At 68.9% G+C, this 55,345-nt stretch carries 56 protein-coding genes, 1 rRNA gene and 1 pseudogene (1 of these 58 cut by a window edge); 35 read left to right on the top strand and 23 right to left on the bottom strand.

From position 1 onward, the window contains the following. Positions 1-51 precede the first annotated feature (51 nt). From rrf to J7E89_RS13620, 10 genes and pseudogenes are all read left to right on the top strand, one after another. Positions 52-168 (top strand): 5S ribosomal RNA (gene rrf, locus J7E89_RS13575). Positions 169-236: 68 nt separating this feature from the next. Next, complete coding sequence (locus tag J7E89_RS13580; protein ID WP_214973173.1) at positions 237-881, top strand: HAD family phosphatase; 645 nt, start codon at positions 237-239, stop codon at positions 879-881. A 43-nt stretch (positions 882-924) separates the two neighbouring features. After that, positions 925-2,120, top strand: a pseudogene (locus J7E89_RS13585) (MFS transporter). After that, positions 2,089-3,264, top strand: a complete 1,176-nt coding sequence (locus tag J7E89_RS13590; protein WP_214973174.1) for an acetoin utilization protein AcuC — start codon at positions 2,089-2,091, stop codon at positions 3,262-3,264. Before J7E89_RS13585 ends, J7E89_RS13590 begins: the two are co-directional and overlap by 32 nt. A 212-nt stretch (positions 3,265-3,476) precedes the next feature. Next, the gene (locus J7E89_RS13595; protein WP_214973177.1) at positions 3,477-3,983 is read left to right on the top strand and encodes an FBP domain-containing protein; all 507 of its coding nucleotides are present in this window, start codon (positions 3,477-3,479) and stop codon (positions 3,981-3,983) included. A gap of 101 nt (positions 3,984-4,084) precedes the next feature. Then, positions 4,085-4,900, top strand: a complete 816-nt coding sequence (locus J7E89_RS13600; protein WP_214973179.1) for a phosphatase — start codon at positions 4,085-4,087, stop codon at positions 4,898-4,900. Between the two features lie 127 nt (positions 4,901-5,027). Beyond that, complete coding sequence (locus J7E89_RS13605) at positions 5,028-5,240, top strand: helix-turn-helix domain-containing protein (RefSeq protein ID WP_014046653.1); 213 nt, start codon at positions 5,028-5,030, stop codon at positions 5,238-5,240. A 110-nt stretch (positions 5,241-5,350) separates the two neighbouring features. Next, complete coding sequence (locus tag J7E89_RS13610) at positions 5,351-5,449, top strand: 30S ribosomal protein bS22 (protein WP_003948845.1); 99 nt, start codon at positions 5,351-5,353, stop codon at positions 5,447-5,449. Positions 5,450-5,653: 204 nt separating this feature from the next. Further along, positions 5,654-6,769, top strand: a complete 1,116-nt coding sequence (locus tag J7E89_RS13615; protein WP_214973180.1) for an NAD-dependent epimerase/dehydratase family protein — start codon at positions 5,654-5,656, stop codon at positions 6,767-6,769. Position 6,770: 1 nt separating this feature from the next. Further along, entirely contained in the window at positions 6,771-7,874 is a 1,104-nt protein-coding gene (locus J7E89_RS13620; RefSeq protein WP_214973183.1) for a lysophospholipid acyltransferase family protein, read from the top strand. 237 nt (positions 7,875-8,111) lie between these two features. Here the strand turns inward: J7E89_RS13620 and J7E89_RS13625 are convergent, their stop codons facing one another. The 3 genes from J7E89_RS13625 to J7E89_RS13635 form a co-directional block, all read right to left on the bottom strand. Next, positions 8,112-9,323 (bottom strand): DUF5667 domain-containing protein, encoded by a 1,212-nt coding sequence (locus J7E89_RS13625; RefSeq protein WP_214973185.1) that lies wholly within the window; start codon positions 9,321-9,323, stop codon positions 8,112-8,114. Positions 9,324-9,588: 265 nt separating this feature from the next. Then, a complete protein-coding gene (locus J7E89_RS13630) occupies positions 9,589-10,371 on the bottom strand; it encodes an ECF subfamily RNA polymerase sigma factor, BldN family (RefSeq protein WP_069927590.1) in 783 nt (260 codons plus the stop codon). Between the two features lie 384 nt (positions 10,372-10,755). Beyond that, positions 10,756-11,700, bottom strand: a complete 945-nt coding sequence (locus tag J7E89_RS13635) for an HAD family phosphatase (RefSeq protein ID WP_214973187.1) — start codon at positions 11,698-11,700, stop codon at positions 10,756-10,758. A 124-nt stretch (positions 11,701-11,824) separates the two neighbouring features. Between J7E89_RS13635 and J7E89_RS13640 the strand changes: the two genes are divergently transcribed. The 6 genes from J7E89_RS13640 to hemB all read left to right on the top strand — a co-directional run bounded on the left by J7E89_RS13640 (position 11,825) and on the right by hemB (position 18,801). Further along, positions 11,825-12,106, top strand: a complete 282-nt coding sequence (locus J7E89_RS13640) for a glutaredoxin family protein (RefSeq protein ID WP_214973189.1) — start codon at positions 11,825-11,827, stop codon at positions 12,104-12,106. Positions 12,107-12,432: 326 nt separating this feature from the next. Further along, on the top strand, positions 12,433-13,245 hold the full coding sequence (locus tag J7E89_RS13645; RefSeq protein WP_214973191.1) for a redox-sensing transcriptional repressor Rex: 813 nt from the start codon (positions 12,433-12,435) through the stop codon (positions 13,243-13,245). Further along, positions 13,242-14,870 (top strand): glutamyl-tRNA reductase, encoded by a 1,629-nt coding sequence (locus J7E89_RS13650; RefSeq protein WP_214973193.1) that lies wholly within the window; start codon positions 13,242-13,244, stop codon positions 14,868-14,870. The genes J7E89_RS13645 and J7E89_RS13650 overlap by 4 nt, the downstream gene beginning before the upstream one ends. Continuing rightward, positions 14,867-15,856 carry a hydroxymethylbilane synthase gene (hemC, locus tag J7E89_RS13655; RefSeq protein WP_214973199.1) on the top strand — a complete coding sequence of 330 codons (990 nt, stop codon included), beginning with the start codon at positions 14,867-14,869 and terminating at the stop codon, positions 15,854-15,856. The genes J7E89_RS13650 and hemC overlap by 4 nt, the downstream gene beginning before the upstream one ends. Further along, on the top strand, positions 15,853-17,520 hold the full coding sequence (locus J7E89_RS13660) for a bifunctional uroporphyrinogen-III C-methyltransferase/uroporphyrinogen-III synthase (RefSeq protein ID WP_214973200.1): 1,668 nt from the start codon (positions 15,853-15,855) through the stop codon (positions 17,518-17,520). The genes hemC and J7E89_RS13660 overlap by 4 nt, the downstream gene beginning before the upstream one ends. A 279-nt stretch (positions 17,521-17,799) precedes the next feature. Continuing rightward, positions 17,800-18,801, top strand: coding sequence for a porphobilinogen synthase (gene hemB / locus J7E89_RS13665; protein ID WP_214973201.1), 1,002 nt, complete (start codon positions 17,800-17,802; stop codon positions 18,799-18,801). Positions 18,802-19,609: 808 nt separating this feature from the next. Here hemB and J7E89_RS13670 read toward each other — a convergent pair. From J7E89_RS13670 to J7E89_RS13685, 5 genes are all read right to left on the bottom strand, one after another. Next, positions 19,610-20,026, bottom strand: coding sequence for a VOC family protein (locus tag J7E89_RS13670; RefSeq protein WP_214973203.1), 417 nt, complete (start codon positions 20,024-20,026; stop codon positions 19,610-19,612). Positions 20,027-20,230: 204 nt separating this feature from the next. Continuing rightward, complete coding sequence (locus J7E89_RS41795; RefSeq protein ID WP_285439236.1) at positions 20,231-20,365, bottom strand: hypothetical protein; 135 nt, start codon at positions 20,363-20,365, stop codon at positions 20,231-20,233. 820 nt (positions 20,366-21,185) lie between these two features. Beyond that, positions 21,186-22,211 carry a hypothetical protein gene (locus J7E89_RS13675; protein ID WP_214973347.1) on the bottom strand — a complete coding sequence of 342 codons (1,026 nt, stop codon included), beginning with the start codon at positions 22,209-22,211 and terminating at the stop codon, positions 21,186-21,188. Positions 22,212-22,291: 80 nt separating this feature from the next. After that, the gene (locus J7E89_RS13680; RefSeq protein ID WP_214973205.1) at positions 22,292-22,543 is read right to left on the bottom strand and encodes a DUF397 domain-containing protein; all 252 of its coding nucleotides are present in this window, start codon (positions 22,541-22,543) and stop codon (positions 22,292-22,294) included. Then, positions 22,540-23,364, bottom strand: a complete 825-nt coding sequence (locus J7E89_RS13685) for a helix-turn-helix transcriptional regulator (protein ID WP_214973207.1) — start codon at positions 23,362-23,364, stop codon at positions 22,540-22,542. The genes J7E89_RS13680 and J7E89_RS13685 overlap by 4 nt, the downstream gene beginning before the upstream one ends. A gap of 112 nt (positions 23,365-23,476) precedes the next feature. On the opposite strand from J7E89_RS13685, the gene J7E89_RS13690 reads away from it, so the two are divergent. Next, positions 23,477-23,884 carry an ATP-binding protein gene (locus J7E89_RS13690; RefSeq protein WP_214973209.1) on the top strand — a complete coding sequence of 136 codons (408 nt, stop codon included), beginning with the start codon at positions 23,477-23,479 and terminating at the stop codon, positions 23,882-23,884. Here J7E89_RS13690 and J7E89_RS13695 read toward each other — a convergent pair. After that, positions 23,874-24,743 carry an NAD(P)-dependent oxidoreductase gene (locus J7E89_RS13695; protein WP_214973211.1) on the bottom strand — a complete coding sequence of 290 codons (870 nt, stop codon included), beginning with the start codon at positions 24,741-24,743 and terminating at the stop codon, positions 23,874-23,876. The genes J7E89_RS13690 and J7E89_RS13695 overlap by 11 nt on opposite strands. A gap of 171 nt (positions 24,744-24,914) precedes the next feature. Here J7E89_RS13695 and J7E89_RS13700 point away from each other — a divergent pair, with 171 nt between their 5' ends. Beyond that, the gene (locus J7E89_RS13700) at positions 24,915-25,187 is read left to right on the top strand and encodes a DUF1876 domain-containing protein (RefSeq protein WP_214973213.1); all 273 of its coding nucleotides are present in this window, start codon (positions 24,915-24,917) and stop codon (positions 25,185-25,187) included. Positions 25,188-25,265: 78 nt separating this feature from the next. On the opposite strand, the gene argS is transcribed toward J7E89_RS13700, so the two are convergent. After that, positions 25,266-27,041 (bottom strand): arginine--tRNA ligase, encoded by a 1,776-nt coding sequence (argS, locus tag J7E89_RS13705; protein WP_214973215.1) that lies wholly within the window; start codon positions 27,039-27,041, stop codon positions 25,266-25,268. A 116-nt stretch (positions 27,042-27,157) separates the two neighbouring features. Here argS and lysS point away from each other — a divergent pair, with 116 nt between their 5' ends. Next, positions 27,158-28,942, top strand: a complete 1,785-nt coding sequence (gene lysS / locus J7E89_RS13710; protein ID WP_214973224.1) for a lysine--tRNA ligase — start codon at positions 27,158-27,160, stop codon at positions 28,940-28,942. Positions 28,943-29,238: 296 nt separating this feature from the next. Here the strand turns inward: lysS and J7E89_RS13715 are convergent, their stop codons facing one another. From J7E89_RS13715 to J7E89_RS13725, 3 genes are all read right to left on the bottom strand, one after another. Next, positions 29,239-30,564, bottom strand: a complete 1,326-nt coding sequence (locus J7E89_RS13715) for a DUF2637 domain-containing protein (protein WP_214973226.1) — start codon at positions 30,562-30,564, stop codon at positions 29,239-29,241. 160 nt (positions 30,565-30,724) lie between these two features. After that, a complete protein-coding gene (locus J7E89_RS13720; protein ID WP_214973228.1) occupies positions 30,725-31,441 on the bottom strand; it encodes a DUF3558 domain-containing protein in 717 nt (238 codons plus the stop codon). 51 nt (positions 31,442-31,492) lie between these two features. After that, complete coding sequence (locus J7E89_RS13725) at positions 31,493-32,398, bottom strand: DUF3558 domain-containing protein (RefSeq protein ID WP_214973230.1); 906 nt, start codon at positions 32,396-32,398, stop codon at positions 31,493-31,495. Positions 32,399-32,559: 161 nt separating this feature from the next. On the opposite strand from J7E89_RS13725, the gene J7E89_RS13730 reads away from it, so the two are divergent. The 4 genes from J7E89_RS13730 to J7E89_RS13745 all read left to right on the top strand — a co-directional run bounded on the left by J7E89_RS13730 (position 32,560) and on the right by J7E89_RS13745 (position 35,709). Next, positions 32,560-33,753, top strand: coding sequence for an RtcB family protein (locus tag J7E89_RS13730; RefSeq protein WP_214973232.1), 1,194 nt, complete (start codon positions 32,560-32,562; stop codon positions 33,751-33,753). Between the two features lie 232 nt (positions 33,754-33,985). Continuing rightward, positions 33,986-34,630 (top strand): hypothetical protein, encoded by a 645-nt coding sequence (locus tag J7E89_RS13735; RefSeq protein ID WP_214973234.1) that lies wholly within the window; start codon positions 33,986-33,988, stop codon positions 34,628-34,630. A gap of 3 nt (positions 34,631-34,633) precedes the next feature. Next, positions 34,634-35,056: a phage holin family protein gene (locus tag J7E89_RS13740; RefSeq protein WP_214973236.1), complete on the top strand. Its 423-nt coding sequence runs from the start codon at positions 34,634-34,636 to the stop codon at positions 35,054-35,056. After that, complete coding sequence (locus J7E89_RS13745; RefSeq protein ID WP_214973238.1) at positions 35,032-35,709, top strand: DUF3618 domain-containing protein; 678 nt, start codon at positions 35,032-35,034, stop codon at positions 35,707-35,709. Before J7E89_RS13740 ends, J7E89_RS13745 begins: the two co-directional genes overlap by 25 nt. A gap of 74 nt (positions 35,710-35,783) precedes the next feature. Here J7E89_RS13745 and J7E89_RS13750 read toward each other — a convergent pair whose 3' ends face one another. The 3 genes from J7E89_RS13750 to J7E89_RS13760 are packed head-to-tail and all read right to left on the bottom strand — an operon-like array spanning position 35,784 to position 37,651. Continuing rightward, complete coding sequence (locus tag J7E89_RS13750; RefSeq protein WP_214973239.1) at positions 35,784-36,539, bottom strand: tyrosine-protein phosphatase; 756 nt, start codon at positions 36,537-36,539, stop codon at positions 35,784-35,786. Then, on the bottom strand, positions 36,536-37,291 hold the full coding sequence (locus tag J7E89_RS13755; RefSeq protein WP_214973242.1) for an SDR family NAD(P)-dependent oxidoreductase: 756 nt from the start codon (positions 37,289-37,291) through the stop codon (positions 36,536-36,538). The genes J7E89_RS13750 and J7E89_RS13755 overlap by 4 nt, the downstream gene beginning before the upstream one ends. Positions 37,292-37,300: 9 nt before the next feature. After that, positions 37,301-37,651 carry a YnfA family protein gene (locus tag J7E89_RS13760; protein WP_214973244.1) on the bottom strand — a complete coding sequence of 117 codons (351 nt, stop codon included), beginning with the start codon at positions 37,649-37,651 and terminating at the stop codon, positions 37,301-37,303. A 62-nt stretch (positions 37,652-37,713) separates the two neighbouring features. Here J7E89_RS13760 and J7E89_RS13765 point away from each other — a divergent pair, with 62 nt between their 5' ends. The 3 genes from J7E89_RS13765 (at position 37,714) to J7E89_RS13775 (ending at position 39,396) form a co-directional block, all read left to right on the top strand. Next, positions 37,714-38,196, top strand: a complete 483-nt coding sequence (locus J7E89_RS13765) for a hypothetical protein (RefSeq protein ID WP_251060516.1) — start codon at positions 37,714-37,716, stop codon at positions 38,194-38,196. A 64-nt stretch (positions 38,197-38,260) separates the two neighbouring features. Then, the gene (locus J7E89_RS13770; RefSeq protein ID WP_214973246.1) at positions 38,261-38,854 is read left to right on the top strand and encodes a TetR family transcriptional regulator; all 594 of its coding nucleotides are present in this window, start codon (positions 38,261-38,263) and stop codon (positions 38,852-38,854) included. Between the two features lie 26 nt (positions 38,855-38,880). Beyond that, on the top strand, positions 38,881-39,396 hold the full coding sequence (locus J7E89_RS13775) for a MarR family winged helix-turn-helix transcriptional regulator (protein WP_214973248.1): 516 nt from the start codon (positions 38,881-38,883) through the stop codon (positions 39,394-39,396). A gap of 3 nt (positions 39,397-39,399) precedes the next feature. Here the strand turns inward: J7E89_RS13775 and J7E89_RS13780 are convergent, their stop codons facing one another. From J7E89_RS13780 to J7E89_RS13795, 4 genes are all read right to left on the bottom strand, one after another. Beyond that, complete coding sequence (locus tag J7E89_RS13780) at positions 39,400-40,149, bottom strand: Mut7-C ubiquitin/RNAse domain-containing protein (protein ID WP_214973250.1); 750 nt, start codon at positions 40,147-40,149, stop codon at positions 39,400-39,402. Positions 40,150-40,192: 43 nt separating this feature from the next. Beyond that, the gene (locus J7E89_RS13785) at positions 40,193-41,041 is read right to left on the bottom strand and encodes an NAD(P)H-binding protein (RefSeq protein ID WP_214973258.1); all 849 of its coding nucleotides are present in this window, start codon (positions 41,039-41,041) and stop codon (positions 40,193-40,195) included. Between the two features lie 91 nt (positions 41,042-41,132). Then, positions 41,133-41,372: a hypothetical protein gene (locus J7E89_RS13790; RefSeq protein ID WP_214973365.1), complete on the bottom strand. Its 240-nt coding sequence runs from the start codon at positions 41,370-41,372 to the stop codon at positions 41,133-41,135. Between the two features lie 160 nt (positions 41,373-41,532). Further along, entirely contained in the window at positions 41,533-42,114 is a 582-nt protein-coding gene (locus tag J7E89_RS13795) for a hypothetical protein (RefSeq protein WP_214973260.1), read from the bottom strand. Between the two features lie 116 nt (positions 42,115-42,230). Between J7E89_RS13795 and hemL the strand changes: the two genes are divergently transcribed. From hemL to J7E89_RS13835, 8 genes are all read left to right on the top strand, one after another. Then, positions 42,231-43,547 (top strand): glutamate-1-semialdehyde 2,1-aminomutase, encoded by a 1,317-nt coding sequence (gene hemL, locus J7E89_RS13800; RefSeq protein WP_214973266.1) that lies wholly within the window; start codon positions 42,231-42,233, stop codon positions 43,545-43,547. Next, positions 43,544-44,218 carry a histidine phosphatase family protein gene (locus J7E89_RS13805; protein WP_214973267.1) on the top strand — a complete coding sequence of 225 codons (675 nt, stop codon included), beginning with the start codon at positions 43,544-43,546 and terminating at the stop codon, positions 44,216-44,218. Before hemL ends, J7E89_RS13805 begins: the two co-directional genes overlap by 4 nt. A gap of 140 nt (positions 44,219-44,358) precedes the next feature. Continuing rightward, on the top strand, positions 44,359-45,615 hold the full coding sequence (locus tag J7E89_RS13810; protein ID WP_214973268.1) for a hypothetical protein: 1,257 nt from the start codon (positions 44,359-44,361) through the stop codon (positions 45,613-45,615). Between the two features lie 67 nt (positions 45,616-45,682). Continuing rightward, complete coding sequence (locus J7E89_RS13815; protein WP_214973269.1) at positions 45,683-46,306, top strand: TlpA disulfide reductase family protein; 624 nt, start codon at positions 45,683-45,685, stop codon at positions 46,304-46,306. Between the two features lie 4 nt (positions 46,307-46,310). After that, positions 46,311-47,078, top strand: a complete 768-nt coding sequence (locus J7E89_RS13820; protein ID WP_214973271.1) for a cytochrome c biogenesis CcdA family protein — start codon at positions 46,311-46,313, stop codon at positions 47,076-47,078. 5 nt (positions 47,079-47,083) lie between these two features. After that, positions 47,084-48,832 carry a cytochrome c biogenesis protein ResB gene (locus J7E89_RS13825; protein ID WP_214973272.1) on the top strand — a complete coding sequence of 583 codons (1,749 nt, stop codon included), beginning with the start codon at positions 47,084-47,086 and terminating at the stop codon, positions 48,830-48,832. Then, positions 48,829-49,902 (top strand): c-type cytochrome biogenesis protein CcsB, encoded by a 1,074-nt coding sequence (ccsB, locus tag J7E89_RS13830; RefSeq protein WP_214973273.1) that lies wholly within the window; start codon positions 48,829-48,831, stop codon positions 49,900-49,902. Before J7E89_RS13825 ends, ccsB begins: the two co-directional genes overlap by 4 nt. Before the next feature lie 53 nt (positions 49,903-49,955). Beyond that, on the top strand, positions 49,956-50,534 hold the full coding sequence (locus J7E89_RS13835; RefSeq protein WP_214973277.1) for an SRPBCC domain-containing protein: 579 nt from the start codon (positions 49,956-49,958) through the stop codon (positions 50,532-50,534). Here J7E89_RS13835 and J7E89_RS13840 read toward each other — a convergent pair. The 3 genes from J7E89_RS13840 to J7E89_RS13850 all read right to left on the bottom strand — a co-directional run bounded on the left by J7E89_RS13840 (position 50,504) and on the right by J7E89_RS13850 (position 54,911). After that, positions 50,504-52,057, bottom strand: coding sequence for an ABC transporter substrate-binding protein (locus J7E89_RS13840; protein WP_214973278.1), 1,554 nt, complete (start codon positions 52,055-52,057; stop codon positions 50,504-50,506). The two genes, J7E89_RS13835 and J7E89_RS13840, sit on opposite strands and share 31 nt — an antisense overlap. After that, the gene (locus tag J7E89_RS13845) at positions 52,054-54,144 is read right to left on the bottom strand and encodes a hypothetical protein (protein WP_214973279.1); all 2,091 of its coding nucleotides are present in this window, start codon (positions 54,142-54,144) and stop codon (positions 52,054-52,056) included. Before J7E89_RS13845 ends, J7E89_RS13840 begins: the two co-directional genes overlap by 4 nt. 383 nt (positions 54,145-54,527) lie before the next feature. Then, a complete protein-coding gene (locus J7E89_RS13850; protein WP_214973280.1) occupies positions 54,528-54,911 on the bottom strand; it encodes a PLD nuclease N-terminal domain-containing protein in 384 nt (127 codons plus the stop codon). A gap of 90 nt (positions 54,912-55,001) precedes the next feature. Here J7E89_RS13850 and J7E89_RS13855 point away from each other — a divergent pair, with 90 nt between their 5' ends. Then, positions 55,002-55,345, top strand: partial view of a menaquinone biosynthesis decarboxylase gene (locus J7E89_RS13855; protein ID WP_214973287.1) — the beginning only. 1,114 nt of this gene lie beyond the right edge of the window; only the first 344 of its 1,458 coding nucleotides appear in the window; it begins with the start codon at positions 55,002-55,004; its stop codon lies beyond the right edge, outside the window.

The raw sequence follows: 55,345 nt of genomic DNA on the forward strand, positions 1-55,345 counted from the left end.
GTTCTGAAGTAACGAACTGTGTCGGCACCGGTTTGTTTAACTTCATAGTGTTTCGGTGGTCATAGCGTTAGGGAAACGCCCGGTTACATTCCGAACCCGGAAGCTAAGCCTTTCAGCGCCGATGGTACTGCAGGGGGGACCCTGTGGGAGAGTAGGACGCCGCCGAACAAATTTTATGCCCCGGCCCCTGGACTTATGTCCAGGGGCCGGGGCTTTTTTGCGTTTAAGGTCAAGTCATGCGCTACGACCTCATCATCTTCGACAACGACGGTGTCCTCGTGGACAGCGAGCCCATCTCCAACACCATCCTCGCCGGTTACCTGAGCGAGTTGGGGCACTTGACCTCGTACGAGGACTCGGTCCGTGACTACATGGGTTCCGCTGTGCACCGGATCCACGACCTCGTACTGGAGCGGACCGGGCAGCGGCTGCCCCCGGACTTCGACAAGACACTGCATGCACGGATCTTTGCCGCCTTCGAGCAGGAGCTGAAGCCGGTCGCCGGGGCGGAGGAGCTGCTGGGGAAGCTGGTGGCGGACGGAGTTTCGTACTGCCTCGCTTCGTCCGGGAGTCATGAGCGGATCCGGGTCGGGCACATGGTGACCGGGCTCGACGAGTGGTTCGAGGACAGCTGGATCTTCAGTGCGCAGGACGTCGGGCGGGGCAAGCCGGCGCCGGACCTGTTTCTGCACGCCGCGGAACGGATGGGGGTACCGGCGGAGCGGTGTGTCGTGGTGGAGGACAGTGCGCTCGGGGTGGAGGCGGCCCGGGCGGCCGGGATGGATGTGTACGGGTTCACGGCCATGACGTCGGCTGACAGGCTTCGGGGCGCGACCGGGTACGTCGCTGAGTTGGGGGAGCTGCCGGGATTGCTTGTGTGATCGACCTACCCATGGGTAAGTGACGCGCCTACGCTGTCCGGCCATGACAGACACGCGCCTGCGGCACGGCAGGGCCTCCTTGGGGTTGAGCTTCTTCGCGCAGGGCGTGGCATTCGCTCTGCTCGTGACGCGGCTGCCCACACCGGCCAGGACCAGTACGGGATATCCGACGGGCTGCTGCCGGTCTTCCTGGCCGCCGTTCCGATCCTGGCCGGTGTGGGCAGCGTCGGTACCGAGCAGCTGGTGAAGCGGGTCCGGCCGAGTGCCGTGCTGCGGTGGTCGCAGCCGGTTGTGCTGTTGGCGCTTCTTGCGGTCGGGGCCGGTCGTGAGATGTGGCAAGTGGCCGTTGCCCTGGGGGTGTTCGGGGTGGCGGTCGGGGCGCTGGACGCGTCCATGAACATGCTGGGGGTGAGCCTTCAGCGGGCGTACGGGCGCAGCATCATGCTCGGGTTTCATGCGGCGTACAGCCTCGGGGGGATTGTGGGGGCCTCGCTCGCGTGGGTGGGGGCGCACTGGGACCTGGCCCTGGTTGTTTCCTATCTGCCGGTGGTGGCTGTGCTGTTGCCTGCGGCGGTTGTCGGCAGTCGGTGGTATGTCGATGGTGCGGCTGTGGTGGGGGTGGAGAAGGCGGCTTCGGGAGGTGGGTTCAAGCTGTTGTTGCCGTTGTGCCTGGTGATGACTTTTGCGTACATCGGGGACTCCACGGTCTCCAACTGGAGCGCCAAGTACCTGGAGGACGTGCTGGGTTCTTCGGAGCAGACCGCGACTCTTCCGTACAACATCTACATGGTCACGACGTTGGTGGGGCGGGCCGTCGGGGACTTTGCGGTGCGGCGTCTCGGGGCGGTGGCCGTGGTGAGGGCGGGGACGTTGTTCGCTGCCGGTGGGTTCGCGGTGGTGGCGGGGGCGCCGGGGGTGGGGGCCGGGATGCTCGGGTTCACGATGCTCGGGTTCGGGCTGTGCGTGATCGTGCCGCAGACGTTCGCGGCGGCGGGGCGGATGTTCCCCGGTGCGGCGAGCGACGCGGCTGTGGCTCGGCTGAATGTGTTCAATTACGTGGGGTTCCTGGTCGGTGCGCCGTTGGTGGGGGCGCTCGGGGATGCGTGGAGCTATCGCGGGGCGATGCTCGTGCCGATGGTGCTGGTGCTGGTGACGCTGGTGTACGCCCGTTCGTTCGCTTCCGGGACGGACCGATACGGTGGCGGGCATGAGCGGGCGCGCACTGTTGATGTGGGATGACGCGGTAACGGGATACGACTTCGGGGCAAGCCATCCGATGGACCCGGTCAGGCTCGACCTGACCATGGGGCTCGTACGGGCGTACGGGCTCGACCGGGCGGTGGACGTGGTCGCCGCGCCGGCGGCGGGCGACTCGACGCTTCGGCTTGTGCACCGCGAGGACTATGTGGCGGCGGTGCGGGCGGCTTCGGCGGATCCGCGGCGCGCGGATCAGGCGTACGGGCTCGGGACTGTTGATGATCCCGCTTTCGCGGGGATGCATGAGGCTTCCGCGCTGATCGCCGGGCAGTCGGTGGGTGCCGCGGAGGCGGTCTGGCGGGGTGAGGCCGCGCATGCGGTGAACTTCGCGGGCGGGCTGCATCATGCGATGCCGGGGAGCGCGGCGGGGTTCTGCGTTTACAACGACCCGGCGCTCGCGATCGCGCGGCTGCTGGAGCTGGGGGCGGAGCGGGTCGCGTATGTGGACGTGGATGTGCACCACGGGGACGGGGTGCAGGCGGCCTTCTGGGAGGACCCGCGGGTCCTGACGGTGTCGCTTCACGAGCATCCGCGGACGCTCTTCCCGGGGACCGGGTGGCCGGAGGAGACGGGCGCGAGTGGGGCGGGCGAGGGCTCGGCCGTGAATGTGGCGCTGCCGGCGGGGACGGGGGACGCGGGGTGGCTGCGTGCGTTCCATGCGGTCGTGCCGGAGTTGTTGGCGGACTTCCGGCCCCAGGTGCTGATTACGCAGCACGGGGCGGATACGCATTTCGAGGATCCGCTGGCCCATTTGGCCGTATCGCTGGATGCGCAGCGGGCGGTGCAGGCGGCGTGTCATGAGCTCGCACATGCGTACGTGGAGGGCGGGAAGTGGGTTGCGCTGGGGGGCGGGGGATATGCGGTGGTGGATGTCGTACCGCGGTCCTGGACGCATCTGGTGGGGATCGCGGCGCATCGGCCGGTTGATCCGGAGTCGGTGATTCCGGCGTCTTGGCGGGACGAAGTGTATGCGCGTACGCGGCAGTTGGGGCCGGGGCGGATGACGGATGGGATGGCGCCGGAGTGGAAGGGGTGGGACGCGGGGTACGACCCTGCGGACCGGCTGGACCAGGCGGTGCTGGCGGCTCGTCGAGCGGTGTTTCCTTTGCGGGGGTTGTTGGCGTAGGCGGGGCGGTTGGGTGGGCGTGGTGCGGGCGTGGTGCGGGCGTGGTGTGCGGTGGTGACGGGTGCGGGTGCTTGGCCGCTGCGCGGGGCTTTCCCCTGGCCGTCCCTTCCCGAAACTGGGGGCAAGCCCCCAGGCCGCCGGGCGGCCGGCTCCACGAATCGGGCAAATAATCGGATGCGGGCGCAGGGGTGTGGTCCGTACGGTCGACGTCCGTGGAAGCGCTTAGTGAGAAACAGATCCGCTCGTCCTTCGTGAACTGCACCAAGGGCGAGGCGGCCCGCCTGAAACTGCCCCTCGGCTTCGCGGAAATCCCCTGGGAAGACCTCGATTTCCTCGGGTGGGTCGACCCCGGCGCGCCGCTGCGGGCGCACCTCGTCCTGGCTCGGCCGGACGGACCGCTCGGGATCACCCTGCGGGTGCCCGGTGCGACCCGCACCAGCGCGGTGAAGTCCAGCCTCTGCCAGCTGTGCCTCACCGGGCACGCCTCCTCCGGCGTCACGCTTCTCGTGGCGCCGCTGGCCGGCGCCCGGGGCCGCGAGGGCAACACCGTCGGCACCTACATCTGCGCCGACCTCGCCTGCTCCCTGTACGTACGGGGCAAGCGGCAGCCCAAGCTGCGCAGTGGCCGGTACGAGGAGAGCCTGAGCCTGGAGGAGCGGATCGCCCGTACGCTCGGCAACCTGGACGCCTTCGTGGCGAAGGTGACGCAGGGCGGCTAGCCGGGGCGTGGTGGCTTCGTTCGTTGGTGGGTTACGCCAAGTGTGGGGTGTGTTCGGGGTTTTGGGGGAAAGGCGCTCGGGGGTGGGGGAGCATCGGGAGGGTGTTGAGTACTGGCGCGTTGCGTGCGCATCTGTTGGCGGCCCGGCTGGCCGGGACCGTGGCCACCTCGCGGGAGCAGAGTCTGCGCAGCTACCGGCTGTTCGCCGCGCGGGATCCCCGGGTGCTGCTCGGGCTCGATCCCGAATGGGCCTGGGACGAGCGCGATGTGATGGCTCTGATGGCCGAAAGGTGTGGGGTTTCTGACGATCCGGGGTTTGTCAGTGGGGCCGATGTGATCGATCCCGAGCGGACCTTGGCCGCGTTGGAGGCGTTCGCGGGGCGGCTGGGGGAAGCCGCCGCGCGGCGGGTTCCGGTGATGCTCGGGACCGGGCATCCGCATCGGCTGCTCGGGTTCTACACCGGTCTCGCAGACGCCTTGTCGGCGGCGGGATGCCTTGTCCTCACACCCGCGCAGGGGCGATGTGTCGACATAACGACCCGGTTCGGCGTACGCACGTACAACCTCGACTACGTACGAGGAGTCGCGCTGGTGCGCGAACCCGGCGCGCGTGGGCCTGTCAGTGGTACCGGCGCACACAGCCACTCACCCCTCCCGGTTAGGGTCGCGCTCGCCGCCGCGGGGGACGGGGGCGGCCCCTTGCCCGGGCTTGTCGTGGGGGACCACGGGTGGGTCTGCGGTGCAGGTCAGTTGGGGTTCGAGGCTATTGGACTGGCGGATACCGATGATCCCGCGCTGTTCGTCGGGGAGGCTGAGGGGCGGGTGTCCGTTGCCGTTCCGCTTGATGATGCCGTGCGGTCTGATTACTACCGACCGCTTACTCGCTATGTACTCAATCGGGCGTGTCTGTCACGGTAGGAGGCGGATGGCAGCTCCTCTTCCCCACTCGCATCACACGCCCCTAGTCTGGGAGTGAGCGCACAACGACGAAGAGTCACCGGAGGGGAAGCCGGTGCGCGTCGGGTGCGGAAGGTACAGGTGGGTCATGGCTGCTGGCAGCGAGAGGCCTCTCAACGAGGTCAAGTTTCTGACCGTGGCGGAAGTCGCCTCGGTGATGCGAGTGTCGAAGATGACCGTGTACCGATTGGTGCACAGTGGTCATCTGCCGGCGATCCGGGTGGGCAGGTCCTTCCGGGTTCCGGAGCAAGCGGTTCACGAGTACCTCCGCGAGTCCTTTGTGGGGGTGGAATCGGCCTGACGGCGGCCTCGGATTACGTCCCTCTCTCGGTGGCGGGTAGGCTAGGCCCTCGTAGGTCGTGTGGGCCCAGACGCCCCGCACCGAGTGAAGAGAAGTGAGCGAGGGTAGTCGTGGGCTCTGTTATCAAGAAGCGGCGCAAGCGGATGGCCAAGAAGAAGCACCGCAAGCTGCTCAAGCGCACCCGCGTTCAGCGTCGTAACAAGAAGTAAGCGGCCGCTGTACGTGTATCCGCAGCCCTTCCACCTTCATGGTGGGAGGGCTGCGGTGCGTTGCGGCCGGTGCGTTGTGGTGCGTCTCTTGCGGCTCGCGTAGCCCATGTGTGTCTGCTGTCACTTCGGGCGCCTTGCGGTCATCACAGCGCAACGTCCAACCGCTACGGTGGCGCTAGGGGAGACCGAGGGAAGGCGCTGATCTTGGGCAAGGTCGTGCTCGTCACAGGTGTGGCCCGGCAGCTGGGCGGCCGTTTCGTACGGCGGATCCAGCGTGATCCCGATGTGGACCGGGTGATCGGAGTCGATGCGGTTCCGCCTGAGCATCACCTCGGCGGTGCCGACTTCGTGCAGGCGGACATCCGCCAGCCCGCCATCGCGCGCGTGCTCGCCGAGCACGGCGTCGACACCGTCGTGCACATGGACGTCACCGGTACGCCGCTGGGCACCGGCGGCAGTCGTACGTCGGTGAAGGAGACCAACGTCATCGGCACGATGCAGTTGCTCGGTGCCTGCCAGAAGTCGCCGACCGTGCAGCGGCTCGTCGTGAAGTCGAGTACGAGCGTTTATGGGTCGGCGCCGCGCGACCCTGCCGTCTTCACCGAGACCACGCCGCCGAAGTCGTTGCCGAGCGGAGGCTTCGCCAAGGACGCGGTCGAGGTTGAAGGGTACGTGAGGGGCTTCGCGCGCCGGCGGCCCGACGTGGCCGTGTGTGTGCTGCGGTTCGCCAACATTCTTGGGCCCTGTGCGGATTCTCCGCTGGCTGATTACTTCTCGTTGCCTGTGCTGCCGACGGTCTTCGGGTACGACCCGCGGCTGCAGTTCGTGCATGAGGATGACGTTGTTGATGTTCTGCGCATCGCCTCGCACGATCCTCGGCGCGGAACGATGAACAGCGGCACCTTCAACATCGCGGGCGACGGCGTGCTGACGCTCTCGCAGTGCTCGCGGCGGCTCGGGCGGCCGACCGTGCCGGTGCTGCTGCCCGCCGTCACCTGGGTAGGGTCCGCGCTGCGGACGGTCGGGGTGACCGACTTCTCGCCCGAGCAGATCCGGCTGCTGACGCACGGACGGGTCGTCAGGACGGTGCAGATGCGGGAGACCCTGGGGTTTGAGCCGAAGTACACGACCGCGGAGGCCTTCTCGGACTTTGCGCGCAGCCGGGGGGCGGGGCTGCTGCCGCCGGAGGCCATTGCTCGTACCGTCGATCGGATCTCCGCTCTTGTCGTCAGCGACGGCGGGAACGTCAGCGACGCCGGGAGAGCCAGCGATGCCGGGAGAGCCAGCGATGCCAGCAACGTCAGCAAGGAGCGCATCTGACATGGCCGATGCCAAGGTCATTCCATTCGGCGATGATCCGAGGACCAGGCGGGCCGCCGGCCGGCCCAAGTCCAAGGACGTGGGTGCGGGCATGGGCGTGGGCGTCGGTGGTGCCGCGAAGGAGTCCGCCAAGGGGAAGCGGACTCCGGGCCGCAAGGCGGGGCCACTCGCGCCCGTACCGGAACAGCATGCGGCGCCGGACGATGCGGGGGCCGCGGAGGCCCCGGTGGCGGTGCAGGAGCCGAAGACGGATCTCGGGGGTGGGGGTGGCTGGGACCGGCGGATCGCTGGTGGGCTCGCGTTCTTGCGGCGGCGGCTCACCGGTGATTACGAGGTCGACGAGTTCGGGTACGACGAGGAGCTCACCGACAAGGTCCTGATGTCTCTGATCAGGCCCTTGTGCGAGAAGTACTTCCGGGTGGAGGTCAAGGGCATCGAGAACATCCCGTCGGAGGGCGGGGCACTCATCGTCGCCAACCACTCGGGGACGCTGCCGCTGGACGGGCTGATGCTTCAGGCCGCGGTGCACGACAACCATCCGGCTGGGCGGCATGTGCGGCTGCTGGCGGCGGATTTGGTTTTTATGCTGCCGGTCGTTAACGAGCTGGCGCGTAAGGCCGGGCACACGCTGGCCTGTGCGGAGGACGCGGAGGAGCTGCTGCGGCGGGGCGAGGTCGTCGGTGTGATGCCGGAGGGCTTCAAGGGGATCGGTAAGCCGTTCAGCGATCGGTACAAGTTGCAGCGGTTCGGGCGAGGCGGGTTCGTTTCCACGGCGTTGCGGGCGGGCGCGCCGATCGTGCCGTGCTCGATTGTGGGGGCGGAGGAGATTTACCCGATGATCGGGAACGCGCGGACGTTGGCGCGGGTGCTGGGGATTCCGTACTTCCCGATCACGCCTACGTTTCCCTGGCTGGGGCCGTTGGGGGCCTTGCCGTTGCCTACCAAGTGGACGATTCAGTTCGGGGAGCCGATTCCTACGGAGGGGTATCCGGGGGAGGCGGCGGAGGATCCGATGCTGATGTTCAATCTGACGGATCAGGTGCGGGAGCAGATTCAGCACACGTTGTACAAGCTGCTGGTGCAGCGGCGGTCCGTTTTCTTCTGAGCGTTCTGGGCGTTCTGGGCGGGCTGGGTTGGCCGCTGCGCGGGGCTGTCCCCTACCCGCCCCTTCCCGAAACTGGGGGCGAGCCCCCAGGCCCCCTTTGTCCTCAATCGCCGGACGGGCTTGAGTGGGGGCTTGAGTGGGGGCTTGAGGGACGGGCTTGAGGGACGGGCTTGAGTGGAGAGAAAAGCGGGCCCGGTCTCTGGGGAGAGCGGGCCCACTCGTGTTGCCGGGGTGGGGTTACGGTGCGTTCTCCTCCTCGATGCCCAGGCCCGGGAGGATTCCGGGGAGCAGCGGGGGGACGGTGACGTCCGGGATCGGCGGGTTGCTGCCGTCCTTGTCCTTGTCGGACTGCGACGACGAAGGAGTGTCCGCCAACGGGGGGTTCAGGAGGTCGCCCGGGGCGCCGCCGATGAGCCCGCCCTCGTCCTGGGAACTGCTTCTGGGAGAGGACGGCTTGGGCTTGCTTTCCTCGCCCGTTCGGCCACCGGAGGACGTGGTGGTGGAAGGCGCGGGGCGGTCGGTGTCAGGTGTGCCCGTACGGTCCTGGGTGGAGCCGCTGGGGCGGTCCGGGCTCTCGGGTGACTTCGGGGTACGTGGGAGGAGCGACTGCAGTGGTGCTACCTCTTCGTCTATGGCGTCGAAGACCGAGCTCACCTGGTCGCCCACGTCGGTCAGCTGCACCGGCAGCCGCTCGCGCAGGCTGCTCCACGCTTGGCGGTGCGACTTGGCGAACGACGACAGGGCCTGGATGGAGCCGATCGAGCCGTCACGCTCGTAGGCCCTGCTGAGAAGGCGGTGGCCTTCGCCCGCGTCGTGCGTCATTCCGCTCAGCGTGCGCCTGACCTCGCCCAGCTGTTCGTGGTCCAGATCGGCGGTTCGGCCGCGCTCCAAGAGGCGGCGAGCCTCCATGAGGCGGGTCGAAGCCTGGTTGAGATAGATCTCGCCACGGTCGGCGTCGTCGCCGGCCAAGCCGAGCTTGACGTCTTCCATGCCTCGCTTCAGCCCGTACAGCGAATCACCCGGCAGGGCGTCGGAACTCGCAGCGGCGACTCCGCTGAAGGCTCCGGCGGCCACACCGACGGTGAGCCCGCCTGCAGCGATGCCCTTCGACCAGCGGGAGCGCGGGCGCAGCTTGTGGAGCGGGGATGCCCGGTGGGCGCCCCGTCCGGTTCGCTGCTCGGGCACCGTAGGGCCCGTCGGCGCGCCGCCTTCGGCGACCATCGCTTCCATGGCGGCGATGAGCTGTGCCCGCTGGACGACTTTGACCTCGGGGTCCAACTCCGGTGACGGCAGCTCGCCGAGACCGTTCGCCAGGGCCAAAAGCCGTGTGGGCTCTGGCCCTTCGGCCGTTTCTTCGGACTGATCTGCCGCCGTGCCCTGGGGCGTCTGTGCCTCCAGCGCTTGGGCGAAGGCGTTCGCCCGCCGGTGCGCCGATACGTTCGCGATCACTGGCGGCACCTCCTCTCGTCATGACGATCGACTCCCCTGGGGGTCCGGAAGGTTGCACGCCATGAGCACATCCACACGATCGAGTGAGTGGCTGCGGACATGGCGTGACCGCAGGGAGCCTGCATCCCGCACAACGAGCGTCGCGGCACTTGGGTTACGCGCGAAGGATGATCGGACCACGACGTCGTCGAGGGGCAGCGAGGCGTTACCGACCGTGAGGTGCGGTCGGCCGATCGGCGGGCTTGCGCCGGCGCGTGTCAGCGTGTCAGCGGGCGTCGTCGGGCAGGAGTCGGGCCAGTGTACGTACGGCCCGGTACTGGAGGGTCTTGATCGCGCCCTCGTTCTTGCCCATGACGCGAGCCGTCTCGGCGACCGAGAGTCCCTGCAGGAAGCGCAGGGTCACGCACTCCTGCTGCTGCGGGTTGAGCTTGCGGACCGCTTCCAGGAGGGCCGCGTTGGAGAGGGATTCGAGGACGGAGTCCTCCGGGCTGCGCTCGACCTCGTTGGCGTCGAGCATTTCACCGGTGGTCACTTCGAGTCGGAACCGGCTCGATTTGAAGTGGTCGGCGACCAGATTTCGGGCGATGGTGACCAGCCAGGCGCCGAAGTCGCGCCCCTGCCAGGTGAAGGTGGAGATGCGGCGCAGGGCGCGCAGGAACGTCTCGCTCGTCAGGTCTTCCGCGGTCGCCTTTCCGCCGACGCGGTAATAGATGTAGCGGTAGACCGTGTCGCTGTACTGGTCGTAGAGACGGCCGAACGCATCGGCCTCGCCGGCCTGAGCGCGTTCGACAAGGTCCATCATGCGTGCGCTGTCGCTGTCGGCACTGGGCCGACGGGCGGTGGACGTGCCAGTGCCCGAGCCGGCGCCACGGCTGCGTCTGCCGACCGCCGCACCGCCGTCGGCCAGGGCATAGCAGGGGCCGACAAGTGCAGGGGTGGCAAGGGCGGGGACGGCGTACGCGGTGGGGACGAAGCCGCGCAAGCGGTCCACGACCGTTGCGCGCAGCGTAGCCAGGCCCGAGGCGTCAACCCCGACGTGTGGGTACACGGGACTCCCAGAGGCAGAGCTTCCAACACGTTCAGTGCTAGACCGGTCACTCGTCGTGCTGATGAGTGGGGTCCGGTATGCGTCTGAGGAGAATAACGCTTCGTACAGGCAGCGCTACACCCAGTTGCTCAAATCATCGATTCCGTCGCTTCTGTTACGTCTAGGCGGCGGTTCGAGTAGCAGATCGTGATCAGTTGTTGATCGGATCACTTCGTAATCTGCGTGATTGCTGGATGCGTTGTGCTCGAGTGCGCTTGACGGGAGTGGCCGACGGCGGAGGAGGGGTGGGCGAGCGCGGGGCGGGGTAGGAGCCCGGGATTGCCCGATGCCCGACTGCCGGGTCGTGCGGCTGTCGGGTGCGGGGCGCGAGGTGAGGGGTGCGGATCAGCGGCGGCGGCGGTGCAGGGCCATCGCGGCCGCGGTGCCGCCGGCGATGGCGCCGACGCCGGCGGCCGCCGGGATGCCGACCTTGGCTGCCTTGCGGCCGGTCCGGTAGTCGCGCAGCCGCCACTCGCGCTCGCGGGCGTACCTGCGCAACTTCGCGTCGGGATTGATCGCGTACGGGTGCCCGACGAGCGAGAGCATCGGGATGTCGTTGTGCGAGTCGCTGTACGCCGCGCAGCGGGTCAGGTCGAGATCTTCGGCGGCGGCCAGGGCGCGTACCGCCTCCGCCTTCGCGGGGCCGTGCAGGGGTTCGCCGACCAGCTTGCCCGTATAAACGCCGTCGACGGATTCCGCGACCGTGCCGAGGGCGCCGGTCAGGCCCAGGCGGCGGGCGATGATCGTGGCCGTCTCGACGGGGGCGGCGGTGACCAGCCAGACCTTCTGGCCCGCGTCGAGGTGGGCCTGGGCGAGGGCGCGGGTGCCGGGCCAGATGCGCTCGGCCATGTATTCGTCGTAGATCTCCTCGCCGATGAACATCAGCTCGGAGACGCGGTGGCCCTTGACGATGGACAGCGCGCTGTCACGGGCGTCCTGCATGTGCTCGGGGTCCTCGACGCCGGCGAGGCGGAACCAGGCCTGCTGCCAGGCGAAGCGGGCCAGCTCCTGACGCTGGAAGAACTTCCGCTTGTAGAGGCCGCGGCCGAAGTGGAAGATCGCGGCGCCCTGCATGACGGTGTTGTCGAGGTCGAAGAAGGCGGCGGCCCGGTCGTCTCCTACTACGGGGAACGCGGGCTCGGGTTCTTCGGGCTTGCCGGACGGCGTCGCGGCGAGCCCTTCGTACTCCTGCGACGTCTTGCGTGCTGCCTCGGCTGCTGCCTCTCCCGCCAGCACGCTCCGGGCTGTCGCCGAGCGCCTGCGGGGGGTGAGCCATCCCAGTGCGGCCATGTCGTGAGCATAGCCAGTCTGTTCGGTACTTCCGGACCTGCCGGGATGCGGCGGCGTGAACTCTCCGGGGCGCGGGTGTTACGCGGACGGACGTGGCGCGGCCGGGCGGGGCGAGAATGGCGTTATGAGTCCCTTGTTGCGACGTACGTCGGCGAAGCGGAAGCCCGAGGAGCGATTGGTCACGCTGGTCGGGAAGCCGGGCTGTCATCTCTGTGACGACGCGCGGGGTGTCGTGAGAGAGGTGTGCGGAGCGCTCGGAGTGCCCTGGGAGGAGAAGGACATCACCCAGGACGAGGAGTTGAACCGGGCGTACTGGGAGCAGATTCCGGTTGTCCTGGTCGACGGCGAGCAGCACACCTTCTGGCGTGTGGACCCCGGGCGGCTCCGCAAGGCGCTGGAGGCCTGAGGGGGCGAGGCGCCGGCGGTGGAGAGGGCGAGGCGCCGGAGGCTGAGGGGCCGGCTGAAAGGCAGCTAGCATTATGGGCGGTTTGAGCGATCTCGGGGGCGTAGTCGTGAGGAGTGTGTACGGTTTTGCCCCCTTCGGATTTTCAACGAGTTCGGGCGGTCCGCGGTTCCGTGATCGGGCGGGCGGCATGCGTGACCCCGGTCACTTTGGGCGGACAAAGCGGACACCATCTTTGTGCACGCGTTCACAAAGGCATAGCCTGCTTGCGACGGGGCGGTCCTGGTACATACGGCCGCCTGCAGCCCCGCTCATCCCGCAGGAGCACCGTGGCAACTGGCCGAAATCACCGACCGGCGACCCGTAGCCGAGGCATTCCCGAGGCCACCGTCGCCCGCCTTCCGCTGTATCTGCGTGCCCTGACGGCGCTCTCCGAGCGCTCCGTCCCCACGGTCTCCTCCGAGGAGCTCGCCGCCGCGGCCGGGGTCAACTCCGCGAAGCTGCGCAAGGACTTCTCCTACCTCGGGTCCTACGGGACGCGTGGGGTCGGATACGACGTCGAGTACCTCGTCTACCAGATCTCCCGCGAGCTGGGCCTCACCCAGGACTGGCCGGTCGTCATCGTCGGCATCGGTAACCTCGGCGCCGCCCTCGCCAACTACGGCGGGTTCGCTTCCCGTGGCTTCCGCGTTGCCGCGCTCATAGACGCCGACCCCGCCATGGCGGGCAAGCCTGTCGCCGGGATGCCCGTACAGCACACCGACGATCTTGAGAAGATCATCAGCGAGAACGGCGTCCACATCGGCGTCATCGCCACGCCCGCGGGTGCGGCGCAGCAGGTCGGTGAGCGGCTCATCGCCGCCGGTGTGACCTCGATCCTCAACTTCGCGCCGACCGTTCTGTCGGTGCCGGACGGGGTCGACGTACGCAAGGTCGATCTCTCCATCGAGCTCCAGATCCTCGCCTTCCACGAGCAGCGCAAGGCCGGCGAAGAAGCCGCCGCCGTGGCTGCCGCGACGGGCGACGCCGTGACGGCGCCGCCGTTGCGCGGGGCCGCGGGTGCGGGTGCGGCCGCAGGTGCGGGCGCTGCTGCGAGCCGGAAGGGACCCGACGGGGATGTCCCCGCCGTGATGCCGGCATGAGTCTTCTGGTTGTCGGGCTGAGTCACCGCAGCGCTCCGGTCAGCGTGCTGGAGCGGGCGTCGCTGGCCGCCGATACGCAGGCCAAGCTCCTCCAGGACACGCTCGCCTCGGAGCCGGCGGTCGAGGCCGCCGTGCTGGCGACGTGCAACCGCATTGAGCTGTACGCCGACGTGGACAAGTTCCACGCCGGTGTCGCCGAGCTGTCCACGCTGCTCGCTCAGCACAGTGGGGTGGGGCTCGAGGAGCTCACTCCGTATTTGTACGTGCACTACGAGGACCGGGCCGTCCACCATCTGCTGTCGGTGGCCTGCGGGCTCGATTCGATGGTCGTCGGCGAGGGCCAGATCCTCGGCCAGATCAAGGACGCGCTCGCCCTGGGGCAGGAGCTCCACACTGCGGGCCGGCTCCTCAACGACCTCTTCCAGCAGGCGCTGCGCGTCGGGAAGCGGGCGCACTCCGAGACCGGTATCGACCGGGCCGGGCAGTCGCTCGTCACCTTCGGGCTCGAACAGCTCGCGGTGGGTAGTGGGCTCTCGGTCGGTGAGTGGGCGGCGGGCAAGCGGGCGCTCGTTATCGGTGCGGGCTCGATGTCCTCGCTGGCCGCGGCGACGCTCGTACGCACGGGAGTGGCCGAGGTCGTCGTCGCGAACCGCACGCAGGCGCGCGCGGAGCGACTGGCGGAGATCCTGGGCGAGGCGGGCGGCGTGGCGCGAGCTGTGCCGATGGCCGACGTGGCGCGTGAGCTGACACGAGTCGATGTTGTGGTGTCCTGCACCGGCGCGACCGGTCTTGTGCTGACGGCCGAGCATGTCGCGAGCGCGCTCGGACTGACGGTGGATCACGCTACGGCCGGGTCTGTGGCGGGGCGTGGCGCTGGTGCCGGTGGTGGTGCGGACGCTGGCGCCTTTGCGGGTGCGGGTGCCGGTGGGGATGTTGGTGCTGGTGAGCCTGCGGGCTGTCCGGTGCCGAGCGATGCTGCCGTCGTGCCCGCCGCTCGGCAGGGCGCCGACGCCGAGTCCATGGAGCAGCACGGCGCGTGGGCCGACAACGGCACCGCCGTCGCTCAGGCCCGTACGCGCGGGCAGGCCGGTGTGCGCGGTGGTGCGCCCGTACGGCTCGCGCTGCTCGACCTCGCCATGCCCCGCGACATCGACGGCGGCGTACACCGGCTCGACGGCGTACGGCTGGTGGACATCGAGTCGCTGGCCGAAGCCTCTGCCGACGCGCCCATGGCCGCCGATGTGGACCAGGTGCGGACCATCGTCTCCGACGAGGTCGCGGCCTTCGGCGCTGCCCAGCGTGCCGCACAGATCACGCCCACCGTCGTCGCCCTGCGCAGCATGGCGGCTGATGTGGTGAGCAACGAGGTCGCCCGGCTCGAGGGGCGGCTTCCCGGACTGGACGAAAAGCAGCGCGCGGAGATCACACAGGCCGTGCGCCGCGTCGTCGACAAGCTCCTGCACGCGCCCACCGTGCGGGTCAAGCAGCTCGCCAGCGAGCCCGGCGGTGCCGGGTACGCGGACGCGCTGCGCGAACTCTTCGACCTCGACCCGCAGACGGTCGCCGCCGTCAGCAGGGCCGACCTGAACGACACCCCTGACGGTGGGAATAGAGGGCGGGCATGACTACTGATGCCTTGAAGAACGGTGCCTTGAAGACGGATCCCTTGAGGCTGGGGACCAGGCGCAGCAAGCTCGCCATGGCCCAGTCCGGACACGTCGCCGAGGCGGTGCGTCAGATCACGGGGCGCCCCGTCGAGCTGGTGGAGATCACCACGTACGGAGACGTCTCGCGAGAGCACCTCGCGCAGATCGGCGGCACGGGCGTCTTCGTGACGGCGCTGCGCGATGCGCTGCTGAGCGGTGAAGTGGACTTCGCGGTTCATTCGCTCAAGGACCTGCCGACCGCCCAGCCGGACGATCTGACGCTGGCCGCCGTGCCGGAGCGTGAGGATCCGCGTGACGTGCTTGTCGCGCGGGACGGGCTCAGGCTGGCGCAGCTGCCTGCCGGGTCCCGGGTGGGCACTGGATCGCCGCGCCGCATGGCGCAGCTCAATGCGTACGCGCGGGTCCATGGTCTCGATATTGAGACCGTCCCGATTCGCGGCAACATCGACACTCGTGTCGGATATGTACGGAGCGGGGAACTGGATGCGGTGGTTCTGGCCGCCGCCGGCCTCAACCGCATCGGCAGGATCGACGAAGTGACCGAGTTCCTTTCGGTCGATGTCGTCCTGCCTGCCCCCGGCCAGGGGGCCCTGGCAATCGAGTGCGCCGCCACACGCGTCGAACTCGCTGCCGCGCTCGCCGAGCTCGACGACCCGTACACGCGGGTCGCCGTGACCGCCGAGCGATCCCTGCTCGCCGCCCTGGAGGCCGGTTGCAGCGCACCTGTGGGTGCACTGGCCGACCTGCTGGCCGACGGACAGGTTGTCAACGAAATGCGCCTGCGCGGTGTCGTCGGTACGACCGACGGCTCTGAGCTGGTGCAGCTGTCCACTACCGGTCCCGTACCCACGTCGCACAACGACGCGATCACTCTCGGACGCGAACTCGCGGACGAGATGCTCGCGAAGGGTGCGGCCGGTCTTATGGGGGAGCGAGCACAATGAGCCCCACCACCACCTCTACGTCAGCACCTTCGGCGTTCCCGGCATCCGGGCACGTCACTTTCCTCGGCGCCGGACCCGGTGACCCTGGTCTGCTGACGCTGCGTGCCGTCGAGGCGCTTACGAGCGCGGACGTGCTGATCGCCGAGCCACATGTGCTCGATGTCGTACGCAGTCATGTCAGAGCGGGCGTAAGCACGCCTCAGCTGACGGTGGTTGACGATGCGTCAACTGCCGCCGGTATCCCCGCGATCAGGGATGCGGTCAATCTTGTCATGGAGGCCGCGCGGGGCGGCAAGCGGGTCGTTCGTGCGATCTCCGGCGACCCGGGCCTCGACGGCAACGCGGGCGAGGAGATGCTCGCTTGCGCTGCTGAAGGCATTCCCTTCGAGGTTGTGCCCGGTATCGCGTCGGCGGTCGGCGTGCCGGCTTACGCCGGTGTGCCGCTGCGGGACGGGCGGGGTGCGGATGTGCGCTTCGTCGATGCGCGTGCGGCCGATGACAGATGCTGGTCCGAGGTTGGGGCGAGTGACTGTACGGCTGTTGTTTCCACGACGCTGGATGCCGTTGCTGCGGCTGCGGGTGAGCTGGTTTCGGCCGGGCGTAAGCCCGATACGCCGATGAGCGTCACTGTGGCTGGTACGACGACGCGGCAGCGGACGTGGAACGCGACGCTGGGGACGGTCGCCCAGGTCTTGAAGCAGGCGAAGGTGCTGCCTTCGCCTGATGGTCACCAGCCCGTCATAGCCGTGGTCGGCGAGCGCAGCGCCGCTGCTCAGCGCGAGCAGTTGTCGTGGTTCGAGTCGAAGCCGCTGTTCGGGTGGCGGGTGCTGGTTCCGCGTACGAAGGAGCAGGCGGCGTCGCTCTCCGACCAGCTTCGGTCTTACGGGGCCGTGCCGCACGAGGTGCCGACTATCGCTGTCGAGCCGCCTCGGACCCCGCAGCAGATGGAGCGGGCGGTCAAGGGGCTCGTTACGGGGCGGTACGAGTGGATAGCTTTCACGTCGGTGAATGCTGTTAAGGCTGTTCGGGAGAAGTTTGAGGAGTACGGGCTTGATGCTCGTGCTTTCGCGGGGATCAAGGTCGCCGCGGTGGGGGAGCAGACGGCTGCGGCGTTGATTGAGTTCGGTGTGAAGCCGGATCTTGTGCCGAGTGGGGAGCAGTCGGCGGCGGGGTTGCTTGAGGACTGGCCGCCTTACGATCCGGTTTTCGATCCGATTGATCGCGTTTTTCTGCCGCGGGCCGATATCGCGACGGAGACGCTGGTCGCGGGGCTGATCGAGCTCGGGTGGGAGGTCGACGACGTAACGGCGTACCGGACTGTGCGGGCGTCGCCGCCGCCGGCGGATACGCGGGAGGCGATCAAGGGCGGCGGGTTTGACGCCGTTCTCTTTACGTCGAGCAGCACGGTGCGGAATTTGGTCGGCATTGCTGGTAAGCCGCACAACGTGACCGTTATTGCGTGTATTGGTCCTGCTACCGCGAAGACGGCGGAGGAGCATGGGCTGCGGGTCGACGTTCTGTCGCCGGAGCCGTCGGTGCACAAGCTGGCGGAGGCCCTCGCGGCCTTCGGCACGCAGCGCCGGGAGGCGGCGATCGCGGCGGGCGAGCATGTGACGCGGCCGAGCGAGCGGCGGCCGGGGTCTCGGCGGCGGCGGACGACTTAGGCGGCGGGGCGCTGCGGCCTGTTAGGCGGCGGGGCGCTGAGGCGTGTGGTGTGAGGGCCGGGATCTGGGGCGATGCCCGGGGTCCCGGCCCTCATGCGTGGGTCGGGGTCCTGGCCCTCCCGTGTGGGTCGGGGTTCCGGCCCTCCCGTGTGGGTCGGGGTTCCGGCCTCAGGCGGGGGTCGGGCTCCCGGCCCTCCCGCGTGGTCGAGCTCCGTGGTGCGGATGGTGCCGACGGGGTGACGGTAAAAGGGGTCGTTTCGGCGGCGTAGCGTGTTTGGCATGACTGTGTATGGATCCTTTCCCGGGGCTCGGCCCCGTCGGCTGCGTACCACCCCCGCGATGCGACGCATGGTCGCCGAGAACCGGCTGCATCCGGCCGATCTGATCCTTCCGGCGTTCGTACGGGAAGGCATCAGCGAGCCCGTGGCCATTTCGGCCATGCCGGGCGTTCAGCAGCACACGCTCGACACGTTGCGGAAGGCAGCTGTCGAGGCGGTGGAGGTGGGCGTCGCGGGGATCATGCTGTTCGGAGTACCTGAGGACGAGAAGAAGGATGCGGCGGGGACGGCTGGGACCGACCCGGACGGGATTCTTCAGGTCGCGCTGCGTGAGGTGCGGGGTGAGGTGGGGGACGACCTCGTGATCATGTCCGACCTGTGCCTGGACGAGTACACCGATCATGGGCACTGTGGCGTCCTGGATGCGGACGGGCGTGTCGACAACGACGCGACGCTGGAGCGGTACGCCGAGATGGCGCAGGTCCAGGCGGACGCGGGCGCGCACGTGGTGGGTCCCAGCGGGATGATGGACGGTCAGGTCGGGGTCATCCGGGACGCGCTGGACACCATCGGCAAGGAGGATGTGTCGATTCTGGCTTACACGGCCAAGTACTCCTCTGCTTTTTATGGTCCGTTCCGTGAGGCGGTGGGGTCTTCGCTGCGGGGCGACCGGAAGACGTACCAGCAGGACCCGGCCAACTTGCGGGAGTCCATGCGGGAGCTGGCGCTGGATTTGGATGAAGGCGCCGACATGGTGATGGTCAAGCCGGCCGGGCCGTATTTGGATGTGCTGGCGAAGGTCGCCGAGGCAGTGGATGTGCCGGTGGCGGCGTACCAGATCAGTGGCGAGTACGCGATGATCGAGGCGGCGGCCGAGCGGGGCTGGATCGACCGGGATAAGGCGATCCTGGAGAGCCTGCTGGGGATCAAGCGCGCCGGGGCCAACATGATCCTTACGTACTGGGCGACCGAGGTTGCGCGCTGGGTCGGGCGGCAGGGGTAGTCGGTAATACCACTGATTGCTTCTGGGGGTTTCGGGTCGTTCCCGAGCGCTCCAGGGTCGGTGGGCCGGACCGGCGCGTCAAGGGCGCTCCCTACGGTCGCGTCGCTGCGCGATGTGCCTACGGCCCACCCTTGACCCGCCGCCCCGGCCCACCGCTAACGCTTTCCACGGGGACGGCCCAAAGAAAAACGCCCTGCACGCGAGCTGGGAGATGGGCGCGGGTCGGCTCGGTGGCTTGCGGCCTGGTGGGTGGGGCGCATGAGGTTGAGTGGGTGGCGCGGCCCCTGGCTCGGCGGGTGCTGGGACGGCCGTTGGCGCGCCATCCCCATTCCCACGCACACGAGCACCCACGCAGTCGGACGGCCGACCTCTCGGGTCGACCTGCGGACTTATGGGTATGCGGGTGGGGCGCGTCAGTGAATGGGGGGACTCGGGCCGGCTCGGCGTCCACCCCGACCGGTGACCGCTTGAGCTACAAGCCCGTTGCTGGTGTGGGTGGGTGGAGGGGCATCCAGGAGTGCATGGTCCTGCCGATAGTCCGGTCGGTGGTGTGGCGAGTGTTGGTGGGGACTGGCCATCGGCCTGAGCCCCGCCCATGCGGGGGCGGGGCTGGGAGCGTGATCGAACGGTCCTCATGTGCCCGTGCGGTCTCGCGGTCGTGGCACGCAGTAGTTCTCGGGTGGGCTGGTGGACCGAAACCAGCACATGACGAAACCAGTTGCCCCTTTTTGCCTTACTTTTGGCCCATCCTTGCAGGCGTCGTTGCGGGTCATGTGCTGGATTCGGTCACCACGGGCGGTAGGTGCTGCTAGGGGCGGGCGTAGGGGCGGGTCATGATCTCCATGTTGTGGCCGTCGGGGTCGTCGAAGTACGCGCCGCGGCCGCCGAAGAGACGGTTGATCTGGCCGGGTTCTGTGTGGCTCGGGTCGGCGTAGTAGGTGACACCGACCGCCTCCAGGCGGGCGATCATGGCGTCGAATTGCGCGTCTGGGACAAGGAACGCGTAGTGCTGTGACTGGATCGGCTCGTCGGTCTTCGCGTAGTAGTCGAGCGTTACGCCGTTGCCGAGGTCGACCGGCAGGAATGGGCCGAACGGAGCGCCGACCTTGAGCCCGAGGATCGCGGCGATGAACTCGGCCGACAGGTGCCGGTCGCTGGCGTAGATGGCGGTGTGGTTGAGCTGGACCGTGGTCGTCGGCAGCTCGGTGTGCTGGTCGTATCGCATGTGTCTCCGGGTCTTTGGATGCGTTGGGATGAGGCGTCCGCATGCGGACGCCCGGTTGCAAAGACGCGGAGAAGGGGCGGGGCTCTTGCCCGCCTCGCGCTCACGCCGAGGCCGGGAACCCCACTCGTGCATGGCCCATGGCCGACCCGGCAGTCACCCGGCCGACCTTAGTGCCCGTCACGGGTTGGGACAACGCCGGTCCAGTCACTGCCAGAACAAGCTGAACGCCATCGTCACGCCGAGGAACAGGAGGAAGAGTCGTATCAACAGGCCCACCAGCCACACCTGGTGGGCGGAGACAGTGATCCCGCGTTGGCGCAGGATTGTTCTGTGGAACACGTCGTGCTCGGCACGACCCCGAGGATCACATCGAGGACGCGGACGCCGTGGGTGGCGGCGACCCGGACGGCGTATCCGACGTACGCGAGGGGAACGGCCGAGACGTTCGTCCCTCCCGGCGGGGTCTGGGGTCAAGCGGCTGCCCGAACTCGTGGCCTTGGTGGGGTTCGGTCGTCGCGGTCGTGTCGCTTCCGGTCATCACGGGAGCGTTTGGGCCCACGGCGGCGCCGTACGGGCCGCGAGGATGGTGCTTCGGTGTTGGGTGCGCCGCCCCCACTTGCATCAGCAACGTGTTGGAAGCTAGACCGGTTGCCGGGCGGGGCGGACGCCGAACTTGCCCGAGTCTCCCCATTGAACTGTCGCGCCCGACCCGAGCGGACATGTGTTCGCAGGTCGACCCGGAACGGCCGGTTGTCTGCCTACGTGGGTGCGCGTGTGCGTGGGAATTGGAATGGCGCGCCAATGGCCGTTGCGGCAGTCGCTGAGGCTGGGGCCGAGCCGTCCCCGAGGCCTCATGCGCCCCACTCACCGGGCCCGTCGCCCGGCAGCGGTGATCGGCCGCTTGCCGGGCCTTTCCCGTGGGCTCCCCCCCCGGGGGCCGCCCCCCTTAAGCATTGCGGCGGAGGTTCGGCGGTCAAGGGTGGAGCGGAGCGGAATCGCCGTAGGCGACGCGACGCAGGAGCGCCCTTGAGGGGCGGGCCTCCGCCGCCAACCTTGGTAGAGGCGGCCCCCATCGCAGAGGCAATCAACGCTACTGGGCCGTCAACGCCCCCGCCGCCCGGCCTGCCCGGCAGGTGCGGCAAGCCGAGGGCCGGACCGACTACTGGATGCTCCAGCGGTGCGGGTGCCCTGGTTCGGCGGGGCAGCAAAAGACGTTGAGCTCACCGGCGCGGCCCACGATGACCTCGGTGGGGGTGACAGACGAGTGGCCGTCGAGATCGCGTTCCTGGAGTGGTTTCCAGCTGCCGCTGCCGCCGTCCCACTCGGAGCTGTCGATGGTCAGCAGCAGCTCCATCGGCGTCGAGCAGGACAGGCAGTCCATAGGGGCCGGGTCGGTTGCGTGCCAGGAGGCGAAGCCGCCGACGCGCCAGCCGGGCGGGATGGACAGGTCGTACTGGTAGCCGATTGGCTCGTCCGGGTCCTCGGCCTCCGCCTGTTCGGACTCCTCCTCGAGGGCCTCCTCCCAGGCGTCGATCCGGGCACACAGGTCCTCAGGCAGGAGACCGGCGAACGGGTACGTGACCACCTGCTCCGGGTGCAATACGCAGGGCTCGGGCACGTACCCCTTGGAGCCGACGACCTGCGGCTGCGGTGGCGAATCCAGCACTTCGCCGACCTCTGCCGACTTACGCCAGCGCAGGTGAAGCAGCAGCTCGTACCTGCTCGCGCCATGCGCGTCGAAGGGGCACCAGAACACCTGGAGCAAGTCGCAGCCGTCCGGGCCCGCCGGCAGGTCGGGAATGTCCCGCCGGTACAGCTGCGCAAGGCCGATCATCGGCAGCGGATCAGTCTCCGAGACGCCCGGGATCCGGTGCTCGCGGCGCAGCTCGTCCACGAGCTGCCGTGCCTCCTCCGTCGGGCCCGAGAGCGGTTCGCGGGCCCACGCGGAGTCAAGGACCTCTCGGCGGATGTCTTCGGGGCGCCTACCGCGCCCACGACCGTGGGCCTCGGGGCACACCGGCCAGGGCTCGTCCGCCGGCCACAGCATCGGGCCGCCCACGGAACTGGCCGACACGTCCGGCTTCCCCGGCCGCGGGTGCAGCCGGGTGGTGGTGCCCCGGTACCGGGCCAGTTCGGGGAAGAGCGCCTCGACATCGAGCGGCCGCGGTGGCGTGGTCCTTGTCAGGACCCGAGCTTAGAGTCAGGCAAGCGCAGCTCCGGGGCGCGTCCTGGACTGGGCGGCATACCGTCGCGTCCGCAGTTGGCTCAGCGCAGCTGTGCGTCGGCTGCGTACGATGCGAAGTGCGACCAGGTGGCGGGGGTCAGGGTGAGGGTTGGGCCGTCGGGGATCTTGGAGTCCCGGACGTGGACTGCGGTGGGGCAGGCGGCGATTTCGACGCAGGCCCCGCCTTCGTCGCTGCTGTAGCTGGACTTGCGCCAGGCGTAGGCGACTTCCAGGCAGGCCCCGCCCTCGCTGCCGCTGTAGCTGGACTTGAACCACTCAAGTGCGGTGCTCATTGCTCTCCTAGCAGCCGGTCCAACAGGCCCTTCGTTTCCTCGGTGTTGAGGGCCTGCGTTCGCAGCATCGCATATTTCTGCGCCAGGATGCTGACCTCATTGGGGTCGGTGATGAGCTGGCTGCCGCGCTGGGTTTCGGTGTAGGCGAGATGCTGGTGGTCCGGTGTTTCCAGCAGGATGAACGGGCCGTCGAGTGCTGCATGGGTGTGACGGCCGAGCGGCATCAGCTGGAGGGTGATGCCCGGCAGGTCCGCGCAGACTCGCAGGTGCCGCAGTGTCTCGGCGTACACCTCGTCGCCTCCGAGGCGGTCCCGCACGATCGCCTCGGAGATGATGAAGCTGGCCGTCGGAGGCACCTTCCGGTGCAGGATTTCCTGGCGTTCGATACGGGCCGTCACCTGGGCGTTGGTCTCCTCCTCGCCGAGGATGGGGACCTTGCTGAGGAAGACCGCACGGGCGTAACGCTCGGTCTGGAGCAGGCCCGGCAGCACCTGGTTCTCGAACCACGACAGCGCGATCGCTTCCCGTTCCAAGTCCATGTACTGCTCCGCCCACGCCGGGATCAGGTCGATCTCCGGCATGTGCGCCACCGCCGTCTCCAGCGCGTGCTTCGTGTCCAGTAAACCGTCCAGCAGTCTTGCCAGATCCGGCTTCAGCGGCCGTCTGCCCTGCTCGATCGAGGCGACCGTCTCCTCGCCCGCGCAGATCCGGTCCGCCAGCTCCCGCTGCGTAAGGCCCGCGTCCGCACGGAAACGGGCCACCAGCGCTCCCACGAGCTTCATCGCCGACGCGTTCTTCCGCTGCCGCTTTCTGGGGTGCATGCGGTCCAACTCCCCACCCTTACCCGCACATCACGCGCAGATGACCCGTACGGATTTCTTGTACGGGTGCGCGCACTGCACCACGCTAGTCACGGACCGTGACTCTCGTCTCATGAACGAAGTGAAACAACTCCCGTTCCTGCGCGAGCGGTTCTACCCGCGTGAGCGACGATCCGTCGCCAGGGCCAGGGAGTTCACGCGCGACGCGGCCGTCGCATGGAGGGTTGGTACCCGTGCGGATGACGTATTGCTGTGCGTGAGCGAGCTGGCCACCAACGCGCTCCTGCACGGGGTGCCGCCGGGGCGCGGCTATCAGTTGCGGCTGCTGCTGTCCGGACAGACTCTGCGCATCGAGGTCCACGACAGCGGCGACGGCCTCCCCCGCCTCCGCGAGCCCGACGGGGAGTCCGGGCGGGGGCTGGTGCTGGTGGCGGCGCTTGCCGACGAGTGGGGGGTCGGGGAGCGGGAGCTCGGGAAGATCGTTTGGTGCGAGTTCGGGCTGGTGGAAGTTACTTTTTGAGCAACTCCACCAGGCGCGAGAGGCCGTCCGCGCCGTAACCCTCCTCCACCGAGCGGTCGAGCAGCTTCTGCATCGGCGCGAAGAGATCGGAGCTGATCCCCTGGTCGCGGAAGGCGTCCATGAAGTTGGGGAAGGCCGCCTGATTGATGGCGAGGCTGGATACGTCCGTGACGTGCTGGCCGGAGTCCACCGCATGGGCGATACCGGGGACTACCCCGCTCAGCATCGCGGAGATCCACTCGTGCAGCGGGTCGGCGAACTCGGTGGCCGTGATGTTCTCCGTACGGATCAGGGCGAAGGCCTGTGCCACTCCCATGAGCATTCCGTACATGCCGGTCAGCAGCGCCAGGTCGTGGAGCGCCGCGCGGCCCGGGTCGGTGCCGACCCACTGGGTGCCGCCGAGGGCCGAGAGGGTGGGGCGGTGGGTCTCGTACGCCTGCTCGTCGCCGCTGTAGAGGATGTACGCGGCCGGGGTCGCGATCATCTGGGGGACCGCCATGATCCCGCCGTCGATGTACGCGGCGCCCTGCTTCTCGGCCCAGGTGGCGAGGGTGCGGGCCTGGGCGGGGGTGCCGTTGGTGAGGTTGACGAGGGTCTTGCCGGTGAAGTCGACGGTGGCGAGGGTTTCGGTGACGTTGTCGTTGGTGGTGAAGCAGACGATCAGCAGTGGGCTCGCCGCCACGGCGTCTGTGAGGGTTTCGGCAGGGAGCGCGCCTTGGGCGACCAGGGGGCCGGTCTTGGAGGCGGAGCGGTTCCAGACGGTGAGGGGATGGCCGGCCTTCAGGAGGGCGGTGGCGAGGGCTGTGCCCATCATGCCGAGGCCCAGGACGGACACGGGATTAAGGGACGGGTGGGACATCAAGGCTCCTTGGCCGAAGAGGACTTTCCGGTGCCCTTTGATCCTTGCCAAGCGCTGAGTTGTCGACAAGTACCGACTATTAAGTCAGGTACTCACCCTTTGGTAAGTGACGAGTGGTGATCAGTGGCCCGGCGGCGCACCCTGGAAGGGAACCGCTGGAGGTGATCAGCCATGCAGACACTCGTCGGATGGCACATCGAGATGGAGTTCACCGAGCACGAAGGCAGGACCAGGGCTGCCGCGATGGTGCGGCTCGGTGACGGCGTGGAGCTTCGGGCTCACGGGTTCGCCAAACGGCACCCGACCGACGCCGAGCAGCTGCGGGTCGGCGAGGAGGTCGCGGGCGCGCGGGCGCTCATGGACCTTGCTTCGCAACTCCTGGGCAAGGCGCACGACGAGATAGATGAGGCCTCGGGCCGGGCGTCGTACCCGTTGACGACTTGAGACCGCAGATACGGCGATGCCCCCCACCGGGACCAGGACCCCGGTGGGGGGCATCGCCGTATCGCGAGCGTCGCGTGATCAGAGGCGCTCAGGGGTGCGGATGCCGAGCAGGGCCATGCCCTGGTGGAGCGTGCGGGCGGTCAGGTCGCAGAGGAACAGGCGGTTCTCCGCGATGTCGAGCGGCGGCTCCGGCTTCACGACCGGGCACTGGTCGTAGAACGTCGTGTAGAGCGACGCGAGCTGGTAGAGGTACGCCGTCAGCTTGTGCGGCTCGTACGCCGCGGCCACCTCGGCCAGGGTCTCCGCGAACCGGTCCAGGTGCAGGCACAGCGCGCGCTCCGCCGGGGCCAGTTCGAGCTCCGGGTGAGCCGCCGCCTTCCGCTCGCCCGCGTTGCGGAGGATCGACTGGATACGGGCGTACGCGTACTGGAGGTACACGGACGTGTCGCCGTTCAGCGACACCATCTGGTCCAGGTCGAACTTGTAGTCGCGGGACGCGGAGGTGGACAGGTCGGCGTACTTCACGGCGCCGATGCCGACGTACCGGCCGTTCTCGACGATTTCCTGCTCGGTCAGGCCGACCTTGGCGGCCTTCTCGCGCACGACCGTCGTCGCGCGATCGACCGCCTCGTCCAGGAGGTCCACGAGGCGGACCGTCTCGCCCTCACGGGTCTTGAACGGCTTGCCGTCCTTGCCGAGGACCGTGCCGAAGGCGAGCTGGACCGCGTGGACGTCGTCGTTCAGCCAGCCGGCCCGGCGGGCGGTCTCGAAGACCATCTTGAAGTGGAGCGACTGGCGGGCGTCCACGACGTACACGAGCGTGCTCGCGCCGAGGTTCTGGACGCGGTCGCGGATCGCGGAGAGGTCGGTGGCGGCGTAACCGTAGCCACCGTTCGACTTCTTCACGATGAGGGGGGACGGCTTGCCGTCCGGGCCCTTCACGTCGTCGAAGAAGACACACAGGGCGCCGTCGGAGCGGACGGCTACGCCCGAGTCCTCCAGGATCTGGCAGGTCTCTTCGAGCATGGCGTTGTATCCGGACTCGCCGACGACGTCGGGGTCCTGGATCTCCATGTCGAGCTTGTTGAAGACCGAGTAGAAGTAGATCTTCGACTCGTCGACGAAACGCTGCCAGAGGGCGAGAGTCTCCGGGTCGCCGGCCTGGAGGGCCACGACACGGTCACGGGAGCGCGCCTTGAAGTCCTCGTCGGAGTCGAAGAGCACGCGTGACGACTTGTAGAGGCGGTTGAGGGACGACATCGCCGCCTCGCCCTCCTCCGGGCCGCCGTGCTTGTGGTCCAGCTCGTGCGGGTGCTCGGTCAGGTACTGGATGAGCATGCCGAACTGGGTGCCCCAGTCGCCGATGTGGTGGCGGCGTACGACCTTCTCGCCGGTGAATTCGAGGATCTCGACCATCGCGGCGCCGATCACGGCGGAGCGGAGGTGACCGACGTGCATCTCCTTGGCCACGTTCGGCTGCGCGTAGTCGACGACCGTCGTGCCCGGCTTCTCCGCCAGCGGTACGCCGAGACGGTCGTCGGCGGCGCGGGCCGCGAGGGTGTTGATGATCGCCTGGTCGGTGACCGTGATGTTCAGGAAGCCGGGGCCCGAGACCTCGATGTCCTTGATCAGGTCGTCGCCGTCGGTGGGGAGTCCGGCTACGACCTGCGTGGCCAGCTCGCGCGGGTTCGCCTTGGCCTTCTTGGCGAGCGCCAGGATGCCGTTCGCCTGGAAGTCGGCCCGGTCGCTTCGTCGCAGCAGCGGGTCGGCGGCGCCGGCCTCCGGCAGGGCTGCCGAGAGGGCGTCCGCGACGCGCTGGTTGACGGTCGAAGCGAGGGAATGGACCGAGGCCATGAGCTGCCGTTCCTGTTGAGAGGAAGTTGAATGTGCAGACGAGTATTTCATGGGGGTGTGCGGCGCGTCGTCTCGTATAAAGGGGAGCCTCGGGCGGGGTCGATCCGTCTGGGAGAATGGCTGGCGACAGCTATCGACAGCTATCGAGGAAGAAGGACGTGCCGATCGTGGCTCAGAGCAGCACAGAGACCGACTGGGTCTCCCGGTTCGCGGACGAGGTCATCGCCGAGTCGGAGCGACGTGCGCCTGGCAAACCGGTCGTCGTCGCGTCCGGACTCTCGCCCTCCGGGCCGATTCACCTGGGCAACCTGCGTGAGGTCATGACCCCGCACCTGGTCGCGGACGAGGTCCGGCGGCGAGGGCACGAGGTCAGGCATCTGATCTCGTGGGACGACTACGACCGGTACCGCAAGGTGCCGGCGGGTGTCGCGGGTGTGGATGAGTCGTGGGCCGAGCACATCGGCAAGCCGCTGACGTCGGTGCCCGCGCCGGCCGGGTCGTCGTACCCGAACTGGGCCGAGCACTTCAAGGCGGCCATGACGGCGGCCCTTGACGAGCTCGGTGTCGAGTACGACGGCATCAGCCAGACCGAGCAGTACACGGCCGGGGTCTACCGCGAGCAGATCCTGCATGCGATGAAGCACCGGGGTGACATCGACGCCGTACTCGACCGGTACCGGACGAAGAAGGACCCCAAGCAGCAGGTCAAGAAGCAGGGGCAGAAGCCGGTCGACGAGGCCGAGCTGGAAGCCGCCGAGGGGTCCGGGGCGGCCGACGAGGACGACGGCAGTGGGGGCGGGGCGGGGTACTTCCCGTACAAGCCTTACTGCACTTCCTGTGGCAAGGACCTCACTACGGTGACGGCGTACGACGACGAGAGCACCGCTCTGTCGTATGTGTGCGTTTGTGGGCATTCCGAGACTGTGCTGCTGAGCGAATTCAACGGCGGCAAGCTGGTCTGGAAGGTCGACTGGCCGATGCGCTGGGCGTACGAAGGCGTGATCTTCGAGCCGAGCGGTGTCGACCACTCGTCGCCCGGGTCGTCGTTCGTGGTGGGCGGACAGATCGTGCGCGAGGTCTTTGACGGCGTGCAGCCGATCGGGCCGATGTACGCGTTCGTGGGCATCAGCGGGATGGCCAAGATGTCCAGCAGCAAGGGTGGCGTGCCTACGCCTGCCGATGCGCTGAAGATCATGGAGGCGCCGCTGCTGAGGTGGCTGTACGCGCGGCGCCGGCCCAACCAGTCCTTCAAGATCGCCTTCGACCAGGAGATCCAGCGGCTCTACGACGAGTGGGACTCGCTGGAGAAGAAGGTCGCCGAGGGGACTGTGCTGCCGGCCGACGCGGCGGCCCACTCGCGTGCGATCAGGACGGCGGCGGGGGAGCTGCCCCGGACGCCTCGGCCGCTGCCGTACCGGACGCTCGCCTCGGTGGCGGACATCACGGCGGGGCACGAGGACCAGGCGCTGCGGATCCTGAGCGAGCTGGATCCGGCTCATCCGGTTACGTCGCTGGACGAGGTACGGCCGAGGTTCGACCGGGCCGAGAACTGGATCACCACGCAGGTGCCGGCCGAGCAGCGCACGGTTGTGCGGAGTGAGCCGGACACGGAGATTCTGGGCTCGCTGGACGAGGCCGGGCGGGAGTCGCTGCGGCTGCTGCTCGAGGGCCTCGACTCGCACTGGTCGCTGGACGGGCTCACGACGCTCGTCTACGGCGTACCGAAGGTGATGGCGGGGCTGGAGCCGGATGCGAAGCCGACGCCGGAGCTGAAGGTGGCGCAGCGGTCGTTCTTCGCGCTGCTGTACCAGCTGCTGGTCGGGCGGGACACGGGGCCGCGGCTGCCTACGCTGCTGCTTGCGGTGGGGGCGGACCGGGTGAGGAAGTTGCTCGGGGCGTAGCTGCGGGCTTGCTCTTGCGCGCTTGTGGAGGGCCGCCACTCCTGGGATTCCGGGGGGTGGCGGCCTTTTCGCGTGGCGGGGGGTGGGGCTTTGTTCCCCCTACCCGCCCCTTCCCGTAACTGGGGCAAGCCCCAGACCCCGGGGCCCTTCGAGCGTGTCCTCAATCGCCGGAAGCGGGCCTAGAAGACTCCTGAAGATCTTGCTCGGACCGCCCGACTCACCCCGGATTGCCGGTAAATGTCAATCGGGCTGAACCGGTGCAAGCCGGGCGCGATTTCAAGATCTTCATCGGCCTTCTAGGCGATGTGTTCGGCGTCCAGTTCCTGCTGGTAGCGGACCTGGAAACGCTTGGCGTAGTCGGACAGTTCGTTGAGGGGCGGGGGCTGCGTGCCCAGGTCCTGGATGTACGAGCCGAACGCGCCGGCTGATGGGACCGTGCCGTAGTCGCCGACGTACTTGCGGAACGCGTCGTAGTACCGCTCCTCGGGCTCGTACTCCTCCTCGTACTGCTCCACGTATTCGGCCGGGTCCTGCTCGTGGCGCGGGCCCGGGATGCCGCCCAGGGGGCGCGTGCGGCCGGGGCCCGCGGGGACCATCACGGGGGTGGGCTGTTCGGGGGCCTCGGCGTACGCCGCCGACTCCCCGTAGGCGTTGTCGTAGGCGGAGTCCTGCTGTCCCTGCGGTACCTGCGGCGCGGCGAACCACGGGCTCGAATGCGAGCCGGGGCCCTCCGCCTCCTCCGCGACGGGCTCGTCGTCCATGTCCGGGGCTTCCTGCGGCCACTCCTCGTCGGGGTGCGGCTGCCCGCGCCTGTGCTCGGCGTGCTCCTGGTCGTCGAGCTCCCGTACCGGCTGCGGCTGCGCCTGCGACACCAGCGCCCGGAGTTCCTGGGAGTGCTGCGCCTCGATCTCCGGCGCCGGCGGCAGCAGCACCGGCTCGATGCCGGCCGCCGCCAGGCCCGCGGGTCCGGTCTGGGCGAGTGGAACGCCGTACTTCGCAAGGCGGAGGGGCATCAGCGACTCGATGGGGGCCTTGCGGCGCCAGCCACGCCCGAAGCGTGCCTGGAGCCGAGCCTGATAGATCAGGCGGTCCTGTTCCAGCTTGATGACCTGCTCGTAGGAGCGGAGCTCCCACAGCTTCATGCGGCGCCACAGCTTGAACGTCGGCAGTGGCGACAGCAGCCAGCGAGTGAGGCGTACGCCTTCCATGTGCTTGTCGGCCGTGATGTCGGCGATCCTGCCGACCGCGTGCCGCGCCGCCTCGACCGAGACGACGAACAGGATCGGGATGACGGCGTGCATGCCGACACCCAGCGGATCCGGCCACGACGCCGCGCCGTTGAAGGCGATCGTCGCGGCCGTCAGCAGCCACGCCGTCTGGCGGAGAAGGGGGAACGGGATGCGCATCCAGGTCAGGAGGAGGTCCAGGGCCAGCAGGACGCAGATACCCGCGTCGATGCCGATCGGGAAGACCAGGGAGAAGTCGCCGAAGCCCTTCTCCTCCGCGAGCTCGCGCACGGCGGCGTACGAGCCGGCGAAACCGATCGCGGCGATGACCACCGCTCCCGCGACGACAACACCGATCAATATGCGGTGCGTACGTGTCAACTGCATCGCGGCCACCCGCGATCCCCTCCCGTTACGACGGACTTGGCGGGGGTCAGCCTGGCACATGTGTGCGGGTCGCGTTGCGCGGGTAGGGGCGGAGCCCGGCCCCCAAGGGGAAGACCGGGCTCCGGTACGTGTCGGAGATTGGGTGGTATGTGCTGGTTGCCGCCAGGGGCTACTTGTTGGCCGCGGTGACCGAGGCCACCGCCTCCTTGGCCGCCTTCTGAGCGTCCTTCAGCAGGTCGGCGCCCTTGGGGGACTTGGCGCCCTGGTAGCCGGCGCCGTTGTAGATGACGGTGGCGACGACGTTCTCCGTACGTGTCACGACCGTTGCGTACTTGAAGTCCGCGTCGGTCTTGCGCAGGTCGTACGCGACCGTCGTCGACTGGTCGCCGACGCCGGCGGTGGCCTTGGTCGCGACCTTCTTCGCGCCGTCCGTCGCCTTCGCGGCCTCGACCTGCTTCGCGTAGTACTCCTCGGCGAGCTTGTCGCCGGCGCCGCGGGTCTGGTCGGAGTCGTACCGCATGTACGAGACGGACAGCCAGCGGTACTGCGAGCCGTCGACGCCCTTGTTGTCCAGACCGTTCCAGGAACATCCGCCGCGCGCGGACACGTCATTCGACTTGTCAGCGGTACCGGACTTGTCCTTCGCCCCGGGCACCAGCGAATCGACCGTCTTCTGCTTGATCGACTTGCACGGCTCGGGCAGCTTCGAGAACACCGCCGGCTTGACGGTCGGCTTCGCCGACACCGAGGGCGAGGCGCTGGCGGACGGGGACGCGTCCTTGTCGCCTCCGGAGTCCGAGGAGCAGCCGGCGGCGACGAGCATCACCGGGACGGCTGCGCAGGCGAGTATGCGAGAGAGTCGCGGGGCTGATCGGTGCTGGTGCATGGTTCCTTCACGGGGCTGGGGCTGGGGCTGACTGATCGACCGGTCGATCGCTTATTCGCTGAACTGCTCGGCGAGCCTGCGGGCCAGGGCCTGCGTCTTCTCCTGCAGTTCCTTGCTGTCGGGGACATCGGCGGTCAGGGCGGGGTGCTCGCTGTACTGGACGGACACGATGACGTTCGAGGTACGGAACACCACGGTGACGGTACGGCGCTGGGTGGTCGAGCCGGAGCGGATCAGGGCGTCGTCCAGGAAGGCGGCGTCGCCGAGGCCGACGAGGGTACGGGGTTCGAGGCCCTGGGGGGCCTCGGGGGCCTGGGCGCCGGTGTCGCCGCTCGCGGTGTCGGTGCCTGTGCCTGCGCTGGTCGCGCTGTCGGGCGTCCGGCCGGCGGACTCGCCTTCGCCGCCTTCGTCCCCGGCCTTGGAGGCGCCGGGCGTGGGGGAGTCGCTGCTGCTCGGGGACGCACTGCCCTCGCCGGCGTCCTCTGCGCCGCCCTCGCCCTCCTCCGGGCTGCGGGTGGGAGTCGGGAGATCCGCCGCGATCTCCTGCTTCCCGTACACGTCCTTCGCGCGGTCGTCGTCGCTCACGTCGGAGTCGTACGACACCACCCGCTCGAAGTCGACCTTGAGGTCGTGCGTGACGCCCGGGGAGTCCACCTTCCAGCGGCAGCCGACGCGCCGGTCCGTGTCGTACGTCACGGCGGCGTTGCCGTCGTACGCCTTCTCCTGCTGCTCCTCGGGGAGCGTGGCGACGCCCGGGAGGAGGTCGCGGAGCATGCCGCGGTCGACGGAGCCGCAGGGTTCCCGGAGCGTGCGGTACTTGCCGGGGGCGGCGACGGACGTGTTGGCCTCGTCCGTCTTGGCGTCGGCGGCGGAGTCCTCGGTTCCGGAGCCGCCGGTGCAGCCGGCGGCAAGCGCCGCGAGGAGCGCGACGCCGGGTACGTACACCTTTCGCTGCACGGTCCCAGGCTCCCTTCGATCGGAAATACGGTTGCCGCGCGATAGCGGCCGGTGGACACAATGTGTATCGCACGCGCTGGCCACAACGCCGGTCCGCTGTCTCTTTCGCGGTACTTGGCGCCAGATTTGCGCTATCTGTATTTCGGGGGAATAGAGGAGTTATGTCGTACGTAGAGGTACCGGGCGCGAAGGTTCCGATCCGGATGTGGGCCGATCCGGCAACGGTCGAGGGCGGCGCGATGCAGCAGCTCCAGAACGTCGCCACCCTGCCCTGGATCAAGGGTCTCGCCGTCATGCCTGACGTCCACTACGGCAAGGGCGCCACCGTCGGCTCGGTGATCGCGATGCACGGCGCGGTGTGCCCGGCGGCGGTCGGTGTCGACATCGGCTGCGGCATGTCGGCGGTGAAAACATCACTCACGGCGAACGACCTTCCGGGTGATCTTTCGCGCCTCCGGTCGAAGATCGAGCAGGCGATCCCGGTGGGCCGGGGGATGCACGACAGCCCGGTTGACCCGGGGCGGCTGCATGGGTTCCCGACGGCGCGGTGGGACGACTTCTGGGGGCGGTTCGAGGGGGTCGCCGATGCGGTCAAATTCCGTCAGGAGCGCGCCACGAAGCAGATGGGAACGCTCGGAAGCGGCAACCACTTCGTCGAGTTTTGTATTGATTCGACCGATTCTGTTTGGTTGATGCTGCACTCCGGCTCGCGGAACATCGGCAAGGAGCTGGCCGAGTACCACATCGGGCAGGCGCAGAAGCTTCCCCACAACCAGGGGCTGATCGATCGTGACCTGGCGGTATTCATCTCGGAGACCCCGCAGATGGCGGCGTACCGGAACGACCTCTTCTGGGCGCAGGAGTACGCGAAGTACAACCGCGCGATCATGATGGGGCTCTACCAGGACGTTGTCCGGCGGGAGTTCAAGAAGGCCAAGGTGACCTTCGAGCCGGTCATTTCCTGTCACCACAATTACGTCAGCGAAGAGCGCTACGACGGCATGGACCTGCTGGTCACCCGCAAGGGTGCGATCCGGGCGGGCTCCGGCGACTTCGGGATCATCCCCGGCTCGATGGGCACGGGCTCGTACATCGTGAAGGGGCTTGGCAACGAGAAGTCGTTCAACTCGGCCTCGCACGGCGCGGGCCGGCGGATGAGCCGCAGTGCGGCGAAGCGGCGATTCTCGGCGCGGGACCTGGAGGAGCAGACGCGGGGCGTGGAGTGCCGGAAGGACTCCGGTGTCGTGGATGAGATCCCGGCCGCGTACAAGCCGATCGAGCAGGTCATCGACCAGCAGCGGGACCTCGTGGAGGTCGTCGCGAAGCTGAAGCAGGTCATCTGCGTCAAGGGCTGAGGACGCCCAGAGCGCGGAGAGCGGAAGGCCCCGGTTGTGGTTGCCGGGGCCTTCCGCGCGTGCAGGCGTGGCCGCGTGGTCGCGGTGGATTTTGAATGTGGATTTCCATCGTTTCGGGTGCTCGTGGGGGGTTACCCGGAAGGTGTCCCAGCCAGCACGAGAGACACGGGGCGTGGCGTGAGGTCTCGGCGTAGCGGTCTGGCTTCGCGCACCCCCGGAGAAGGTGGAATCCATGAGTGGTGTGTCCGCGAATGGCGGTGCCGGGCGTGTCCAGCAGGCCGGGCAGACAGCGAAAGAGGAGGCGTCGGTCACAGCCGGTCAGGCGAAGCAGGCCGCGGGTGAGGTTGCCGGCTCGGTTGCGCAGCAGGCCAAGGCCGTCACCGGTGAGGCTCGGCAGCAGGCCGGTACGGCGGCGCGTGACCTGCGGGGACGCGTGAGCGATGAGGTGCAGGGCCAGGCCGAGCGCGCGGTGGGCACGCTGCGGAAGTGGGCGGACGACCTCGACGGGATGGCCCAGAACGCGCCCGGTGATTCCCCGGTGCGCAGCCTCGTGGCGCAGGCGGCCGATGGTGGTCACCGGGCAGCCGATTACCTGGACAAGAACGGTCTGGGCAGCGTCGTGGAGGACGTGCGGGGATTCGCGCGGCGGCGGCCGGGTGCGTTCCTGGGTGGCGCGGCGCTGGCCGGGCTGGCCGTCGGGCGGATGGCCAAGGCCGGAAAGGCGCAGGCGGGCGCGGGTGGCGACGGAGGCCGCAGGGCCGGCAGTGCTGCTCAGTTCCCGCAGGATCCGCCGGTGCAGGTTCCGCCGCCCGAGACCGACAGCAGTGTGGCTCAGGCTCCCGGGTGGGCGGGGCTGCCTGGTGCACCGGAGGTGTGAGTGATGGCGATGTCGACGTATACGCGGCAGGCCCCTTCCGCGCGGGCGCAGGAGAGGCCGGTGGGGGAGCTGCTGTCGGAGGTCACCTCGGATGTGCAGCTGCTCTTCCGGCAGGAAATGGAGCTGGCCAAGCTCGAGATCCGCGAGGAGGCCACCAAGGCGGGCAAGGCCGCGGGGATGTTCGGTGGGGCGGGGTTCGCCGGGTACATGGTGGCGCTCTTCGCTTCGCTGGCGGCCGTGTTCGGCCTGGCGAATGTGATGGACGCCGGCTGGGCCGCGCTGATCGTCACCGGGGTGTGGGCGGTGGTGGGCGCCGTCCTGTTCGTGATGGGCCGCTCCCGGATGCGCAGTGTGTCGCCGAAGCCGGAACGTACCGTGCAGACATTGAAGGAGGACGCGCAATGGGCACGTCACCCGACCAAGTAAGGGCTGACATCGAGACGACGCGGGAGAAGTTGTCCGGTGATGTGGAGCTGCTGGCCGATCGCACGAGTCCGCGCCGGATAGCCCGGCGCCGCAGTCGGCGTGTTCGCGGTGCGGTTTCCGGGGTGCGGCGGCGCGTCATGGGGTCGGCTTCGCACACCACGGGCCGGGCTCAGGACCGTACGCAGCAGGCTGCTCAGTCGGTGCAGGAAGGCGCCGGGCAGGCTGCCGAATCTGTACGTCAGACGGCTGGACAGGCGGGCGAGGCAGTGAAGAAGGCACCTGAAGAGGCTCTGCGGCAGACGGAGGGCAATCCGCTGGCGGCCGGTGTGATCGCCTTCGGGGCGGGCCTGCTGGTCGGCTCGATGCTGCCGAGTACGCAGGCCGAGGAGCAGGCGGCCGCGCAGTTGGCGGACCGGGCCGGTGGGGCGATCGAGCCGGTCAAGCAGGCGGCGGCCGAGTCGGCGCAGCATCTGAAGGAGGACGCCACTCAGGCGGCGCAGCAGGCGGTTCAGGGGGTCAAGGAGACCGCCACCGAGGCCGCTCGTACGACGCAGGAGCAGGCGCGGGAGCAGGCCGGTCAGGTGACCGAGCAGGCGCGTCAGTCGGGCCAGACCGTGGCGGGCGAGGCTCGTGATCAGGGCGGTCGGCCGTAGTGCGTCGGTGGCGGCCCGCGTCGGGAGTTCGTTTCCCGGCGCGGCCGTTGTTCGTGCGTCCGGCGGTCCGGGGTTCAGTTGAGGAGCTGGGCGCGCAGGCGGGCGATGAGGTCGTCGGTTACGCCGAGGTGCTTGGCGGCGTAACCGTGCACCGATCCGTGGGCGGCGGCCAGGTCGTCGAGGAACAGACGCATGATGTCGGCGGGGGCACGGCCGTAGCCGGGCCACTTCATGACGCGGGTCGGGTTGGCCGCTTGCCAGTCGGCGAGCAGCCGCTCGGTGGCGAGTTCGGTGAGGGCGAAGTCGGCGAGGACGTCTTCTTCGCGGACGCCTGCGAGGGTGAGGACGAGGGCGGCCAGCAGGCCGGTGCGGTCTTTGCCCGACGCGCAGTGGAAGACCAGGGGCGCGCTGTCGGAGGCGATGACTTCGAGGGCCTGGCGGAGTTCTTCGGCTCCGTCGTGGGCGACTTCGGTGTAACGGTCGGCGAGGTAGCGCCAGGGGTCGAGGTCGGGGTCGATCTCGGCCTGGTCGTAGGGCCGGTGTTCGACGCTGAGATTGAGGTAGGTGAGGCCGTCGCTTTCGGGTACGCGGCCTTTGGCCTGTATCTCCCAGGGGTAGCGCAGGTCGACGACGGTGCGGATGCCGAGGGCCAGGAAACGGTCGTGGTCGGCGCCTTGGAGTTTGGCGAGGGAGTCGGAGCGGTAGAGGCGGCCGTGGCGCAGGGTGCGGCCGTCCGTGGTGCGGTAGCCGCCGAGGTCGCGGAAGTTGTGCAGCCGCTCGAACGGGATGATGCGTCCGCTGCCGTCCGTGGTGGTCGGTGTCGTGTTCACAGTTCGCGGTGCACCTTGGTGTTGGAGGCCTGGGCGCGGGGGCGGACCACGAGGAGGTCGATGTTGACGTGGCTGGGGCGGGTGACCGCCCAGGTGATGGTCTCGGCCACGTCGTCGGCGCTGAGGGGTTCGGCTACGCCCGCGTAGACCTTGGCGGCCTTTTCGGTGTCGCCGCGGAAGCGGGTGGTGGCGAATTCGTCCGTCTTGACCATGCCGGGGGCGATCTCGATGACGCGGACCGGGGTGCCGACGATCTCCAGGCGGAGGGTCTCGGCGAGGACGTGCGCTCCGTGCTTGGCGGCTACGTAGCCGCCGCCGTTCTCGTACGTGCCGTGGCCGGCGGTGGAGGAGACGACGACCACCGTGCCGTCGCCGCTCGCGGTGAGGGCGGGGAGCAGGGCCTGGGTGAGGTTGAGGGTGCCGATGACGTTGGTCTCGTACATCTGGCGCCAGTCGTCGGGGTCGCTGGTGGCGACGGGGTCGGCGCCGAGTGCGCCGCCGGCGTTGTTGACGAGGACGGCGAGGGTGCGGAAGGCGGTGGCGAACTCGTCGACGGCCTCACGGTCGGTGACGTCCAGGGCGTACGCCGTTGCCTGGTGGCCGGCGGCGGTGAGCTCGGCTTCCAGGGCTTCGATGCGGTCCTTGCGGCGGGCGGTGAGGACGACGCGGTAGCCGGCGGCGGCCAGTTGGCGGGCGGTGGCGGCGCCGATTCCGCTGCTCGCTCCGGTGATGACGGCGATAGGCGTAGACATGGGGACAGGCTAGCGATGCCGTGGTGCGTACATGATGACGGCCATCCCGGCGAGGCAGATGAGGGCGCCGATGATGTCCCAGCGGTCGGGGCGGTAGCCGTCGGCGATCATGCCCCAGGCGATGGAGCCGGCGACGAAGACTCCGCCGTACGCGGCGAGGATGCGGCCGAATTCGCCGTCGGGCTGGAGTGTCGCCACGAAGCCGTACGCGCCGAGGGCGATGACGCCGGCGCCGGTCCACAGCAGGCCGCGGCCCTGGTTGTGGGCTCCGCCGCGTACGCCCTGCCAGACGAGCCAGGCGCCGCCGATTTCGAGGAGGGCGGCGAGGAGGAAGAGGGCGGCGGAGCGGGCGACGGTCATGTGTTCAGCGTGTCATGGGGTGTGGGGCGGGCCGGGGGTGCGGAAATCGGTATGTTCTGGGCATGGTTGCGATGCGGATGCGGATGCGGACGTGCAGGGTTGTGGTGGCGGGGGCCGCTGCGGCGGTGATGGCGGTGGGCGTGGGGGGTTTTCGGATCGCCCCTGAGGCGGATGTGGCGTATCGCGGGCACGCCATGCTGGACGCGGGGCGGCTCGGGGTCTGGCTGGAGACCGGGAATCGCGGCCCTTCGGGGCTGAGGGACGCGACCGTGCGGGTGCGCTTTTCGGTGCCGTTGGCCGGTACGCGGGAGCTGCCGCCGCACTGTCTTTGGGGCGGGGAACGCGAGGCGCTGTGCCGGACGGGTGCGTTGCGGGTCGGCGGGAACGGCCGGGACTTCGCGTTCCATCTGCGGACGTCCGGGGATCCGTCCGAGGTGGTGGTGCGGATCAGTACGGCGTGGAACGGCGGTGCGACGGACCGCAATCCGCGGAACAACGAGCATGAGGTGCTGGTGCCGGCGAGCGGTGACGGCTACTTCTTCTGAGCTCGTCTGAGTTCCTTCTTTCGAGCTATGGAATGTCAACGGCTGTTGGCCTACAGTTGTTGACATGAGTGAAACGCCTGCTCCCGACGCTCCGCCACCCCGCCGGTCCGACGCGACCAAGGCGGCGATCCTCGACGCCGCCCGCGAGCGTTTCGCGGCCGACGGGTACGAGCGCGCGACCATCCGCGCCATCGCGCGTGACGCGGAGATCGACCCGTCGATGGTGATGCGCTACTACGGCAACAAGGAGGGGCTGTTCGCCGCCGCTTCCGAATTCGACCTGCGCATGCCGGACGTGGGGCAGCTGGGCGCGCTGCCGGGCAAGCATGTGGGCGCCGTGCTCGTCGGCCATTTCCTCGACCGCTGGGAGGCGGACGAGGTGCTGACCGCCCTGCTGCGGGTCGGCGTGACCAACGCCGCCGGAGCGGAGCGTATGCAGGCCATATTCCGGGAGCAGCTCGGGCCGGTGGCCGCCGGCGTGTGCCCGGATCCGCGGGAGGCGCCGATGCGGGCCGCGCTGGTCGCCTCCCAGATACTCGGCATGGCGATGGCGCGGTACGTCCTGCGGCTGCCGCCGGCCGTGGAGATGACGCGGCAGGAGGTGATCGACTGGCTGGCGCCCACTGTGCAGCGGTATCTGACGGCGGAGCGGCCGTAGCGGCCACTGCTTCGTACACTTTCTGCATGCCGCAGAAGAAACGCCCGAGCAGCAGTAGCAGCGACAGCAGCACGGCCCGGCGCGGTCTCCTGGTGGCCGAGCTGACCTCCGAATCCCGCCGCTACATGGCTTCGTACGCCCTCTTCAGCCAGGCGGTAGCCGACCATCTGGGGCTGCACCCCACCGACCTGCAGTGCCTCAATCTTCTCAACCTCGAAACCGGTCCGGTCACCATCGGGCGGGTCGCCGAACTGACCGGGCTCACCACCGGGTCCGCGACCCGGCTCGTCGACCGGCTGGAGCGGGCCGGGTATCTCACGCGGCGGCGCGACACGCAGGACCGGCGCCGGGTGCTGGTCGAGGCGGTGCCGGAGCGGATGGCGGAGTTCGGTGCGGTGTGGGAGAAGCTGAGCGGCCGCTGGGCCCAGATGTTCGACGCGTACGACGACGATGAACTCGCCCTGATCATCGCCCACATGCGGCGGACGGTGGAGGTCAGCGCCGCCCAGGTCGAGCGGCTGCGCAGCGGCGAGCTGAACTGACGGTCAGGATGCCTGTTGCTGCGTTCGCGCGTCGCCGTAGGTGCGCAGGACGTCCTCGACGATCGTCTGCAGGCTTGAGTGATGTGCGCCGTTCCAGTACACGCGCGAGCACGTGGTGCACTGGGCGAAGGCGTCGTACGAGCGCTCCGTGCCGCTTTCGAGGAGACCGCTGACGGACTCCTTGCTGGTGTGCTTCAGTTCGCCGTTGCAGGCGACGCAGCGGGTCCAGGGGGCGAGAGCGGGTGCGAACCGGCTCAGTACGTCGTCGAGCTGCTCCTTGGGGCGGTCGCTGTAGATGTACGCACCGGCCCAGAGCTCGCGGCGCCGCAGCAGCCCCCGGTCCCGCGACAGCAGTACGCGCTGCTCGCGCGCCGAGTGCGTGGCGAGGGCCGGGTCGCCGATGTCCTCGCTGAAGTACTCGGCGTCGACGCCCAGCAGCCGCAGCCGCCGCGCCAGCGTGCCGAGGTGTACGTCGAGGAGGAAGCGCAGCGGTGCGCCCGGCACCTGCTGCGGCCGCTGCACCGCGCGTACCTCGACGCTCTCGCCCGCCGCCGGGATGTGCGAGACCGGGACCTCACGGCCGTCGACGAGCAGGCGTCCCGCCTCGGTGAGCGGGATGCCCAGCGACTCGACGACATGGCCGAGCGTCGAGGCTCCGTCGGTGGTCAGAGCCGTACGCCCGCCGCGCCGCTCGGCCGATACGAAGAGGTGCAGTTCGGGGGCGACGCTGAGGTGGATCTCCGGTCCGTTCACGCCGCCAGCATGCCATTGGGGCGTACGCCGCATCCAGGGCTTTCTAGCCCGTGAAGGCCGCCGCGTGTTCCCGCGCCCAGGCGGCGAAGGACCGGGCCGGGTGCCCGGTCAGCTCCTCGACGGTGCGGGTGAGCGGCACGGGGGAGCGGTCGTTGCGCGCCCAGTAGTCGAGGAGCGAATCCGCGAACGCCCCGGGGAGGTACTGCGCCATGGCGGCCTTCCAGGTCTCGCGGCTGACGGCGTTCACCTCGATGTCCCGGCCCGCCGCGCGGCTCAGGGTCTCGATCTGCTCGGTGAAGGTGAGCGACTCGGGCCCGGTCAGTTCGTACGCCGCACCTTGCAGCCGGGGCGTGGTGAGGACCGCCAGCGCGGCCTCGGCGATGTCCGCCTCGTGGAGGGGGTCGGCGTGGCTGAAGGGGTACGGGAGGTCGATCGCGCCTCCGGACTTCACGGCCCACGACCACTGGAGAGCGTTGGTGGCGAAGGCGCCGGGCCGCAGGAAGGTGGCGGTGATGGTGGTGGCGCCCGTGGCGGCGGTCAGGGCCTGTTCGACGGCAAGGTGGGACGTGGCAATGGGATTGTCGGCGTCGGGAGCCAGGACGGAGTTGGAGGAGAGCAGCACGATGTGCTCGACGCCGGCTGCCGCGGCCGCCTCGGTGAAGGCGCCGATGTGGGACGGCTCGGCGTACAGGAAGACGGACTTGACCGAGTCGAGCGCCGCGGCGAAGGTCTCAGGTTTGCCGAGATGGCACCGCACGGTGGCGACGCCGGGCGGCGGCTCCAGCTTTTCGGGTGCGGCGGAGGCGGCTCGTACGGCGACTCCGCGGGTGTGCAGGAGATCGACGAGGGCGGAGCCGACGCGGCCGCGGCTGCCGGTGACGAGGACGGTCATGGGGTGGGTTCCTCTCGGGTTGCGCCTCTGTGTCGTACATACTTTTTGCGAAGAGGAGAGAAAGCCCCGCCGGCTGGGAATGTTCAGGCGGTCAAGGTCTGGCCCTCCGGTCCGACACCGGGGCGCGGTAGAGGTCGTCCAGCTCCGCCCAGGATTCCCTGATGATGCACTCGGTGACTGCCATCAGGTCGAGTTCCGCGAGCCGTGCGGCGCTCTGCGAGTACGGCGGCGGGGCCGGGTGCTTCCGCCGCCACCAGCAGGAACACGCGGCATAGATGCCACTGGCGCACAACAGGGCAGGTATGGCCAGGGCAGCCAGAACGTCGCCCACGGCGGGCCTCCTTCAGCGTCGATGCCCATTGCATCGGCACGCCGAAGAGACTGCTGAAGATCATAATCCGGACATGACCGGGCCGACCTTTGATCGAGAAGTCACACTCTCGGGTCGGGTCGGGTCGGGTCGGGTCGGTCGGGTCGGGTTGGGGGGAGCGTCAGGGCCAGACCAGGCAGTACGGCTGGTGGCCCGCCTCGTGCAGGCGGTGGCTGAAGTCCTGCCATTCGTGGAGCAATTGGTAGACGTTGAACGCGTCGCGCGGCCCGCCGCGGTCCGGAACCGTGGACCAGATGAAGGCGGCCGCGCCCACCGACTCCTCGCCGATGCCGCGCAGCGGGTCGACGACCGTCATGGGGAGCTTGACCACTGCGTAATCGGGGTGGAGTACGACCAGTTCGAGCGGCGGCACCTTGTGCAGGGGTATGCCCTCGATACCGGTCAGGACCATCGCCGCCACCGTCTCCGGCTTGATCTTCGTGAACATGCCGCCCATGCCGAGCTCGTCGCCGCCCAGCTCCTCCGGCCGCATCGAGATGGGCACGCGGGCAGCGGTGGCTCCGTTCGGAGCGCCGAAGTACTTGTAGGTCACCCCCACCCGGCCACTCCTGTTTCCCGTGTCCGCGATCGCCTCGCGCTCCCGCTCCCGAGCCTGCTCGCGCTCACGCCGATGCCGGCCGCGCTGGGCCCGTTCAGGACCCAGGTCGTCGGTCCCCTCGCCCACTCCGCCACCGCGATGCATATCTCCACCCGACCACTCGCGGCCACAGCCGCGCAACCCGATCATCGTGTCAGTGACCTCCCCCACGCCCGTGCGGTGAAACACCTGTCCGCAAGACCGTCGGAGCCTCTGACACCATGGCTTGTGTGAGCTTCCCCTATGACGCCCCAGTTTCGCAGACGCTTTTCGACCGCGCGTCCCTCGTGACGCCCGGCGGCGTGAACTCTCCGGTCCGCGCATTCCGTGCCGTGGGCGGTACGCCCCGGTTCATGGTGTCCGGTACCGGTCCGTACCTCACCGACGCCGACGGCCGCGAGTACGTCGACCTCGTGTGCTCGTGGGGGCCGATGATCCTCGGCCACTCCCACCCCGAAGTAATCGCCGCAGTTCAGGAGGCTGTCGCCCGCGGCACCTCCTTCGGTACGCCCGGTGAGGGCGAGGTCGCGCTCGCCGAGGAAATCGTCGCCCGGATCGCGCCGGTCGAGCAGGTACGGCTCGTCTCAAGCGGCACAGAGGCGACGATGTCGGCCATCCGTCTCGCCCGCGGCTTCACCGGCCGGGCGAAGGTCGTGAAGTTCGCCGGCTGCTACCACGGGCATGTCGACGCGCTGCTCGCCGCCGCCGGGTCCGGCCTCGCGACCTTCGCGCTGCCCGACACGCCCGGCGTGACGGGCGCGCAGGCCGGCGACACGATCGTTCTGCCGTACAACGATCTCGACGCCGTACGGGCCGCCTTCGTCGCCCACCCCGGCGAGATCGCCTGCGTCATCACCGAGGCATCGCCCGGCAACATGGGCGTCGTCCCGCCGGGTGAGGGGTTCAATGCCGGGCTCAAGGCGCTGTGCCAGGCCGACGGCGCTCTCTACATCTCCGACGAGGTCATGACCGGCTTCCGCACGTCGAAGGCCGGCTGGTACGGCGTCGACGGCGTCGCGCCCGACCTCATGACCTTCGGCAAGGTCATGGGCGGCGGCTTCCCGGCCGCGGCCTTCGGTGGACGTAAGGACGTCATGGCGCACCTCGCGCCCGCCGGCCCCGTCTACCAGGCGGGCACCCTCTCCGGGAACCCGGTCGCGACCGCCGCCGGGCTCGCGCAGCTGCGGCTGCTCGACGACGCGGCGTACGCCATGCTCGACGCGGTGTCGCGGGAGATCCAGGAGCTCGTCACCCTGGCGCTCACCAAGGAAGGCGTCGCGCACCGGCTCCAGACGGCCAGCAACATGTTCTCGGTCTTCTTCACGGCCGACGAGGTGCGGAACTACGACGACGCGCGCAAGCAGGAAGCTTTCCGCTTCAACGCCTTCTTCCACTCGATGCTCGCCGACGGCGTCTACCTGCCGCCCTCCGCCTTCGAGTCGTGGTTCGTCTCCACCGCCCACGACGCACGGGCCGTCGAGCGCATCGCCGCCGCGCTGCCCGCCGCCGCCCGTGCCGCAGCGGAGGCGACGGCATGAGCGAGACCACCGTCGTCCACGTGGTGCGGCACGGCGAAGTGCACAATCCGGACGGGGTCCTGTACGGGCGCCGGACCGGGTACCACCTCTCCGAGCTCGGGCGGCAGATGGCCGACCGGGTCGCCGAGCACCTCGCCGGGCGGGACATCGCGTACGTCGTCTCGTCGCCGCTGGAGCGCGCCCAGGAGACCGCGACGCCGATCGCCAAGTCGCACGGGCTGGACCTGGCCACCGACGACCGGCTGATCGAGGCCGCCAACGTCTTCGAGGGCAAGACCTTCGGAGTCGGGGACGGCGCGCTGCGCAGGCCCGCGAACTGGAAGCACCTGACGAATCCGTTCCAGCCGTCGTGGGGCGAGCCGTACATCGAGCAGGTCGTACGGATGATGGGCGCCCTGAACGCGGCGCGCGACGCGGCGCGTGGGCACGAGGCGGTCGCCGTAAGCCATCAGCTGCCGATCTGGACCCTGCGCAGCTTCGTCGAGCGGCGGCGGCTGTGGCACGACCCGCGGAAGCGGCAGTGCACGCTCGCCTCGCTCACGTCGTTCACGTTCGAGGGCGACAAGATCGTGTCGGTCATCTACAGCGAGCCGGCCCGCGATCTTGTGCCGGCGCATCTGCTGGCCGGCGCCAAGCCCGTAAAGGGCAAAGCGAAGGCATTCGGCGCGTAATATCCCCGCTTTCCGGCCACTCCTGGCAAAAATGTGCCGGTTCGCCGGAACCCGTTTCCGCACCACCGCCTCTTACCCGGTGTCCGTTTGTATGACCGGCGGACGTCAACGGGGACGACAAGCGCGGATGGGGCGACGGTATGCGGGACATGAGTCGAAGGGGTCTGCTCGGAGTGGGACTGGGAGCAGCGGCCGCGGTCGGCATAGCCGGCTGCGGCCCGTCCGGTTCGACGGAGTCGGGTGCGGGCCGCACCGGCGGCGGCAAGGGCGGCGGTGAAGGCGGCGGCACCCCGTCGCCCACCAAAACCGGTGATGACGTACGCCTGATAGGTGACGGCTCGACCGCCGACACCGGCAAGCAGCCGAACCAGCCGGACAAGCCTGTCCCGCTCCAGCCCGGAGAGACCCCGCCGCAGTTCGTGATCTTCTCCTGGGACGGCGCGGGCGAGGTCGGCAACGGCCTGTTCCCGCGCTTCCTCAAGCTCGCCAAGGACCACGACGCGGCGATGACCTTCTTCCTCTCCGGGCTCTACGTCCTGCCCGAGTCGAAGAAGAGCCTCTACAAGCCGCCGAACAACCGCGTCGGCGCCTCCGACATCGGCTACCTCACCGACGAGCACATCAAGGACACGCTCAAGTACGTCCGCCAGGCCTGGCTCGAAGGCCACGAGATAGGCACCCATTTCAACGGCCACTTCTGCGCCGGATCCGGCTCTGTCGGCAACTGGACGCCCGCCCAGTGGGAGAACGAGACCGCCCAGGCCAAGGCGTTCGTCACCGAGTGGAAGACCAACAGCGGGTGGACCGACCTCGATCCGCTGCCCTTCGACTACGAGAAGGAACTCGTCGGCGGCCGCACCCCCTGCCTCCTCGGCCAGGACAACCTGCTCCCGACCGCGAAGAAGCTCGGCTGGCGCTACGACGCGAGCTCGCCCGGCGGCCGCCAGATGTGGCCCGCCAAGCGCGAGGGCCTGTGGGACCTGCCGCTCCAGGCGATGCCGTTCCCGGGCCATTCCTTCGAGGTGCTCTCGATGGACTACAACATCCTTGCCAACCAGTCGAAGAATTCGACTCAGGGCATGCCGTCGCGCTACCCCGGCTGGAAGAAGCAGGCCACCGAGGCTTATCTCTCCGGTTTCCGGCGGGCGTACGAGAGCAATCGCGCGCCCTTCTACATAGGCAACCACTTCGAGCAGTGGAACGGCGGAATCTACATGGACGCCGTCGAGGACGCGCTCAAGGGCATGGCGGGCAAGAAGGACGTACGCCTGGTGTCCTTCCGGCAGTTCTGCAACTGGCTCGACGTACAGGACCCGAAGGTGCTCGCCAAGCTGCGTTCCCTCGAAGTCGGACAGTCTCCGGCGGGTGGCTGGAAGTCTTTCCTTAAGGCGTCTTGACAAGGGGCTTTACGGGCACCAAGGGGGGCGCGGAAGATCTCTGGAACGCTCATGCGAAACTTTTCACATGAGCCTCAGCCGCGCCCCCCGCCGCCGCTCGAACCGCACCCGCCGCGCAGTGTCGGCGGGCGCCGTCGTGATCGCAGGCGCACTCACGCTCTCCGCGTGCGGAGGCGACGGCAGTACGTCGTCGGGCTCGGGCGGCACGAACTTCGTGACCAGCAGCGCGGGCATCTCCACCGTCGCCAGGGGTGAGCGGCAGGACGCCCCCAAGCTCGACGGCACGACCCTCCAGGGCGAAAAGCTCGACGTCGACGACTTCAAGGGCAAGGTCGTCGTCATGAACGTCTGGGGTTCGTGGTGCCCGCCCTGCCGGGCGGAGGCTCCGCATTTCGCGAAGGTCGCCAAGGAGACGAAGGACAAGGGCGTCGAGTTCGTCGGGATCAACACGCGCGACAACTCCACGCAGCCGGCGATCAAGTTCGAAGAGGATTACGGCGTCGCGTATCCCAGCTTCTACGACCCGATCGGCAAGCTGATTCTCCGCTTTCCCAAGGGAAGTCTGAATCCGCAGGGCGTTCCGTCAACGATCGTGATCGACCGCGAAGGGAAGATCGCGGCGCGCTCGCTGACCGCCCTCAGCGAGAAGAAGCTGCGCCGGATGATCGACCCGCTGATCGCGGAGAAGTGACCAAGTGAGCTTTCTCGCCGCCGCGATCACCGACCCGAACCCGACGGTTCTGAGCGGTGCCCTGATACTCGCCCTGCCGATCGCCGTCGCTGCCGGTCTCGTCTCGTTCTTCTCGCCGTGCGTGCTGCCGCTCGTACCCGGCTATCTGTCGTACGTCACGGGAATCAGCGGCACCGACCTGGCGGAGGCCAAGCGCGGCCGCATGGTCGTGGGCGCCTCGCTCTTCGTGCTCGGCTTCACCGCCGTCTTCGTCTCGACCGGGGCGCTCTTCGGTTACTTCGGCAACACGCTCCAGGAGTACCAGCAGACCCTCTCCAGGGTGCTGGGCGGCCTGATGATCCTCATGGGCGTCTTCTTCATGGGGCTGTTGCCCTGGATCACCCAGCGTGAATTCCGCATCCACAAGCGGCCGACGGCCGGTCTCGCGGGCGCGCCCGTCCTGGGGGCTCTCTTCGGCATCGGCTGGGCGCCGTGCACGGGCCCGACGCTCGGCGCCGTCCAGACCCTCGCGTTCAACGAGGCGAGCGCGGGGCGCGGGGCCATACTGACCGTCGCGTACTGCCTCGGCCTGGGGGTGCCCTTCGTGCTCGCCGCGATGGCTTTCCGGCGGGCGCTCGGTGCGTTCGCCTGGGTCAAGAAGCACTACGTCTGGGTGATGCGCATCGGCGGTCTGATGATGATCGTGACCGGCCTCCTGCTCGTGACAGGGATCTGGAACGGCATCATTCAGGACATGCAGGGCTGGACGAACAGCTTCACGGTGGGGATCTGAGTTCCATGAGCAAGACCGAGACGGACGAGGCGGCCGCGACCGCCGCCGAGGAGAGCGAGCTCGGCGAAGCCGGCGCCCAGCTCTCCACCGCCCCCCAGGAACGGTCGGTCCCCGGCTCCTTCGGCGGCGTGATGCAGCCCGGCGCGGCCGGCCGGATCGCCTGGGCCTGGCGCGAGACGACGGGCTGGGTGCGCTGGTTCTGGCGGCAGCTGACGTCGATGCGGGTCGCGCTGATCCTGCTTTTCCTGCTCTCCCTGGGCGCGATCCCCGGCTCGCTCGTCCCGCAGACCGGCGTGGACGAGACGAAGGTCGAGGAATTCAGGGCGGCGCACGAGACGCTCGCGCCGATCTACGACGACCTCGGGCTCTTCAACGTCTACAGCTCGGTGTGGTTCTCCGCGATCTACATCCTTCTCTTCGTCTCGCTCATCGGCTGCATCGTGCCCCGCACCTGGCAGTTCGTGGGCCAGCTCCGCAGCCGCCCGCCGGGCGCGCCGGGCCGCCTGACGCGACTTCCGGCGTACACGACCTGGCGTACGGAAACGGATCCCGAGCAGGTCCGCGCGGCCGCGCTGGCTATGCTGAAACAGCGCCGCTTCCGGTCGCACACCGTCGGGGACGCGGTCGCCGCCGAGAAGGGCTATCTGCGCGAGGCCGGGAACCTCATGTTCCACATCGCGCTCATCGTGATGCTCGTGTCCTTCGCCACCGGGCAGCTCTTCAAGTCCGAGGGCGGCAAGCTGGTCGTCGAGGGCGGCGGCTTCGCCAACACCCTGACGCAGTACGACGACTTCAAGTCCGGGTCGCTCTTCGACCGGGACCACGACCTGGCGCCGTTCAGCTTCAAGCTGGACAAGTTCGTCGGGACGTACGAGCGCTCCGGTCCCCAGCGCGGCACACCCCGTACGTACGAGGCCCATGTGACGTACGCCAAGGGTGCGGACGGCGCCGAGAAGAAGGCCAAGATCGAGGTGAACGAGCCGCTGGAGGTCGACGGCTCGAAGGTCTACCTCATCGGCCACGGGTACGCGCCGGTCGTCACCGTCAGGGACGGCAGGGGCAAGGAAGTCTTCAAGGACGCGGTGCCGCTGCTGCCCATGGACTCCAACGTCACCTCGTCCGGCGCGATCAAGGTGATGGACGGCTACCGCGACAAGAACGGCAAGAAGGAGCAGCTGGGCTTCGCCGCGTTCTTCGTGCCGACGTTCGCGGGCGCGGGCAAGGGCACGATGCTCTCCCAGTACCCGGGTCTGGACTTCCCCGTCCTCGCGCTCAACGCGTACCACGGCAGCCTCGGCGTGAACGCGGGCCTGCCGCAGAACGTGTACCAGCTCGACAAGCGCAAGATGAAGGAATTCAAGGACGACCAGGGCGCCATGCTCAAGCAGCGGCTGCTGCCGGGCGAAACCATGAAGCTGCCGAACGGCGCGGGCTCCATCACGTTCGAGAAGGACGTGAAGCAGTGGGCGACCTTCCAGATCTCGCAGCAGCCCGGCAATGTACCCGCGCTGGCGGGAGCCATCGCCGCGATCGCGGGACTCGCCGGATCGCTGTTCATCCAGCGCCGCCGTGTGTGGGTCCGGGCGGTACGGGGTGAGGACGGCGTCACCGTCGTCGAGATGGCCGGACTCGGCCGCAGCGAGTCCTCGAAGCTCCCCGAGGAACTGGCCGACCTGGCCGCAACGCTCAATTCACAGGCGCCGACGGCACCTGATCCCGCTGAACCTGCACCTGTCGAAGGAGTCCGCGCGTGAATCTCGCGGCCGCAACCAACGAGAACCTCGCCAACATCAGCAACGTGCTGATCTATTCGTCGATGGCCGTCTACACCCTGGCCTTCCTCGCGTACATCGCCGAGTGGGTCTTCGGCAGCCGCAGCAAGGTCGGCCGTACGGCCGCCGCGCTGACCGGCGACGCCGCGGTGGCCCCATCGGTGACGGTGCGGTCCGGCGGCTCCACTGCCGTCCTCGACAAGCCCAAGATCGTTACCCGCTCGGCCGCCGGCACCCGCGACGTTCCGGACGGTCCCGGCGCGGCGGGCGGCACGGAGAAGGGCGACCTCTACGGACGCGTCGCCATCTCCCTCACCACCCTCGCCTTCCTCGTCGAGGCGGGCGGCGTGGTGGCCCGCGCCCTGTCGGTGCAGCGCGCGCCCTGGGGCAACATGTACGAGTTCTCGATCACCTTCTCCACGGTGGTCGTCGGCGTCTATCTCGCGATCCTGGCCGCGAAGAAGAACGTCCGGTGGGCCGGACTGCCGCTGGTCACGACGGTGCTGCTGGACCTCGGTATCGCCACCAAGTGGCTCTACACCGACAGCGACCAGCTGGTTCCGGCGCTGGACTCGTACTGGCTGTGGATCCACGTCTCCACCGCGATCTTCTGCGGTGCGGTGTTCTACCTCGGCGCGGTCGGCACGTTGCTCTACCTCTTCCGTGACTCGTACGAGGAGAAGCTCGCCGGCGGCGGCGAGCCGGGCGTCTTCGCGACCTCCGTCATGGAGCGCCTCCCGTCGGCCGCCTCGCTCGACAAGTTCGCGTACCGCGTGAACGCCGCCGTCTTCCCGCTGTGGACGTTCACGATCATCGCGGGCGCGATCTGGGCGGGCGACGCGTGGGGCCGCTACTGGGGCTGGGACCCCAAGGAGGTCTGGTCCTTCATCACCTGGGTCGTGTACGCCTGCTACCTGCACGCACGCGCGACGGCGGGCTGGAAGGGCCGCAAGGCCGCCTACCTGGCGCTGTTCGCGTTCGGCTGCTGGCTGTGGAACTACTACGGCGTGAACATCTTCCTCAGCGGCAAGCACTCGTACGCGGGCGTCTGAGACTCTCCTGCGCAGCGGGTGCGAAAGCCCGGCCACGGGGTGAGGCTGGAGCCATGGCGGATGTGATCGGTCCGGGCACCTGCGAGCACCGCGAACACACGGACGTGCTCCGGTTCACGCTGCACCTGCCGCACCCCGTGCACCAGGTCTGGCCGGCCGTCGCCACCCCCGTCGGCCTGCGCGGATGGCTCGCGGTCGCCGAACCGCTGGAGCCGCGCCTGGGCGGCGCGGTCACGCTGCGGTGGCAGCTTGGTCTTCCCGGGGGGCACGCCCACGCCCTGGACCCCCGGCCCGACACGCGCGCGGGGCCCGGCGCCGGCGCGGTCTCCGAGGGCGCCGTCACCGCCTGGGACCTGGAACACGTCGCCGAGTACACCGTCGGCGCCCAGGGGCGGATCCGCTTCCACCTGGCGCCGGCCAGGGCGACGAACGGCACGGTGCTGCGCTTCACCAACGAGGTGGCCACGCTCGGCGAGGCCGAGCGGGTGAGCCGCCTGGCGGGCTGGCACGAGCACCTGGAGTACCTCGTCGACTTCCTCGACGGCCGCCGGCCCGACTGGTCGGCGTGGACCCTGGAGCGCTACCGCGAGCTGTACGCCGCCTACGAGGCGCCCGGCGGCAGGCAGTCCTGAGCCGGCGGTCTGCCCTCGGGCCAGGCGATCTCCACGAACCGCTGGGTGCCGTCCCGGGCGAGCTCCACGATCGGCACCGCCTTGTTGTACGGGTTGCCGTGGTTGTCCAGGCAGATCCAGCCGCTCGCGCCCTCCACCTTCAGCGGTCCGTTCATCTGCCGCCACTGGGTGACGACATCGCGGATCTCCGGCAGCTCCTCGCCGCCTCCGGCCGCCTCCCGGATGCCTTGCACGGCCGTCGCCATGGCGTCGTACGCGATGATCGCCTGGCCGTCGGTGAGGGACGTCTTGCCGATCGGGCCGATCTCCGGGTCCGCCGCCGCCTTCGCGAGCCGGTCCTCGAAGGTCTTGAAGACCGCCGGGGTCCCGCCCGTCTTCGGGGTGCCGGGCTGCCCTTCCTTCCAGGCGTCGGGGTGCGCCAGGGCGGCGTACCGGACGCTGACGCCGGCGAGCGCCTTTGTCTCGGGACCCGTGTCGCCGCCGAGGTAGGAGCCCTCGTCACCGGTCAGTACGGTGAATTTCCGGTTGTCGCAGCCGCGCCGGCCGAGCGCGTTCACGAACTGCCGCAGCTGGGTGTGGCGTCCGGCGAAGAACACCGTGTCCGCGCGACTGGTGCAGAGCATCAGCGTGATCTGCCGGAAGGTGTTCGCGGTGGGGCCGTCCTCGGTGGGATCCGGCGGGGAGGTGAACAGCTGCGCCTGGTACGGAGCGTCGGTGAGCAGCTTGGCGAAGGCGTCCTTGAGGGTGGCGGTGTAGTGGTCGCCGGGTCGCGTGTCCCGTACCAGCACTGCCCTCTTCGCCTCCACCTTGCCGAACTCGGCGATGGCGCGGGCCTCGTCGTGGTTGGTCGGCGAGACGCGGGCGAGACCGGGGTACGCGTCGTCCTCGGGGCCGTCGCCGGGGCCGTTGGCTATGTCGTCGGCGGTGATCGTCGTCCCGATCACCGGGATGCCCGCGCCGGTCAGCTCCTTCACGGCGGCCTTGGTCTCGGCGCTGCTGGTGGCTACGCCGGAGACCGCCCGCAGGTTGTCGGGGCCGTCCGTCATGGCTTTGAGCCGGTCCACCGTCGTACGCCAGTGGGCGTTCCCCTTGCCCGTGTTGGCCAGTACGAGCCGGATCTTCGGCTTCATCCCGTTGGAATCGTGGTTGGCGGCGTACTGCTGGAGGAACGCGCCCTGCAGCTCGTGGAGGACCTTGGTACTCATGCCGCTGTCCGTGGAGGTGAGCGGCAGCATCACGGCGACGGTCGCGTATTCACCGGGCTTCAGCTGTTCGTTCTCGCGGGCGATGGCTTTCGCCACGTCGTTGAGTTTCGGCACTTCGAAGGCGTAGCCCTCTCCGGAGACGCCCACGCACTCCGCACCTTCCTCGGGGCGGGCCACGCCCTGGGTGCAGGAGAGGTCGGGATTGAGTACGTGATAGCCGCCGTAGGACAGGGCGGCGGTGGTCGCCAGCGCGAGGAGCACCGTCAGGCCTTTGCGCAGGGGTGTGAACCAGAAGACCCTGCGGAACCAGTCCGTCATTCCCCGCCCCCGTCTCTTTGCGTGCCGGTTCTTTGTGTGCCGGCCGTCAGACGCCACTCGCGTACGGCCTGCGGCCACGAGCGGGACGCCTGCCACAGGACTTCGTTGCCGGAACTGTGCAGCTCCGAGAGGAGGCCCAGTTCGTACCCCATCTTTTCGGTCACCTCGTCGTCCGGGAGCGCCAGCGGGTCGGTCAGCTGCCACACCGCGAACAGCAGGCGGCGTATGCGCAGATGCAGTACGGCGTCCGCGCCGGGCGGCGGCGCCGGCGCCGGTGCGTCGGTGCGGCCGAGCGCCACGGGGCGGCGTACATCCGGGTCGTCGAAGTGGGGCGCCGATGCTATGAAGCGGAGCTCTTCCAGCCAGACGCGGGCGTCGGCGCGGGGGAAGGTCTCGCGTAGGTACGTTACGGCGCCTTCTGTGGCTCCTAGGGCCAGCTCGTGGTGGAGGCGGTGCGGTGCGTTGTGGTTCCCCGCGTGGTTGTGCCCCGCGTTGTTGTTCTCGTAGTGGTCGCGGAGTGTCTGGTGGACCGCTCTCCAGCGGGTCGAGTCCCGGTCGCCGTGTCTCAGGCGGTGCAGCAGCAGCGTGCGCAGTAAGGGGTCGCCCACGAAGTGGCCTGTAGTCGACGGCCAGTGTTCGTCCGCGAGCAGCGTCCGTACGTCGCGTACGGCGGCCAGTCCCGTACGCCCCTCCTCGCCCGGCAGGCGTGACGCGGCCAGTGCCTCCGCCGACTGCACGTCGTGCGCGGGGGCGAGCACCGTGAGCCAGTCGAGCCGGGACGCGGGCACCAGCCGCGCGAGCAGTTCGGCGGCCACCTCCTGGCCCTCGCGGTCCTCGCGGAGGGTGACGGGCGCGGCGAGCAGCGAGGCGGGGGTGAACCGCTCCGGGTGCTCGTCCTGGCCGGCGGCCTGCGCGAGCAGATCTACTGCCAGGGGGCGGCCGCCCGTCAAACGGTGGACCGCGCGTGCCAATTGCGGCCGGGTCAGCTGGCGGGGGTCCTTGCGGTCGAAGATCTGCCGGACGTGCTCGGGGTCCAGCGGGGTGAGCTCCACGGCTGTCGCGCCCGATGCTATTTCGCGTCCTCGCCGCCAGCCGAGTTCGTGCCGGACCTCCGGCAGGGTTCGGCGTACGGCGTGACGCAGTGCGGGGTGGTCGTGCCCGCGCAGGGCCGCGATGAGCACCACGTGGTCGCGCTTGCCGTCGGCGCGGTCGCGGAGTACGGGCTCTATGAGGCGGCGGCCCAGGGGTGCTTGGGCGTTGTCCAGCAGGACTACCGGCCGGCCTACGCGGCGTAACCGGCCCATCCCCTGGTAGGCGGCGTCCAGGTCTGCGCGGAGCGCGCCGATGAGGTGGCGCTCGGCGCGTATGCGGTGCTCGCTGCCGCGCCGGAAGTGCAGGGCGAGGAGGGTCAGGCCGCGCTTGGCCTTGCCGCCGGCGCCCGGGTAGGTGCCGTACCAGTCGGCGGAGGCGCGCTGGCCCCGGTTGAACAGGTCGTCCAGGAGGGACTCGACTGTCGTTTCCACGACTATGTCCAGGCCCGGGCCGACGCCGGAAGCCATGGCGGCGAACTTCGCCACCACCTTGGTCAGCCAGGTGCGCGTCTGGTTGCGCCAGCGGGAGCCGGGCTCTACGAGCAGGCCGAGGCGCAGGCCCTCGGCCAGGATGTTCTCGTCGTCGTGCGGGCGCCATCCGAGGCTTGCGACGGCCAGCAGTCCGGCGGCGAGGCGGGGGAACTCTACGGCTCCGGCGCCGTGCACGGGGGGTGCGAGCTGCTCGCCGAGTTCGGCGAGGGCCTCTGTGACGGGGGACCAGGAGAGGGAGTGGGCACGCTCGGTGAACTCGGTGAACTCGGTGAACTCGGTGCGCTCGCAGTCGATGAGGGCGATGGGGGTGCGCCGGCGGTAGGCGGTGTGCAGTCGTTTCAGTACGGCGGTCTTGCCCATGCCTCGGCCGCCTGTGAGGACTACGGCGGGGAGGTCGTCGCGGTGCTCGAACGGGACCTTCTGGAATCCGCGCGGCGGAAGACCGATGAGCCGTGGCGCAAGACCGTCGAGGACTGCCTCGCGGCCGAACAGCTCTCTGTCCACAGAACCTCCGCGGGCCACATGTGTCGCTACGTCAACTCCAGCTTACTCACCGTGAGTTGACGCATGCACGGGTTTTCGAATCCGGGGTCGGTGTTTTCCGGGGCTCCGGGGTCGGTGCCGCGTCGCGGCGTCTCCTCGGTCGTCGAACGTTCGGGTACTGCGTTGTTTCGTGTGGGCTCGTTGCGTTCAACGCCCTGCGGGGAGCGCCCCGACACGTCCCCTCCTGGCACCGTGGTGTGCGAGGCGGGGTCACCGTGAGGGAGGAGGTGGCCCAGGGGTGCTCTCCGCCGTGCGGCGGGTCGGGTTCCTCCTGGTAGCGGGTGTGGTCGGTCGTACGTCCGTGGAGGGTGGGGGCATGGCTTCGAACAGCCGTCGCCAGCGGGTCAGGGCTTCGGCGGCGTCGGGTCCTCAGGGCCGCCTTCGTCGCGCTGCTTGAGTTCCTCTTCACGGCGCCGCAGGTCCGCTTCCCAGTCCTTCATCATCGACTCGTCCTTGGTGTCGTTCAGGGACTTGAGGAAGCCGGGGTTGTCGTCGGGGGCGACCCACTCCGAGGGTGTGCTGGTGGAGGTGTTCTGGGTTTTCTTGCGGACCTTGCCGACGGCCAGCCACGCGACGGGGCCGATCAGGACCTCGCCGAAGAGCAGCACGATGATCACCCAGACCACCTTGGGGAGGTGGCGGACCTCTTCCTCGGGGGTGTTCAGGCAGTCGATGAAGGCATAGATCCACAGCGCCAGAAGGATGAGGAACGGCAGATACCTGAGCATGAGAACCAAGCCCCCAGAACGCGGACCGCGGGGCGCCGTAGACGGCCCCGGTGACGGGCCAAGCGTAGTGCGTACCGGATACTGGACCGCATGGCTTACGACGATCTTCGCTCCCTGCTCCGGGCGCTGGAGCGCGAGGGCGACCTCAAGCGCATCAAGGCCGAAGTCGATCCGTACCTGGAGGTCGGGGAGATCGTCGACCGAGTGAACAAGGCGGGTGGCCCGGCGCTTCTCTTCGAGAACGTCAAGGGCTCGTCGATGCCCCTGGCGATGAACGTCTTCGGGACGGACCGCCGGCTGCTCAAGGCGCTCGGGCTGAAGTCGTACGACGACATCCGGGACAAGATCGGCGGGCTGCTGAAGCCTGAGCTTCCGCATGGTTTTGTGGGGGTACGGGAGGCTTTCGGCAAGCTCGGGTCGATGGCGCACGTGCC

The sequence above is a fragment of the Streptomyces sp. ISL-100 genome, assembly GCF_018614615.1.
In the GTDB taxonomy this organism is placed as follows: Bacteria; Actinomycetota; Actinomycetes; order Streptomycetales; family Streptomycetaceae; genus Streptomyces.

Excerpts from the sequence above, each read along its gene's own strand:
- J7E89_RS13785 (WP_214973258.1), bottom strand. The coding sequence starts at position 41,041 with ATGACCGTCCTCGTCACCGGCAGCCGCGGCCGCGTCGGCTCCGCCCTC.
- argS (WP_214973215.1), bottom strand. The coding sequence starts at position 27,041 with ATGGCCTCGGTCCATTCCCTCGCTTCGACCGTCAACCAGCGCGTCGCG.
- J7E89_RS13685 (WP_214973207.1), bottom strand. The coding sequence starts at position 23,364 with ATGCACCCCAGAAAGCGGCAGCGGAAGAACGCGTCGGCGATGAAGCTC.
- J7E89_RS13650 (WP_214973193.1), top strand. The coding sequence starts at position 13,242 with ATGAGTCTTCTGGTTGTCGGGCTGAGTCACCGCAGCGCTCCGGTCAGC.
- J7E89_RS13805 (WP_214973267.1), top strand. The coding sequence starts at position 43,544 with ATGAGCGAGACCACCGTCGTCCACGTGGTGCGGCACGGCGAAGTGCAC.
- lysS (WP_214973224.1), top strand. The coding sequence starts at position 27,158 with ATGGCTGGCGACAGCTATCGACAGCTATCGAGGAAGAAGGACGTGCCG.
- J7E89_RS13720 (WP_214973228.1), bottom strand. The coding sequence starts at position 31,441 with ATGCACCAGCACCGATCAGCCCCGCGACTCTCTCGCATACTCGCCTGC.
- J7E89_RS13765 (WP_251060516.1), top strand. The coding sequence starts at position 37,714 with ATGGTTGCGATGCGGATGCGGATGCGGACGTGCAGGGTTGTGGTGGCG.
- J7E89_RS13660 (WP_214973200.1), top strand. The coding sequence starts at position 15,853 with ATGAGCCCCACCACCACCTCTACGTCAGCACCTTCGGCGTTCCCGGCA.
- hemL (WP_214973266.1), top strand. The coding sequence starts at position 42,231 with ATGGCTTGTGTGAGCTTCCCCTATGACGCCCCAGTTTCGCAGACGCTT.
- J7E89_RS13770 (WP_214973246.1), top strand. The coding sequence starts at position 38,261 with ATGAGTGAAACGCCTGCTCCCGACGCTCCGCCACCCCGCCGGTCCGAC.
- J7E89_RS13735 (WP_214973234.1), top strand. The coding sequence starts at position 33,986 with ATGAGTGGTGTGTCCGCGAATGGCGGTGCCGGGCGTGTCCAGCAGGCC.
- J7E89_RS13700 (WP_214973213.1), top strand. The coding sequence starts at position 24,915 with ATGCAGACACTCGTCGGATGGCACATCGAGATGGAGTTCACCGAGCAC.
- J7E89_RS13755 (WP_214973242.1), bottom strand. The coding sequence starts at position 37,291 with ATGTCTACGCCTATCGCCGTCATCACCGGAGCGAGCAGCGGAATCGGC.
- J7E89_RS13825 (WP_214973272.1), top strand. The coding sequence starts at position 47,084 with ATGAGCAAGACCGAGACGGACGAGGCGGCCGCGACCGCCGCCGAGGAG.
- J7E89_RS13640 (WP_214973189.1), top strand. The coding sequence starts at position 11,825 with ATGAGTCCCTTGTTGCGACGTACGTCGGCGAAGCGGAAGCCCGAGGAG.
- J7E89_RS13730 (WP_214973232.1), top strand. The coding sequence starts at position 32,560 with ATGTCGTACGTAGAGGTACCGGGCGCGAAGGTTCCGATCCGGATGTGG.
- J7E89_RS13835 (WP_214973277.1), top strand. The coding sequence starts at position 49,956 with ATGGCGGATGTGATCGGTCCGGGCACCTGCGAGCACCGCGAACACACG.
- J7E89_RS13760 (WP_214973244.1), bottom strand. The coding sequence starts at position 37,651 with ATGACCGTCGCCCGCTCCGCCGCCCTCTTCCTCCTCGCCGCCCTCCTC.
- J7E89_RS13850 (WP_214973280.1), bottom strand. The coding sequence starts at position 54,911 with ATGCTCAGGTATCTGCCGTTCCTCATCCTTCTGGCGCTGTGGATCTAT.
- J7E89_RS13620 (WP_214973183.1), top strand. The coding sequence starts at position 6,771 with ATGGCCGATGCCAAGGTCATTCCATTCGGCGATGATCCGAGGACCAGG.
- J7E89_RS13810 (WP_214973268.1), top strand. The coding sequence starts at position 44,359 with ATGCGGGACATGAGTCGAAGGGGTCTGCTCGGAGTGGGACTGGGAGCA.
- hemB (WP_214973201.1), top strand. The coding sequence starts at position 17,800 with ATGACTGTGTATGGATCCTTTCCCGGGGCTCGGCCCCGTCGGCTGCGT.
- J7E89_RS13635 (WP_214973187.1), bottom strand. The coding sequence starts at position 11,700 with ATGGCCGCACTGGGATGGCTCACCCCCCGCAGGCGCTCGGCGACAGCC.
- J7E89_RS13795 (WP_214973260.1), bottom strand. The coding sequence starts at position 42,114 with ATGCATCGCGGTGGCGGAGTGGGCGAGGGGACCGACGACCTGGGTCCT.
- J7E89_RS13680 (WP_214973205.1), bottom strand. The coding sequence starts at position 22,543 with ATGAGCACCGCACTTGAGTGGTTCAAGTCCAGCTACAGCGGCAGCGAG.
- J7E89_RS13580 (WP_214973173.1), top strand. The coding sequence starts at position 237 with ATGCGCTACGACCTCATCATCTTCGACAACGACGGTGTCCTCGTGGAC.
- J7E89_RS13590 (WP_214973174.1), top strand. The coding sequence starts at position 2,089 with ATGAGCGGGCGCGCACTGTTGATGTGGGATGACGCGGTAACGGGATAC.
- J7E89_RS13670 (WP_214973203.1), bottom strand. The coding sequence starts at position 20,026 with ATGCGATACGACCAGCACACCGAGCTGCCGACGACCACGGTCCAGCTC.
- J7E89_RS13740 (WP_214973236.1), top strand. The coding sequence starts at position 34,634 with ATGGCGATGTCGACGTATACGCGGCAGGCCCCTTCCGCGCGGGCGCAG.
- J7E89_RS13815 (WP_214973269.1), top strand. The coding sequence starts at position 45,683 with ATGAGCCTCAGCCGCGCCCCCCGCCGCCGCTCGAACCGCACCCGCCGC.
- J7E89_RS13695 (WP_214973211.1), bottom strand. The coding sequence starts at position 24,743 with ATGTCCCACCCGTCCCTTAATCCCGTGTCCGTCCTGGGCCTCGGCATG.
- hemC (WP_214973199.1), top strand. The coding sequence starts at position 14,867 with ATGACTACTGATGCCTTGAAGAACGGTGCCTTGAAGACGGATCCCTTG.
- J7E89_RS13690 (WP_214973209.1), top strand. The coding sequence starts at position 23,477 with ATGAACGAAGTGAAACAACTCCCGTTCCTGCGCGAGCGGTTCTACCCG.
- J7E89_RS13745 (WP_214973238.1), top strand. The coding sequence starts at position 35,032 with ATGGGCACGTCACCCGACCAAGTAAGGGCTGACATCGAGACGACGCGG.
- J7E89_RS13775 (WP_214973248.1), top strand. The coding sequence starts at position 38,881 with ATGCCGCAGAAGAAACGCCCGAGCAGCAGTAGCAGCGACAGCAGCACG.
- J7E89_RS13605 (WP_014046653.1), top strand. The coding sequence starts at position 5,028 with ATGGCTGCTGGCAGCGAGAGGCCTCTCAACGAGGTCAAGTTTCTGACC.
- J7E89_RS13840 (WP_214973278.1), bottom strand. The coding sequence starts at position 52,057 with ATGACGGACTGGTTCCGCAGGGTCTTCTGGTTCACACCCCTGCGCAAA.